General features: G+C 74.4%; 52 protein-coding genes and 1 pseudogene (2 of these 53 cut by a window edge). 33 read left to right on the top strand and 20 right to left on the bottom strand.

Features of this window, described 5'->3' with window-relative positions; all coding sequences use genetic code 11:
• On the top strand, nt 1–2,044 hold the 3' portion of the coding sequence (locus tag AB0P03_RS22825) for a LamG-like jellyroll fold domain-containing protein (RefSeq protein WP_363630508.1). Its footprint begins 5,522 nt before the window's first position; the window shows 2,044 of its 7,566 coding nt (coding positions 5,523–7,566); its start codon lies beyond the left edge, outside the window; the stop codon is at nt 2,042–2,044.
• 254 nt (nt 2,045–2,298) lie between these two features.
• On the opposite strand, the gene AB0P03_RS22830 is transcribed toward AB0P03_RS22825, so the two are convergent.
• Both AB0P03_RS22830 and AB0P03_RS22835 read right to left on the bottom strand, forming a co-directional pair.
• Complete coding sequence (locus tag AB0P03_RS22830) at nt 2,299–2,970, bottom strand: DUF3592 domain-containing protein (RefSeq protein ID WP_363586465.1); 672 nt, start codon at nt 2,968–2,970, stop codon at nt 2,299–2,301.
• Between the two features lie 69 nt (nt 2,971–3,039).
• The gene (locus AB0P03_RS22835) at nt 3,040–4,047 is read right to left on the bottom strand and encodes a LysR family transcriptional regulator (RefSeq protein ID WP_363630510.1); all 1,008 of its coding nucleotides are present in this window, start codon (nt 4,045–4,047) and stop codon (nt 3,040–3,042) included.
• Nucleotides 4,048–4,518: 471 nt separating this feature from the next.
• On the opposite strand from AB0P03_RS22835, the gene AB0P03_RS22840 reads away from it, so the two are divergent.
• On the top strand, nt 4,519–5,097 hold the full coding sequence (locus AB0P03_RS22840) for a DUF5994 family protein (protein WP_363630512.1): 579 nt from the start codon (nt 4,519–4,521) through the stop codon (nt 5,095–5,097).
• Between the two features lie 30 nt (nt 5,098–5,127).
• On the opposite strand, the gene AB0P03_RS22845 is transcribed toward AB0P03_RS22840, so the two are convergent.
• Nucleotides 5,128–6,975, bottom strand: a complete 1,848-nt coding sequence (locus tag AB0P03_RS22845) for an APC family permease (RefSeq protein ID WP_363630552.1) — start codon at nt 6,973–6,975, stop codon at nt 5,128–5,130.
• Nucleotides 6,976–7,584: 609 nt separating this feature from the next.
• On the opposite strand from AB0P03_RS22845, the gene AB0P03_RS22850 reads away from it, so the two are divergent.
• The gene (locus AB0P03_RS22850) at nt 7,585–8,076 is read left to right on the top strand and encodes a DUF5994 family protein (RefSeq protein ID WP_363586462.1); all 492 of its coding nucleotides are present in this window, start codon (nt 7,585–7,587) and stop codon (nt 8,074–8,076) included.
• 57 nt (nt 8,077–8,133) lie between these two features.
• Nucleotides 8,134–8,385 (top strand): hypothetical protein, encoded by a 252-nt coding sequence (locus AB0P03_RS22855; RefSeq protein WP_363586461.1) that lies wholly within the window; start codon nt 8,134–8,136, stop codon nt 8,383–8,385.
• Between the two features lie 42 nt (nt 8,386–8,427).
• Here AB0P03_RS22855 and AB0P03_RS22860 read toward each other — a convergent pair whose 3' ends face one another.
• The gene (locus AB0P03_RS22860) at nt 8,428–8,862 is read right to left on the bottom strand and encodes a ribonuclease domain-containing protein (RefSeq protein WP_363586460.1); all 435 of its coding nucleotides are present in this window, start codon (nt 8,860–8,862) and stop codon (nt 8,428–8,430) included.
• Nucleotides 8,863–8,982: 120 nt separating this feature from the next.
• Between AB0P03_RS22860 and AB0P03_RS22865 the strand changes: the two genes are divergently transcribed.
• The gene (locus AB0P03_RS22865; protein WP_363630513.1) at nt 8,983–9,432 is read left to right on the top strand and encodes a DUF2809 domain-containing protein; all 450 of its coding nucleotides are present in this window, start codon (nt 8,983–8,985) and stop codon (nt 9,430–9,432) included.
• A 7-nt stretch (nt 9,433–9,439) separates the two neighbouring features.
• Here AB0P03_RS22865 and AB0P03_RS22870 read toward each other — a convergent pair whose 3' ends face one another.
• Nucleotides 9,440–10,222, bottom strand: a complete 783-nt coding sequence (locus AB0P03_RS22870; RefSeq protein WP_363630515.1) for an SGNH/GDSL hydrolase family protein — start codon at nt 10,220–10,222, stop codon at nt 9,440–9,442.
• A gap of 219 nt (nt 10,223–10,441) precedes the next feature.
• Here AB0P03_RS22870 and AB0P03_RS22875 point away from each other — a divergent pair, with 219 nt between their 5' ends.
• The 3 genes from AB0P03_RS22875 (at nt 10,442) to AB0P03_RS22885 (ending at nt 13,393) form a co-directional block, all read left to right on the top strand.
• Entirely contained in the window at nt 10,442–11,335 is an 894-nt protein-coding gene (locus tag AB0P03_RS22875; RefSeq protein WP_363630517.1) for an MBL fold metallo-hydrolase, read from the top strand.
• Between the two features lie 227 nt (nt 11,336–11,562).
• The gene (gene ddaH, locus AB0P03_RS22880) at nt 11,563–12,390 is read left to right on the top strand and encodes a dimethylargininase (protein ID WP_363586456.1); all 828 of its coding nucleotides are present in this window, start codon (nt 11,563–11,565) and stop codon (nt 12,388–12,390) included.
• A 145-nt stretch (nt 12,391–12,535) separates the two neighbouring features.
• On the top strand, nt 12,536–13,393 hold the full coding sequence (locus AB0P03_RS22885; protein ID WP_363630518.1) for a hypothetical protein: 858 nt from the start codon (nt 12,536–12,538) through the stop codon (nt 13,391–13,393).
• A 24-nt stretch (nt 13,394–13,417) separates the two neighbouring features.
• On the opposite strand, the gene AB0P03_RS22890 is transcribed toward AB0P03_RS22885, so the two are convergent.
• The 5 genes from AB0P03_RS22890 to AB0P03_RS22910 form a co-directional block, all read right to left on the bottom strand.
• On the bottom strand, nt 13,418–14,065 hold the full coding sequence (locus AB0P03_RS22890) for an LUD domain-containing protein (protein ID WP_363630520.1): 648 nt from the start codon (nt 14,063–14,065) through the stop codon (nt 13,418–13,420).
• Nucleotides 14,062–15,507, bottom strand: coding sequence for a lactate utilization protein B (locus AB0P03_RS22895; RefSeq protein WP_363630522.1), 1,446 nt, complete (start codon nt 15,505–15,507; stop codon nt 14,062–14,064). The genes AB0P03_RS22890 and AB0P03_RS22895 overlap by 4 nt, the downstream gene beginning before the upstream one ends.
• A complete protein-coding gene (locus AB0P03_RS22900; protein ID WP_363630523.1) occupies nt 15,504–16,265 on the bottom strand; it encodes a (Fe-S)-binding protein in 762 nt (253 codons plus the stop codon). Before AB0P03_RS22900 ends, AB0P03_RS22895 begins: the two co-directional genes overlap by 4 nt.
• Nucleotides 16,266–16,370: 105 nt before the next feature.
• Nucleotides 16,371–17,549, bottom strand: a complete 1,179-nt coding sequence (locus AB0P03_RS22905) for a globin domain-containing protein (RefSeq protein WP_363586451.1) — start codon at nt 17,547–17,549, stop codon at nt 16,371–16,373.
• A 74-nt stretch (nt 17,550–17,623) separates the two neighbouring features.
• On the bottom strand, nt 17,624–18,067 hold the full coding sequence (locus tag AB0P03_RS22910) for an Rrf2 family transcriptional regulator (protein ID WP_363586450.1): 444 nt from the start codon (nt 18,065–18,067) through the stop codon (nt 17,624–17,626).
• 325 nt (nt 18,068–18,392) lie between these two features.
• On the opposite strand from AB0P03_RS22910, the gene AB0P03_RS22915 reads away from it, so the two are divergent.
• The 3 genes from AB0P03_RS22915 (at nt 18,393) to AB0P03_RS22925 (ending at nt 22,074) form a co-directional block, all read left to right on the top strand.
• Complete coding sequence (locus tag AB0P03_RS22915; protein ID WP_363586449.1) at nt 18,393–20,042, top strand: YncE family protein; 1,650 nt, start codon at nt 18,393–18,395, stop codon at nt 20,040–20,042.
• Between the two features lie 159 nt (nt 20,043–20,201).
• On the top strand, nt 20,202–20,936 hold the full coding sequence (locus AB0P03_RS22920; protein WP_363630525.1) for a PAS domain-containing protein: 735 nt from the start codon (nt 20,202–20,204) through the stop codon (nt 20,934–20,936).
• Between the two features lie 7 nt (nt 20,937–20,943).
• A complete protein-coding gene (locus AB0P03_RS22925) occupies nt 20,944–22,074 on the top strand; it encodes a pyridoxal phosphate-dependent aminotransferase (protein WP_363630526.1) in 1,131 nt (376 codons plus the stop codon).
• 77 nt (nt 22,075–22,151) lie between these two features.
• On the opposite strand, the gene AB0P03_RS22930 is transcribed toward AB0P03_RS22925, so the two are convergent.
• Both AB0P03_RS22930 and AB0P03_RS22935 read right to left on the bottom strand, forming a co-directional pair.
• On the bottom strand, nt 22,152–22,934 hold the full coding sequence (locus tag AB0P03_RS22930) for a glucosamine-6-phosphate deaminase (RefSeq protein ID WP_363586446.1): 783 nt from the start codon (nt 22,932–22,934) through the stop codon (nt 22,152–22,154).
• A gap of 275 nt (nt 22,935–23,209) precedes the next feature.
• Complete coding sequence (locus AB0P03_RS22935; RefSeq protein ID WP_363630528.1) at nt 23,210–23,617, bottom strand: hypothetical protein; 408 nt, start codon at nt 23,615–23,617, stop codon at nt 23,210–23,212.
• Between the two features lie 282 nt (nt 23,618–23,899).
• Here AB0P03_RS22935 and AB0P03_RS22940 point away from each other — a divergent pair, with 282 nt between their 5' ends.
• The 10 genes from AB0P03_RS22940 to AB0P03_RS22985 all read left to right on the top strand — a co-directional run bounded on the left by AB0P03_RS22940 (nt 23,900) and on the right by AB0P03_RS22985 (nt 32,847).
• A complete protein-coding gene (locus AB0P03_RS22940) occupies nt 23,900–24,661 on the top strand; it encodes a serine/threonine protein kinase (protein ID WP_363586444.1) in 762 nt (253 codons plus the stop codon).
• Nucleotides 24,658–26,244 (top strand): serine/threonine-protein kinase, encoded by a 1,587-nt coding sequence (locus tag AB0P03_RS22945; protein WP_363630529.1) that lies wholly within the window; start codon nt 24,658–24,660, stop codon nt 26,242–26,244. Before AB0P03_RS22940 ends, AB0P03_RS22945 begins: the two co-directional genes overlap by 4 nt.
• 91 nt (nt 26,245–26,335) lie before the next feature.
• Nucleotides 26,336–27,436 (top strand): ionic transporter y4hA, encoded by a 1,101-nt coding sequence (locus AB0P03_RS22950; protein ID WP_363586442.1) that lies wholly within the window; start codon nt 26,336–26,338, stop codon nt 27,434–27,436.
• 391 nt (nt 27,437–27,827) lie between these two features.
• Entirely contained in the window at nt 27,828–29,150 is a 1,323-nt protein-coding gene (locus AB0P03_RS22955; RefSeq protein ID WP_363586441.1) for a geranylgeranyl reductase family protein, read from the top strand.
• A 221-nt stretch (nt 29,151–29,371) separates the two neighbouring features.
• Complete coding sequence (locus AB0P03_RS22960; protein ID WP_363586440.1) at nt 29,372–30,055, top strand: TNT domain-containing protein; 684 nt, start codon at nt 29,372–29,374, stop codon at nt 30,053–30,055.
• 187 nt (nt 30,056–30,242) lie between these two features.
• A complete protein-coding gene (locus AB0P03_RS22965) occupies nt 30,243–30,842 on the top strand; it encodes a GNAT family protein (RefSeq protein ID WP_363587435.1) in 600 nt (199 codons plus the stop codon).
• Between the two features lie 140 nt (nt 30,843–30,982).
• Nucleotides 30,983–31,450: a hypothetical protein gene (locus AB0P03_RS22970; protein ID WP_363587437.1), complete on the top strand. Its 468-nt coding sequence runs from the start codon at nt 30,983–30,985 to the stop codon at nt 31,448–31,450.
• Between the two features lie 66 nt (nt 31,451–31,516).
• Nucleotides 31,517–31,954, top strand: a complete 438-nt coding sequence (locus tag AB0P03_RS22975) for a hypothetical protein (RefSeq protein ID WP_363630531.1) — start codon at nt 31,517–31,519, stop codon at nt 31,952–31,954.
• Nucleotides 31,954–32,259, top strand: a complete 306-nt coding sequence (locus tag AB0P03_RS22980; protein ID WP_363587441.1) for a PRC-barrel domain containing protein — start codon at nt 31,954–31,956, stop codon at nt 32,257–32,259. The genes AB0P03_RS22975 and AB0P03_RS22980 overlap by 1 nt, the downstream gene beginning before the upstream one ends.
• A 3-nt stretch (nt 32,260–32,262) precedes the next feature.
• On the top strand, nt 32,263–32,847 hold the full coding sequence (locus tag AB0P03_RS22985; protein ID WP_363587443.1) for a type 1 glutamine amidotransferase domain-containing protein: 585 nt from the start codon (nt 32,263–32,265) through the stop codon (nt 32,845–32,847).
• A 57-nt stretch (nt 32,848–32,904) separates the two neighbouring features.
• Here the strand turns inward: AB0P03_RS22985 and AB0P03_RS22990 are convergent, their stop codons facing one another.
• The 4 genes and pseudogenes from AB0P03_RS22990 to AB0P03_RS23005 form a co-directional block, all read right to left on the bottom strand.
• Entirely contained in the window at nt 32,905–33,759 is an 855-nt protein-coding gene (locus AB0P03_RS22990; RefSeq protein WP_363587508.1) for a DNA ligase, read from the bottom strand.
• 60 nt (nt 33,760–33,819) lie between these two features.
• A pseudogene (gene ligD / locus AB0P03_RS22995) lies at nt 33,820–34,698 on the bottom strand (non-homologous end-joining DNA ligase); the annotation flags it as partial.
• Nucleotides 34,699–34,804: 106 nt separating this feature from the next.
• Entirely contained in the window at nt 34,805–35,236 is a 432-nt protein-coding gene (locus AB0P03_RS23000) for a VOC family protein (protein ID WP_363617305.1), read from the bottom strand.
• Between the two features lie 28 nt (nt 35,237–35,264).
• Nucleotides 35,265–36,230 (bottom strand): helix-turn-helix domain-containing protein, encoded by a 966-nt coding sequence (locus AB0P03_RS23005; RefSeq protein ID WP_363630532.1) that lies wholly within the window; start codon nt 36,228–36,230, stop codon nt 35,265–35,267.
• Between the two features lie 188 nt (nt 36,231–36,418).
• Here AB0P03_RS23005 and AB0P03_RS23010 point away from each other — a divergent pair, with 188 nt between their 5' ends.
• Nucleotides 36,419–37,009 carry a pyridoxamine 5'-phosphate oxidase family protein gene (locus AB0P03_RS23010; RefSeq protein WP_363630533.1) on the top strand — a complete coding sequence of 197 codons (591 nt, stop codon included), beginning with the start codon at nt 36,419–36,421 and terminating at the stop codon, nt 37,007–37,009.
• An 18-nt stretch (nt 37,010–37,027) separates the two neighbouring features.
• Here AB0P03_RS23010 and AB0P03_RS23015 read toward each other — a convergent pair whose 3' ends face one another.
• The gene (locus AB0P03_RS23015; RefSeq protein WP_363587449.1) at nt 37,028–37,384 is read right to left on the bottom strand and encodes a hypothetical protein; all 357 of its coding nucleotides are present in this window, start codon (nt 37,382–37,384) and stop codon (nt 37,028–37,030) included.
• A 223-nt stretch (nt 37,385–37,607) separates the two neighbouring features.
• Here AB0P03_RS23015 and AB0P03_RS23020 point away from each other — a divergent pair, with 223 nt between their 5' ends.
• On the top strand, nt 37,608–38,546 hold the full coding sequence (locus tag AB0P03_RS23020) for a hypothetical protein (RefSeq protein ID WP_363630535.1): 939 nt from the start codon (nt 37,608–37,610) through the stop codon (nt 38,544–38,546).
• A gap of 140 nt (nt 38,547–38,686) precedes the next feature.
• Here the strand turns inward: AB0P03_RS23020 and AB0P03_RS23025 are convergent, their stop codons facing one another.
• Complete coding sequence (locus AB0P03_RS23025) at nt 38,687–39,082, bottom strand: transglycosylase family protein (RefSeq protein ID WP_363617297.1); 396 nt, start codon at nt 39,080–39,082, stop codon at nt 38,687–38,689.
• Between the two features lie 474 nt (nt 39,083–39,556).
• Here AB0P03_RS23025 and AB0P03_RS23030 point away from each other — a divergent pair, with 474 nt between their 5' ends.
• From AB0P03_RS23030 to AB0P03_RS23055, 6 genes are all read left to right on the top strand, one after another.
• Nucleotides 39,557–40,078 carry a universal stress protein gene (locus AB0P03_RS23030; RefSeq protein WP_363587455.1) on the top strand — a complete coding sequence of 174 codons (522 nt, stop codon included), beginning with the start codon at nt 39,557–39,559 and terminating at the stop codon, nt 40,076–40,078.
• Between the two features lie 54 nt (nt 40,079–40,132).
• Nucleotides 40,133–41,587: a PLP-dependent aminotransferase family protein gene (locus AB0P03_RS23035; protein WP_363630537.1), complete on the top strand. Its 1,455-nt coding sequence runs from the start codon at nt 40,133–40,135 to the stop codon at nt 41,585–41,587.
• 220 nt (nt 41,588–41,807) lie between these two features.
• A complete protein-coding gene (locus tag AB0P03_RS23040; protein WP_363587458.1) occupies nt 41,808–42,320 on the top strand; it encodes a hypothetical protein in 513 nt (170 codons plus the stop codon).
• Nucleotides 42,321–42,908: 588 nt separating this feature from the next.
• Nucleotides 42,909–44,318 (top strand): family 2B encapsulin nanocompartment shell protein, encoded by a 1,410-nt coding sequence (locus AB0P03_RS23045; protein ID WP_363587460.1) that lies wholly within the window; start codon nt 42,909–42,911, stop codon nt 44,316–44,318.
• A 205-nt stretch (nt 44,319–44,523) separates the two neighbouring features.
• Nucleotides 44,524–45,549, top strand: coding sequence for a hypothetical protein (locus tag AB0P03_RS23050; RefSeq protein WP_363630539.1), 1,026 nt, complete (start codon nt 44,524–44,526; stop codon nt 45,547–45,549).
• A 120-nt stretch (nt 45,550–45,669) separates the two neighbouring features.
• Nucleotides 45,670–46,440, top strand: a complete 771-nt coding sequence (locus tag AB0P03_RS23055; protein WP_063350621.1) for a DUF4239 domain-containing protein — start codon at nt 45,670–45,672, stop codon at nt 46,438–46,440.
• Nucleotides 46,441–46,515: 75 nt separating this feature from the next.
• Here AB0P03_RS23055 and AB0P03_RS23060 read toward each other — a convergent pair whose 3' ends face one another.
• On the bottom strand, nt 46,516–48,783 hold the full coding sequence (locus AB0P03_RS23060; protein WP_363630553.1) for a glycosyl hydrolase family 18 protein: 2,268 nt from the start codon (nt 48,781–48,783) through the stop codon (nt 46,516–46,518).
• 357 nt (nt 48,784–49,140) lie between these two features.
• On the opposite strand from AB0P03_RS23060, the gene AB0P03_RS23065 reads away from it, so the two are divergent.
• The 3 genes from AB0P03_RS23065 (at nt 49,141) to AB0P03_RS23075 (ending at nt 51,623) form a co-directional block, all read left to right on the top strand.
• Complete coding sequence (locus tag AB0P03_RS23065; protein ID WP_363630540.1) at nt 49,141–49,788, top strand: class I SAM-dependent methyltransferase; 648 nt, start codon at nt 49,141–49,143, stop codon at nt 49,786–49,788.
• A 71-nt stretch (nt 49,789–49,859) separates the two neighbouring features.
• Nucleotides 49,860–50,525: a hypothetical protein gene (locus AB0P03_RS23070; RefSeq protein WP_363630542.1), complete on the top strand. Its 666-nt coding sequence runs from the start codon at nt 49,860–49,862 to the stop codon at nt 50,523–50,525.
• A gap of 51 nt (nt 50,526–50,576) precedes the next feature.
• A complete protein-coding gene (locus AB0P03_RS23075; RefSeq protein ID WP_363630544.1) occupies nt 50,577–51,623 on the top strand; it encodes a hypothetical protein in 1,047 nt (348 codons plus the stop codon).
• Here AB0P03_RS23075 and AB0P03_RS23080 read toward each other — a convergent pair.
• The gene (locus AB0P03_RS23080; RefSeq protein WP_363630546.1) at nt 51,620–53,812 is read right to left on the bottom strand and encodes a hypothetical protein; all 2,193 of its coding nucleotides are present in this window, start codon (nt 53,810–53,812) and stop codon (nt 51,620–51,622) included. The genes AB0P03_RS23075 and AB0P03_RS23080 overlap by 4 nt on opposite strands.
• A gap of 371 nt (nt 53,813–54,183) precedes the next feature.
• Between AB0P03_RS23080 and AB0P03_RS23085 the strand changes: the two genes are divergently transcribed.
• A protein-coding gene (locus AB0P03_RS23085) for a TerD family protein (protein ID WP_350879397.1) crosses the window boundary here: on the top strand, nt 54,184–54,494 show its 5' portion. 277 nt of this gene lie beyond the right edge of the window; 311 of the gene's 588 nt are visible here — the first part of the coding sequence; its start codon is at nt 54,184–54,186; its stop codon lies off the right edge, out of view.

The raw sequence follows: 54,494 nt of genomic DNA on the forward strand, positions 1-54,494 counted from the left end.
GGACGTCGCCCAGGTCCGCGACGACGGCCTGCGCGGCAACCACCTGCGCCTGGGCGCCGAGGCCACCCGCCCGCGCACCGTCCTGTCCAGCGCGCCGGTCTCCACCGACACCGCGCAGGTCCGCTCGGCGCTGGCCGGCATGCGCACCCCGTTCCACGAGACCGTCTCCGCCGCCCCGGCCGTGGCCGAGTACGCCGACATGCAGTACGGCGTCCGCGGCGAGGCGTTCGGCGTCCTCAAGCGCGCCTACAGCTACCTGCGGGACGGGCGCTGGCACCTGGTCACCGGCTACAAGGTCGGCGAGCTGGTGAGCGAATGGGTCAGCCAGATCCAGTTCGACCCGCAGCTCGTCGGCTACGTGGAGGGCGCCCCGCCGGTCCCCTCGGAGAACCTCACCGCCGGGCTCACCGACCCCGGCAGCGACACCTTCGAGGGCGCCTCCTCCGTCCAACTCACCGAGGCCGAGCAGGTGGTGCGCTCGCTGTCCTCCGCCAAGGAGCGCAGCGTCGACGCCGCCTTCGGGTTCGCCCTGTCCAACGAGGTGGACGTCGACGTCTGGATGATCACCGCCCCGCTCGGCTTCGGCATCGCCAAGGCCATCGCCAAGGGCGGCGTCTCCGCCGGCGTGCGCGGCAACCTGGAGTTCTCCAACAGCTGGGCGGAGGAGACCTCCGTCTCCCAGGGCGAGAACACCGCCCGCACCACCAAGGTCTCCCTCACCGGCCACTGGGAGGACCCGGGCCGCCTGCTCAACCCCGCCACCGGCCGCCGCTACGTCCCGGCCAACACCGGCTTCGCCGTCGTGCAGTCCCAGACCGCCGACGTCTTCGCCCTGCGCCTGGCCCACAGCGGGGCCCTGGTCGCCTACCGCATCCAGCCCAACCCCGACATCCCCAAGGACTGGAACGTCATCCCGTTCCCGATCAACCCCCGCTACACCAAGCAGGGCACCCTCGACGGCACCGTCGGCTTCGACGAGCGCGGAAAGGTCGCCGACCCCGACTACCGGGGCACCCGCGAGCGCGGCGAGTACAGCTACTTCAAGCCCCGCGAGGCGTACGCGCTCAAGCGCCGCATCCAGCGCGACCAGCAGCGCCTGCACAGCTACTACGACACCGTCTCCACCGAGACCCACGCCCCCGACCCCACCGCCCAACGGGCCGGCCGGGTACTCGGCGGCGCGATCGGCACCGACGCCTCGCCGGCCCGCGAGCGGGGGACCACCGACAGCGCCACCGGCCAGGGCTTCTCCCGCCGGGACCTGGTCAACACCTACGTCTGGACCGCCGCCGGAGGGTTCTTCGCCGAGACCACCGAGACCACCGACGTGGTCAGCGAGACGACCTCGGGCTCGTACTCGCTGTCCGGATCGGTCGGCACCTCGGTCGGCACCTCCTTCCAGATCGCCGGCATCGGCATCGGCGCCCAGCTGGACGCCTCCGTCGGCGGCGGGATGACCGCCACCCGCGCCCGGGGTAAGGAGGCCACCCGCTCCTTCGGACTGAACGTGGAGGTCAACCCCGCCACCAACCTCCAGCGCTACGACCAGGACCGCAAGCCCGTCTTCGACCAGGACGGCCAACCCGTCAAGGTGCCCGGCAAGGTGGACGCCTACCGCTTCCTCAGCTTCTACCTCGGCGAGGACAGCGAGCACTTCGAGACCTTCTTCCACAAGGTCGTCGACCCCACCTGGCTCGCGAACGGCAACGACCCCAACGCGGCGGCGCTGCGCCAGGCCCGCCAGTCGGACCGCAAGCCCCCGTGCTGGCGGGTGCTGCACCGGGTCACCTTCGTCAGCCGGGTGCTGCCCGCCGTCCCGCCGGCCGGGGCGCCGCCGCTGGAGAAGGCCATGCGCCAGCTCGACGTGGAGAGCAACTACGAGCTCATCCGCCGCCTCGACCCGTACGTGAAGGGCGCCGCCACCGGCCTGCCCGAACTCGCCGAGGCCACCCGCTCCGCGCTCGCCGCCCAACTGCCGGAGTTGCTCCCGCACGCGGCGGACGTGACCGGCTTCCTCGCGCAGTACTACGGCGTGGACGCCTGAGCACCCAGGTCCGCTCTGTCGGATCACGTCGCGCGCCCGGCGTGATCCGAAAGAGCGGGCCCACCACCGAGGGCTGACCTCACGGCTCAAGGCCTCGCCGACGGCGAGGCCTTGAGCCGTGTTCAGGTCCCGTGCCCGCTCGCGCGCGGCCGTTGGAGCAGCAGGTCGGCCTGGAGCCTGCTGGTCACGCCGAGTTCGGTGTTGATCCGGAGACGATTGGTTGACAACCGCACCCGCAGGAGCCCGGCGCGGCGTCAGTAGTTCGCGGACTCCTCCAGGACCCACCAGGCCCACAGGCTGAACGGGGTGCCGATCCCGCCCACGACGACCGCGATCCACAGCGGCCAGTAGCCGCCGTCGGTGACGGGATCCCGCTGCGGGTGGACGGGATCGATCCGCACGTCGACCCGGTGCCCGTCGGGCCACTGCACGTCCGTGCCCTCGGCGGCGCGGTACTCGTGCCCGTCCGCCGTCCAGAGGAAGGTGCACTCGGTACTGGTGTCACCGCTGTTGTGGCAGCCGGTGACGGTGGCGGACACCCGCAGCGTGGCGTGCAGGTCGCGGTCGTGCTCGTGGAACCAGCCGCTGAGGGAGAAGGCGAAGCAGCCGGCGAAGGTGCAGAGCATCAGGGCGAGCATGGCGCCGTGGAACAGGGCGGCGACGGAGCCGGAGCGCGGGCTCTCGCCCAGGGCCGGCCGCACCGGTGAGGCCAGCGCCGCGAGTGCCGCCGCACCGGCCGCGCCGATCCAGCCGGTGTACCAGGGCGTGGATCCCCACGGCGTGCAGGCCGTCGTCACCGCGCCGACCAGCGTGGTGGCCCAGGCCGCCCGTTGGAGCAGACGCGTGGCGGCGCGCGCCCGGCGGCGCAGCCCGCCGGAGGGGGCAGGAGGAGGGGCGGGGGGTCGCTCGTCCGCGATGGTGGTCACCCGGCCACGCTGGCAGAGGGCCGGGCCGGGCACCAGCAAGCGGCGCTCACCCCCGGCGTTCAGCAGCGCTTACGGTGTCGCGACGGGCGGGTCGGCGGGTGTGTTCGGCTCGCTGGGGTCGACCAGGTGGCCGTTCACGCGCGGCTCACTCTCGGTCAGGCCCTGGGCCGCCAGCCGCTCGCTCGCCGCCAGCAGCGCGCTCTGCAGCGCCTCGGCCGCCGCCCGCACCGCCGGCGGCGCCCCCCACGGTCCGGTGCGGCGCAGCAGGCGCACCAGGTAGGTGCCCGGTACCGGCAGCGTGGTGACGGTGCCGGCGCCCGGGCCGATCAGGGCGGCGGCGTTCGCGGGCAGGATCGCCGCGCCCAGACGGGCGGCGAGCATGGTGTAGACGGCGAAGCGGTAGCGGGCGGTGTGCTCGACCAGGGGCACGATGTCGTGCCGGGCTGCCAGGCGTCGGAAGGCCAGCTGCCGGGGTGAGCCGGCCGGGGCGGCGATCCAGGGGCGGCCGGACAACTGGGCGGGGTCGGTGAGCGGGGGCCAGTCGGAGGGGACGACCAGGCGGTAGGCGTCCTCGAACATGACGCTCGCCTCGACGCCGGGCGGCAGCGGGGTGGGTTCCTGCCGGTCGTCCTCGATGACCAGGACGTCCAGTTCGCCCAGGCGCAGGGCGCGCAGGCCCTCCTGCCGTCCGGTCTCCACCAGGCGGGGGGCCAGGTCGGGGTGGGTGCGGGCGAGCAGGTGGACGGCGGTGGTGGCGAAGAACGTGATGGCGGGCGGCGGCACACCGATGGCGACCGGGCCGGCGGCGGCGGCGCCGAGTGCGCGCAGGTCGCGGGCGGCGTCCTGGAGCGCCTGGCCGATCCGGTCGCCGTAGCCCGCCAACAGGCGGCCGGCGGCGGTCAGTTCGGCCCGTCCACCGGTGCGGTCCACCAGGGGGACGCCGACCTCGCGTTCCAGCCGGCCCAGTTGCTGGGACACCGCGGAGGGGGTGTGGCCCAGCGCGCGCGAGGCGCCCGCCACGCTGCCGGCGTCGGCGATCTGGCGCAGGATCAGCAGCCTCTTCGGGTCGAGTTCCACCACTGTGCCGCCCTTTCGCCGCGCCCGGGGTCGAGGACGCCCATCCTGGCAGAGGCCGGACGCGGCGGCGGCGGCCGGGCGGCGGGCCTGCCGGTCGGTTTGAGGGCGAAGCCGTTCGCCGGGCACCTCTCCTCGCCCTTCCCGAAGGGCAGGCAGGCGCGCCGCTGCCCGTCGGCCGGCCGCTCCCGGCGCGAGGGGCGGGACTCCAGCGGGTCGTCCCACACGCCGCGTGCGCAAACAGTCACCGGCGTGCAGCCGGAACCATCCGATCGAAGCCGGGTGCTGGCTCGCGGCCGACGAATCGTCGGGAAAGCGCTGCTGCGGCCGCCATGCGAGGTCCGGGCCTGGCGGAGAGTAGCCTGGACATCACCGAAGGCACCTCGCATGCCGGGCAAGACAACTGGCGTCGTCTCCGGCGAACGACGATGCCGGATCCGGCCCGAGGCCGGGTCCGGGGACAGGTCTTCGATCATGACCACGACCCTCGATCGCGCGATGGCGCCCACCGCCCCGGTACCCGCAGCACGGCTCTCCCGGGTGCCCGAGGGCACCCGGCCCGGTCGGCTGGACGGCGCCTGGTGGCCCCGCTCGCGTGACCTTCTCCTCGAACTCCCTTCCCTCGCCGCAGCGTTGGACGGTCCGTGGGGGCGGGTCACCCGGGCCACCGTGAACCCCGCGCAGTGGCCGACCGTCCCGCACCGGGCCCCGGTCGCCGGGCACACCGTCCACGTGGGCTGGTTCACCGTCGAGCAGGACGAGCACCTGATCGTGGTCTGCTCGTACGCCCCGCTGCGGCTGAACCTGCTGGTCGTACCGCCGGAGACGGACGCCGTCACCGCCGAGCGGCTGATGGCCCGGGCGGCCGACCCCGCCGACAGCCGGACCGCGAGCGAACTGCTCGCCTCGGAGCCGGCCCGCGGCGCGGCCGGACCGGAACCCGGTACCGACGTCCTGCCCTCGGCGGTCGTGCCCGCCACCGGCGCGGGCGAGGCCGGCCGGCGGGCGGACGTCGCCCGAAGCCGCGCCGCCTCCTGGCCCGCCGGCGCGTAGCGGTCCGGGTGCGGACACGCTGGACAGTCCTCAGACGTGGAACGGGACGGTGGTGACGACGATCTTCGGCAGTGGGCGGAGCGCCCTGCGCAGGCGGGGGGCGAGTCGGTTGTGCAGGAGGCGGTGGCGCCGGTGCCGTACGACGATCTCCGGGAGGACGACGGTCAGGGTGAGGTCCGGGCGCTGGTCGTGCAGGGCCTCGATGTAGTTGACCAGGGGCGCGACGATCGTGCGGTAGGGGGAGAGGAGGATCTTCAGGGGCAGGTGGTCGCCCCACAGGTTCCAGTACGCGCGGAAGCGCTGGGCCTCCTCCTCGCTGGCGCTGATGTGCAGGGCGAGGACGGGCTGGCGGAGCGAGGCGGCGTAGGCGAGGGCGCGCATGCCGGCCAGGTCCAGTGCGGCGATCGGCACGATCAGCAGCGGGTGGATCTCCTCGGGAGTCTCCTCGCTCTCCGCCTCGCGCTCACACTCCGCTTCCGCCTCTGCGGAGGGCGCGGGCGCGCCGTCCCGTGGGCGCGGGCGGGTGAGGGCGCGGCCGGGGACCTCGACGGCGTGCGGGTGCAGGGCGAGCGCCGCGGCGACCTGCTCGTAGTGGTGCCGGATCCTGGTGGCCACCAGGATGAACAGGCCCACCACGAGCGCGGCGAACCAGGCGCCCGAGGTGAACTTGGTGATCGCGGCGGTGACGAGCACGGTCGCCGAGAGCAGCGCGCCGACGGCGTTGAAGATCAGGCTCTTGCGCCAGTGGCGGTCGCGCAGGCGCCACCAGTGCACGACCATGCCGGTCTGCGACAGCGTGAAGGCGAGGAAGACGCCGACCGCGTACAGCGGGATCAGCGGCGCCGTCATGCCGTCGAACGCCGCGTAGATCGCGGCCGCGGCGACCGAGAGCACGACGATGCCGTTGCTGAAGGCCAGCCGGTCGCCCAGCCGTAGGAAGATCCGCGGCGCCTGGTTGTCGCGTGCCAGGAGGTAGAGGACGCGGGGGAAGTCGTTGTAGGCGGTGTTGGCCGCCAGGAGCAGGATCGCGGCCGTGGCGGCCTGGGTGAAGACGTAGCCGAAGCCCGGGCCGAAGGCGCGGTGGGCGAGCTGCGACAGCACCGTCTCCTGGGCGTCGGGGACGACGCCGTCGAGGTGGACCAGCGCGACCGTGCCGGCGAAGAGCACGATCAGCAGGCCGACCATCCAGGTCAGGGTGGTACGGGCGTTGCGCCACTCGGTGGGCTGGAAGGCCGGGACGGCGTTGGAGATCGCCTCGATGCCGGTCATCGCCGTCGAGCCGGAGGCGAAGGCGCGCAGGACCAGGAGCACGCCGACCCCCTCGGTCGCGGTCGACTGCGGAGCCGCGGTGGGCTGGAAGCCGTGGCCGGCCGCGTCGTACAGGCCGAAGGCGATGAGGGCGAGGACGGCGAGGACGAAGGCGTAGGTCGGTGCGGCGAACAGGGCGCCCGCCTGCCGTACGCCGCGCAGGTTCCCGGCGAGCAGCACGCCGATCACGGCGAGGCCGATCGGCACGGCGTCGCCCCGCAGCGAGGGGATCGCCGAGGTGACGGCCTCCATGCCGGAGGCGATCGAGACCGCGACCGTGAGGATGTAGTCGGTCATCAGACCGGCGGCCGCCGCCAGCCCGGGGAGGCGGCCGAGGTTCGCGGTGGCGACGATGTACGAGCCGCCGCCGTGCGGGTAGGCGCGGATCGTCTGACGGTAGGACACCCCGACCGCCAGCATCAGGAACGCGATCGTCGCGGCGATGGGCACCGAGTAGCGCAGACCGGCGGTGCCGGCCAGGACCAGGACGGCCAGCATCGCCTCGGGCCCGTAGGCGACGGACGAGAGCGCGTCGGCGGAGAGCACCGGCAGCGCCACCAGCTTGCGCATCCGCTCGTGCGCGATCGCGGTACTGCGCAGCGGGGCCCCGAGCAGCACGTGCCTGACCCCGGCGCCCGCCCGGCCGAGTCGGGAGGTCCGGGTGTCCTCGCCGCCCGCCTCGACGGGCGACGGCTGCCCGCCGACCGTGGCCACCCGCACGAAGCGGCCGAAGCGCACCGGCCGGATCTCGGAGGAGGCCGGAAAGCGGCCGAGCTCCGGGTCCACCGGCAGTGCCCGGCGCCACGCCTGCGGATCCCCGGCCGCCCGGCCCCATTCCCGGCCCACCCGGCGCAGGACCCCGACCTGCTCCCGGTCGAGGGCCGGCAGCGGGGCGTCGGGACTGGGCGCACCGCCCGCCCCCGCGCCACCGTCGTCATTCTTCGCATTCGACACAACACACAGTGTTACGCATCGCGGCTCCCGGTGACGCGGGGCCGGCCCCGGGCCGTCGAGCAGGGCCGCCCCTCCCCGCGCAGGCGTCCGCCGGCGCCCGTTCGCGCCCGTTCGGCCCCGGTGCGGTCGGAGTACCGTGGGAGGGCGGGGCGGCCCAGTTGCTGGAACCGAAAGGCCGGCCCCGTTCAGCGGGCCCGATCCGCGCCCGCGGAGAGGTGGCGAGCCATGTCGGACGATGCCGGTGCCCCGCACCCCGGGCTTCTGCCGGACCGCTTCCGGCAGGCGGTGAAACCGGGGACGGTCCTGCTGCGCCTGGAGACCACGCGGTCCCGCGAGGGCGCACTCGATGGCGCCTGGTGGCCGCGGTCACGGAACATCGGCGCCGAACTGCCCGGCCTGGTCGGCGCGTTGACCGAACACCTCGGCCCCGTGGTGAGCGTGGGCCTGGACGCGGACGCCTGGGACGAGGTGCCGGCCCGGATCGTCGTCGAGGGCCGGTCGGTGCGCATCGACCGGTATCCGGTCGGCGACGACACGGTGATCGTCACGCGGGGCGACCGTGATCACTTCAGTCTGCTCGTGGTTCCGCCGCAGGCGGGCCGGGAAGCGGCCCTGGCCTCGATGGCCCGTGCGGTCCGGGCCGGCGGCACCGACTCGGCGCGGCAGATCCTCCTGGCCACCGGCATCGGCTCCGAGCCCACGACCGAACTGCACTGACCGGACCGCACGGACCGGACAGCACCGAGGAACGGCCCCGGGCCGGAGGAGGTCAGGATGCGGCACTACCGATGGGTCCTGGAGACCCAGGACGACGACGGCGACTGGGCCCGGCAGAGCGGCGCGCCCATGCCGAACCCCCTGGAGTACGACGGGCCGCCCCAGCAGGCCGCCAACCACGTCCGGGAGGTGTTCGTGCGCACGCTCTCCCGACCGGCCCCGGGGCCCCGGGCGGTCAGGGTCCGGGTCTGGGGCGGGTCCGACGCCGTCGGCGAGCCCGAGGCCGAGACCGAGTGGTCACGCGAGTGACGTGCCCGGTCCCGGCCCACGGGCGGTGTCCGTGGGGTCGGATCAGGAGCATCCCGAGCTGATCTCGTGGAAGTTGGCGTAGTGGTCGTCGCTGTACCAGACGTGGTCGGTGGCGGGGTCGCGGACCAGGCGTTCGGCGTCGCGGTGCTGGCCGGGCTGGCGCGGGTTGACGTCGTACTCGCGGTAGTGGCCGTCCTGGGGGAGGTCGCCGCTGCGGTTTCCGTAGACGTTGCTGCCGCGGATCACGAAGGGGGAGCCGGCCACCGGGTAGTCCCGGGGGGCGTTCGCGGTCGGCCACTGCAGGTCGTGCCAGATGTGGCACGCCTCCTCGACCTGGGGCGGGAACTGGTCGACGGGCAGCGGGGGTTCGAGGATGCCGCGGACGATCCGCGGCGCGGGGTGGGCCGCGGCGGCGGCGCCGGCCGGAGCGGCGGAGGGAACGGTGACGGCCGTCAGGAACAGTGCGGCGGCGGCCATCCGGAGCAGGCTTCGGTGTGCGGTCACGCAGCGGCCAACGACGCCCGGGCGTCACGGATGCGGGAGGTCACCCGGACGGCCCAGCCCTGGACCCGGCGGCCGGGCCGTAGGGTGGGGCGGGTGGATGATCTCTGGGGGCGCCTGCGGGTGCGGGTGGTGCCGCTGCTGGCGGCCGGGGCGACGGTGGCGGCCGGGCTGGGCGTGCGGGCCGTGCTCGGCGGGGACGTCGCGAAGTACGCCGGGGACGCGCTCTACACGGTGCTGGTGTACGCGCTGGTGGTGCTGGTCGCGCCCCGTGTTCGGCCGGGGCGGGCGGCGGTGGTCGCGGCGGGACTGAGCTGGGCGGTGGAGCTGTTCCAGATCACCGGGGTGCCCGACGAGTTGGGGCGGCGCAGCGGGCTGGCCCGGCTGGTGCTGGGGTCGACGTTCAATCCGCCGGACCTGTTCTGGTACCTGGTCGGTGCCGCGTTCGCCGCGCTGGCGCACCGGGTGCTGCGGACCGCGAAGGCCGCGCGGACCGCGAGGACCGCAAGGGCTGCGAGGACGACCGCAGCACCCGGTGCCGCCTGACGTTGCGTCAGAGCGGAAGCAGGTCAGGCCGCTTGGCCTCGACGTGGTCCCCCGAGGACTCCCCGCGCAGCCGTCGGCCGACCCAGGGCAGCAGGTACTCGCGGGCCCACTGGAGGTTCTCGCGCCGCTGGTCGGCGGCGGACGGCTCCGGGGTGGCCGGCCAGGGCGCCTCCGGGTCCTGCTCGGTGCGCAGCCCCAGGGAGCGGGCGGCCAGCAGGGCGACCCGCTGGTGGCCTTCGGGGGAGAGGTGCAGCCGGTCCTCGCTCCAGGCCCGGCGGTCCTGGACGGCGCGCAGCGACCACAGGTCGGCCACCTTGCAGCCGTTGCGGTCGGCGACCGCCCGCATGTGCCCGTTGTACGTGGCGATCTTGCCGCGCAGGTGCTTGAACAGCGGTACGTCCCGGGTGTCGAAGCCGGTGCAGATCAGCACCGTCCCGGCGGAGGCGGTGAGTTGGACGATGGCCGCCTCGAAGCGCTCGGCGACCTCGTCCGGGTCGCTGCCGGGCCGCAGGATGTCGTTGCCGCCCGCGCAGAAGGTGGCCAGGTCGGGCTGGAGCCGGCGGACCTGCGGCACCTGCTCGGCCATGATCTGGTCCAGCAGCCGGCCGCGCACCGCCAGGTTGGCGTAGCGGAACCCGCCCGGCGGCCGTCCGTCGGCGAGCAACCCGGCCAGGCGGTCGGCCCAGCCGGCGAAGGCGCCGTCGGCACCGGGGTCGTTCAGGCCCTCGGTGAAGCTGTCGCCGAGGGCGGCATACGAACTGAGGTCAAGGGTCTCCTGGAGGTTCGGCATGAAGGAGATAGTTCACCCATTCAAGTGACCTACGCCACCGTAGGTGACCCCGCCGGCACGTGAGATGGGCCACGTGCCCCACCCGGAATACAACCGGAGTGCAGAGCGGCGGCCCCCGGAAACCGCAAGATCCCGCCCCCTTCCGCTTTTGGGCCCGCCCGGACGATGCTCGAAGGGCGCGGCCGGCCCGGCCGCCGTCCTTCCAGGGGGAAGACATCCATGGCTCTGAATCCGACCTCCGGTCTGCCCGGGCAGTGGTCCGTCGACGACCGCTGCACCAACTGCGACGTGGCCCGGCAGCTCGCGCCAGGACTGATCCGTGAGCGCGCCGGCCGCTCCGAGCTGGTCCGCCAGCCGCGCGACGAGGCCGAGCACCGCCAGCTGCTCGCCGCCGCCCACGCCTGCCCGACCCGCTCCATCCGGCCGGGCACCGGCCCGCTCGACCCGGCCACCGACCCCTTCCCGCTGGCCCTCGACGACAGCCTGCTGCTGCTCGGCCACAACTCCCGCCACAACGCCGGGGCCAACTCCTACCTCTGCCGCCGTCCCGCTGGCTGGCTGATGGTCGACACGCCCCGCTACGCCGAGCCGCTCGCGGCCCGGTACGAGGTCCTCGGCCCGGTCACCGACATCCTGCTGACGCACCGCGACCACGCGGCGCACGGCCGGGCGTACGCCGACCGGCTCGGCGCCCGGCTCTGGATCCACGAGGGTGACCTGGACGCCGCGCCCGACGCCGACCGGGTGCTGCGCGGCGTCGAACCGGTGGAGGTCGCCCCCGGCGTCACCGCCCACCCCTTCCCGGGCCACACCCGCGGCAGCGTGCTGTACCTGGTCGACGAGCGGTACTGCTTCACCGGCGACACCCTGTACTGGTCCCGCACCACCGGTGACCTGGAGGTGTACGACACCGTCACCTGGTACTCGATCGAGGAGCTCTCCACCTCGCTGGACCGCAGCCTGGACGCGCTGCGCTTCGAGTGGCTGCTGCCCGGCCACGGCCAGCGGCACCGGATGCCCGCCGAGGAGGCGGCGGCCCGGCTGCGGGCGCTCGCCGACCGCTGCCGGGGCCTGCGGCCCGCACCGGTGGACTTCGGCGCGGTCCGCTGGTGACACCTCGGCGCGGCCCGTCCTCGTGACGTTCGGCGCGGCGCGTCCCCGTGACGCTCGGTGCGGTCCGGCCCGTGGCGATCGGCCGCGCGTGCGCCGGAGCCCGCGCCGGGTGCGCGGGGGCCTGCGCCCGCCGGGGGCGCCCGCGCGGGTGTGCGAACAGCCCCGCCGGGGCAGCGGCCTGGGGAACGGAATCCCCGAACTCCCCTGCACCCGAGGACGGTTGAGGAATGCCCACGCAGACCCCGGAGCGCACTGCCAGGCCGCGGCGCTACCTGATGTGCCGGCCGACGTACTTCACCGTCGACTACGCGATCAACCCGTGGATGGACCCGGCGCAGCCCACCGACACCGCGCTCGCCATCCGCCAGTGGGAGCGGCTGTACTGGCTGTACCGCCGCCTCGGCCACACCGTCGAGCTGATCGACCCGGTGCCCGGCCTGCCCGACATGGTCTACGCCGCCAACGGCGCGACCGTGCTGGACGGCCGGGCGCTGGTCGCGACCTTCCGCTACCCGGAGCGGGCCGCCGAGTCCGAGGCCTACCAGGCCTGGTTCCGCTCGCACGGCTACCGCGAGGTGCACCGCGCCGGGCACGTCAATGAGGGCGAGGGCGATCACCTGGTGGCCGGCGGCCGGGTGCTCGCCGGGACGGGCTTTCGCACCTCCCGGGCCGCGCACGCCGAGGCGGGCGAGTTCTTCGGCGTCCCGGTGGTCGGCCTGACCCTGGTCGACCCGCGCTTCTACCACCTGGACACGGCGCTGGCCGTGCTCGCCGACGACCACGTCATGTACTACCCGGAGGCCTTCGACGCCGACAGCCGGGCCGTGCTGCGCACCCTGTACCCGGACGCGATCCTCGCCGACCGGGCCGACGCCGAGGTGTTCGGCCTCAACGCGGTCTCGGACGGGCGCCGGGTGCTGCTGCCCGAGGCCGCGAAACACCTGGCCGGGCGGCTCGTCGAGCACGGCTACCAGCCGGTCCCGGTGGACGTCTCGGAGCTGCTGAAGGGCGGCGGCGGAGCCAAGTGCTGCACGCTGGAGCTGCGGCCCGCCTGAATCGGACCCTGCCGTCCGCACTGCCCTTCGCACTGCCCTTCGCACTGCCCTTCGCGCTGCCCTCGCGGACCTTCCCGGCCGCCCCGCCGTCCGGTAGAGGTTGGCCAGGGCATCCGGGGCGGTGCCGTGCCGACAGGAGGGCCACATGCGCGATCAGGCTTCCGCATCCGAGGACGAGGCGGCGCGGCGGCGCAGGGCCGCGTCCGAGCGCCGGAGCACGGACCTCCCGGCCGAGGGCGCCCGGGAGGCCGCGGCCGTCGGCCCGCTGTCCCCTTCGACGGCGCTGCCCCTGCAACGCACCCTCGGCAACGCCGCGGTGGCCCGGCTGGTCGAGCAGCAGCGACACGGCCACGACGCCTCCGGCGGCGCGGGGGTGTCGGTCCAGCGGGCCCCCACGCCCGGAGCCGGGCCGGCGACGCAGATCGCGCTCACCCATCTGACGGCCGACGACCTGGAAGGCGAGTGCGGCTACTTCGAGCGCAGGCGGCAGTTGAGCGTCGCCGCGCCCCAGCAGGGCGTCATCATCCAGGAGATCAACCGCGTCTTCGCCGTGGAGGAATGGGACGGCACGGACTGGAACGCGATGTCGGGCAGCCGGATCGACTCGTACATCACCGCGAAGGGGTCGAGCGCCCACGCCACGGTCGCCCGCTACTGGGAGCTGTGGACGGTCGACGCGGCGGGCAACGTCTCGGACGGTGCCGAGGACACCTTCTCGCTGTGCTCGGTCATCCCCGGCCGCAAACGCAAGGACACCACGCGGGGGACGTACACGATCACGGGCCGGGCGGTGTTCTACCCCACGGCCGTCGCGCCCGCGGACCTTGGCTTCACACCTGGCGGCGCCCCGCCGGCGGGCGGCCTGTTCAGCACGCTGGCCGACCCGTCGGCGGCCATCGCGGGGCAGGGACTGGCCGCTTCCGGGCGGCCGGTCGACTGCCGGGTGCAGGTGGCCTGGGACAGCTCCCAGGGCGACCGGTACAGCGAGGTGACGATGAGCTGAGTCGCCGCGGCCCGGTCGGCGCGGTCAGCCCTCGACCAGCAGCACCTCCAGGGTGCGCGGGCCGTGCACGCCCTCGACCCGGTCGAGCTCGATGTCGCTGGTCGCGGACGGCCCGGAGATCCAGGTCTGCGGGCGGGCCGGGTCGAGCCGGGGCAGTGCGAGCGGCACGGAGGCGACGACCTGCCCGGGTGCCCGGACGACGCACAGGTGGTGGTCCGGGACGAGGGTGAGCAGCCGCCGCCCCTGGCCCGGCCCGGCGTCCAGCACGATCGTCCCGGTCTCGGCGATCGCGAGCGCGCAGCCGGTGACGACGCTGTCCACGGCGTCGAGCCGGGCGGCGGTGAGCGTGCCGTCGTCGGGGACGGCCGTGACGGCGGTGGCGCTGAGCCAGGCGGGCGGCAGGCCGGGCGGCACGGCGACCGTGCGGCTGCCCCGTTCGGCCAGCAACCGGGCCAGGACGGCGGGCAGTTCGGCCTCGGTGCAGCGGTGCACCCGGGCCCGGTAGTCGGCCAGGTTGTGGTGCAGCAGGTCGAGCAGGGCCGCCGGACCGTCCGGACTGTGCGTGCGCAGGTAGTCCCGGGCGACCGGCTCCTCCGCTGCCCGGTCCCGGCCGGGGGCGGGGTCGGCGAGCGCGGCGCGGATCCGGGCGAGGATCAACTCCCGTGAGGTCATGAGCGGTTCCTCCGCCACCAGTCGCGGAACGGTTCGGCGGGCAGCTCCGGGAGGTCCCGGGTGTCGGTCCAGGCCCGGCCCGGGCCGGGCAGTCGGCGAGGGTGCAGCGCGCGGGTGCGCCCGGCGAGCCGCTCGGCGGCCCCGAGCGCCGCCGGGTGGTCGAGCACGTACCCGGAGGCCGCGATCGCGGCCCGCTCCAGCGGGTGCCCGCCCTGCTCGGCGACCCGCTCGCGCAGGTGCACCAGCACCTCGGGGATGTCGATCGCCACCGGGCAGACCTGGTAGCAGGCCCCGCAGAGTGAGGAGGCGTACGGCAGTGAGGAGTCCAAGGGGCTGGTGGTGCCGCGCAGTTGGGGTGTCAGGATGGCGCCGATCGGGCCCGGGTAGACCGAGCCGTAGGCGTGGCCGCCGGCCCGCTCGTACACCGGGCAGACGTTGAGGCAGGCCGAGCAGCGGATGCAGCGCAGCGCTTGGCGGCCGACCTGGTCGGCGAGCGCGGCGGTGCGCCCGTTGTCGAGCAGCACGAGGTGGAAGGCGGACGGGCCGTCGCCTTCCGTGGTGCCGGTCCAGAGCGAGGTGTACGGGTTCATCCGCTCGGCGGTGGAGGAGCGGGGGAGCAGCTGCAGGAAGACCTCCAGGTCCTGCCAGGTCGGTACGACCTTCTCGATCCCGACCACGGAGATCAGCGTGCGCGGCAGGGTGAGGCACATCCGGCCGTTGCCCTCGGACTCGACGACCACCAGGGTGCCGGTCTCGGCGACCATGAAGTTGGCGCCGGAGACGGCGACCCGGGCGCGCAGGAACTTCTCCCGCAGGTGCAGCCGGGCCGCTTCGGCGAGTTCGGCGGGGGAGTCGGTCAGTCCCTCGGGTGCGGGGCGGCCCCAGGCGGCCATCCGTTCGGCGAAGATCTCCCGGATCTCGGCGCGGTTGCGGTGGATCGCGGGCACCAGGATGTGCGAGGGCCGGTCCTCGCCCAACTGCACGATGAGCTCGGCGAGATCGGTCTCGTACGCGGTGATCCCCTCGGCGGCGAGCGCCTCGTTGAGCCGGATCTCCTGGGTGGCCATCGACTTGACCTTGACGACCTCCGTCTCTCCCGTGGCGCGGACCAGGTCGGCGACGATCCGGTTGGCCTCGTCGGCGTCGGCCGCCCAGTGCACGATGCCGCCGACCGCGGTGACGGCCTCCTCCAACTGGACGAGGTAGCGGTCGAGATGGCGCAGCGTGTGGTCCTTGATCGCCTTGCCGGCCGCACGCAGTTCGGCCCAGTCGTCGAGTTCGGCGACGGCGCGGGCCCGTTTGTCCCGGATGGTGTGGGTGGCGTGCCGCAGGTTGGCGCGCAGCCGTTCGTCCCGGACGGCCGCCGCTGCGGCCTGTGGGAAGGTCGCCTGCGGAGAGGCCGCCTGCCGGAAGGCGGGCATGCCGAGGAAGGTGCCGGTCATGCGGGCCTCCACGGGTGTTCCTCGGTGCTGGCGAGGATCTCCGCCAGGTGTAGCGGGCGCAGGGCCGCGCCCCTGCGGCGCAGCGTGCTGCCGAGGTGCAGCAGACAGGAGTTGTCGGCGCCGCACAGGACTTGGGTGCCGGTGCCGAGCGCGTGGGCGATCTTGTCCTCGGCCATGGCCGCCGAGACGGCCGCGTTCTTGACCGCGAAGGTGCCGCCGAAGCCGCAGCACTCCTCGGCGCCGGGCAGTTCGACCAGTTCCAGTCCCCGGACGGCGCGCAGCAGCCGCAGCGGCCGTTCGCCGAGGCCGAGCACCCGCAGGCCGTGGCAGGAGGGGTGGTAGGTGACGGTGTGCGGGAAGTGCGCGCCGACGTCCTCGACGCCGAGCACGTCGGTGAGGAACTCGGTCAGCTCGTACACCCGGGGCGTCAACGCGGCGGCCATGGAGTCGAGTTCGCCGCCCCGGCCGTCGGCGGCGGCCCGGGCTCCGATCCGCGGGTAGTTGTCCCGGACCATGGCCACGCACGATCCGGAGGGCGTCACCACGTGCTCGTACCCGGTGAAGGCCCGTGCGGTGCGCCGCAGCAGCGGCTCGCACGCCCGCCGGTAGCCGGTGTTGTACTGCGGCTGCCCGCAGCAGGTCTGCCCGGCGGGGAAGTCCACGGTCACGCCGAGGCGTTCGAGCAGCCGGACGGTGGCGACCGCCGTGGCGGGGAACAGAGCGTCGTTGACGCAGGTGGCGAACAGTGCGACCCGCATCGGCCCTCCCTTCGTCCGGCGACACCGGCCGGCCCGCTCGCGATCGTACCGAGCGGGCCGGCCGGGGCGGGGGATCTCGGGGACCTCGTGGGGTCCCAGGGGATCTCAGGCGAGCCAGAGGTCGGGGCCGAACACCTCGTAGTGGATGTCCGCCGCCGGGACGCCCGCCGCGAGGAGCTGCTCGCGGACGGCGCGCAGGAAGGGCAGCGGGCCGCACAGGTAGGCGGTGGTGCCGGCCGGGACGTCGACGGTGGCGAGGTCGACCAGGCCGGTGCGCTCGGCGGGCCAGTCGCCGAGCGGCCGCTCGTAGAAGACGTGGGCGGTGGCGTTCGGCAGCTTGGCGGTGAGCTGGGCGAGGTCGGCGCGGAAGGCGTGGGTGAGCTGGTCGCGGTCGCCGTGCACCGAGACGACCTGCCGGGCGGAGCCGGTGGCGGCGAGGTGGTCGAGCATGGCGGTCATCGGGGTGTTGCCGATGCCGGCGGAGGCGAGCAGCACCGGCCCGTCGCCGTCGGCGAGGGCGATGTCGCCGAGCGGGGGCGCGAGGTGGACGAGGCCGCCGGTGTGCAGGTGGTCGTGCAGGTGGGCGGAGACCTCGCCGCCGGGCTCACGCTTGACGGTGAAGCGCAGCGCGCCGTCGGCGGTGCCGGAGAGGCTGTACTGGCGGATCTGCCGGGCGCCGTCGGGCAGTTCGGTGCGCACCGAGACGTACTGGCCGGGCCGGGCGGCGGGGACGGGGCCGCCGTCGGCGGGGCGCACCAGGAAGCTGGTGACGGTGTCGGTCTCCTGGTAGCGGGCGACGACGGTGTAGGGGCGCCAGAGGTCGGCCTGGTCGCCGCCGGCGGCGGCCTCGGCGCGCAGCCGGTCCTCGACGGCGACGAGGGCGTTGGCCATCAGCCAGTACACCTCGTCCCAGGCGGCGGCGACCTCGGGCGTGACGGCTTCGCCGAGCACCTCGACGATGGCGGCGAAGAGGTGCTCGTGGACGATCCGGTACTGGCTGCTGTCGATTCCGACGGAGACGTGCTTGTGGGCGATCCGGGCGAGCATCGCGTCCGGCCGCTGGTCGGGGTGGGCGACCAGCGCGCCGGCGAAGGCGGCTATCGACCCGGCGAGCGCCTGCCGCTGGGTGCCGTTGGCCTGGTTGCCGCGGTTGAACAGGTCGCGCAGCAGCTCCGGGTGGGCGGCGAACATACGGTCGTAGAAGAGCGGGGTGATGTCTCCGATGGCGCCGCCCACGACGGGCAGGGTGGCCTCGATGACCTCGGCGGACTTGGCGGACAGCATCAGTCCGGCTCCTAACTGGTATGTGAGATTCGCATTAAAGGCCGTGCGTGAGCCCGGCCCCGGGGGGTGGGGGATCAGTCGGTGGGTCTGGCGGTGAGGCCGAGCAGCACCGGGCCGGTGGGTGCGGCCACCAGGTCGTCGATGCTGAGCGGGTCGAGTGCGGCGAAGAACGCCTCCTGGGCGGTCCGCAGCGCACCGCGCAGACGGCACGCGGCCCGCAGCGGGCACGGCGGGTCGTCCTCGCAGCCGACCACGTCGCCGACCCCCTCCAGCTCGCGCAGGAGCAGCCCGAGTGAGCCGGTCCGCCCGGCGAAGGTGAGCAGCAGCCCGCCGCCGCGCCCGCGCCGGGCCTCCACCACGCCGAGGTGCTGCAGGCGGCTGACCACCTTCGCCGCGTGGGTGTACGGCACGCCGACCGCCTCGGCCACCTCGCGGGTGGTCGGGTTGGCGTCCTCGCTCAGGACGGCCAGCCGCATGGCGATCCGCAGGGCGATGTCGGTGCTCTTGGTCAGCCTCACGTTCGAAACGCTATCGAATGCGACTCCACAACTCCAATTTCCTGCACGCCCCCGCCCCGACCGGCCCCCGACCGGCCCCCGACCGACCCATGACCCATCCACGGTCGGCCCGCGCCCCGCCCCCGGCCAGTCCCTGGTCGCGACGGGGCGCGGCCGGCGGGGTGGCTTCTGTCCGAATCTCGGTCGAATCTGAACAGTTGGCGACATTACCGATCAGCCCCTGACGGATGGTCATACCGGCTTCTACGCTTCGTGCGGCTCCGGATCCGCAGGGGGCTGGAGCGACCGGCGTTGCATCCCTTGACCGACCATGCTGGAGAGACTCGTGAGAACACGTCGCGCACCCGGGCGCACCTGGACGGCCGTGACCGCGATAGCCGCGGCCACGGCCGCACTGCTGTCGCAGCCCGCCACCGCCGAGGCCGCCACACCGCCGCCGACCGTCAAGGCGCACGTGCCGGTGGCGCCCTACCCGGCGGGCGTGGCGCTCACGCCGGACGGCGGCCACGCCTACGTGACGAGCCAGAGCAGCGGCACCGTGAGCGTGCTGGACACCGCGAGCAACACGGTGGCCGCCACCTTCACCGCCGGCACCGGCTCCTACGCGGTCGCCCTGTCCCCCGACGGGCACCGGGCGTACCTGACCCACCACCTCGACGGCACCGTCAGCGTCGTGGACACCACGAGCAACACCGTGACGGCCACCGTCCCGGTCGGCGCCCAGCCGTGGGGCCTCGCGCTCTCCGCGGACGGCTCGCGCGCCTACGTCGGCAACGCCGGGGCCGACACCGTGAGCGTGCTGGACACCACCACCAACACGGTCACCGCCACCGTCCCGGTCGGCGCCGAGCCGCACGGGCTGGCCGTCTCGGCGGACGGCAAGCGGCTCTACGTCGCCGCCTCCGGCGCGAAGGCGGTGAACGTGATCGACACCGCGAGCAGCACGGTGAGCGCCACCGTTCCCGTCGGCCGCAGCGTCTTCGGTCTCGCGCTCAGCCCGGACGGCACCCGGCTGTGGGCCGCCGACGCCGACGACGCCACCGCCAGCGTCCTCGACACCACCGGCAACACGCTCGTCGGCACCGTCGCCGTCGGCGCCGGCCCGTACGCCGTCTCGCTCGCCCCGGACGGCAGCGCCGCGTACGTCTCCAACTACGCCGACAACACGGTCAGCGTCGTGGACACCGCCAGCCGGACGGTCACCGCGACCGTCCCGGTCGGCGCGAGCCCGTACAGCCTGGCGATCACCGGCGACGGCCGGCGCGGCTACCTCACCGACTTCACCGGCGGCGCCGTCGACGTGCTCGACTTCCCGCTGCCCGTCCCGGCCGTCACCGGGATCAGTCCGTCCGGCGGCTCGGGGGTCGGCGGCACGACGGTGACCGTCACCGGCACCGACCTGAACGGCGCCACCGCCGTGACCTTCGGCGCGGCGGGCGCCGCCACCGCCTTCAACTGCACCAGGACCAGCTGCACCGCCACCGCCCCCGCCACCGCGGTGACCGGGCCGGTGGACGTCCGGGTCACCACGCCCGGCGGCACCAGCGCCGCCGTCGCCGCCGACCGCTTCAGCTACACGGCCCCCAGTGCCCACCTCGGCGTCGCCCTGACCGCCACGCCGGTGTCCAACCTGCTGAGCGGCCGGGTCGACTACACCGTCACGCTGACCGGCCAGGGCCCCGACACGCTGACCTCGGGCACCGTCTCCGCCGACCTCCCGGCCGGCCTCGCGGCGACCTCCAGCGACTGCACCATCGCGGGCACCAAGCTCACCTGCAAGCTCACCGGGCCGCTCGCCAAGGGGGCGAGCACCACCCGGCACTTCTCGATCTCGGTCGGCCTGCTCAGCCTGATCCGCAGCTTCGACGTCACGGTGGCCCGCACCGCCGGCGTGCCCGCCGACCCGACCCCGGCCACCAGCCGGGACACCCGCAGCTGCACCGCCGTCCTCGGACTGCTGATCACCTGCCACTGACCCTCCCCGAGCACCGAAGGCCCCGCCTGCGTCGGCGGGGCCTTCGTCGTCGCCGCAGGTGCCGGATGCCCGGACGAAACGGCTGAACGAAACGCCTGAACGAAACGTCGCGGGTGAATCGTCTGGACTAAACGTCTGGCCTGGACGTACAGTCCGAGCATGACCACCGAAACCCCCGACCCGCGCGTCCGGACCTGGACACCGGTCTGCCGCGCCGTGGCCCTGCTGCTCGGGCCGTACGCCGAGGTGGTGCTGCACGACGCCACCGCCGACCGGGTGCTGGCCATCTGGAACCCGATGACCCCCCGCACCCCCGGTGACCCGTCGCTGCTCGGCGAACTGGACACCCTCGACCCGTCCGCCCCGGACGTCTACGGGCCCTACGAGAAGCTGCTGCCCGACGGGCGCCGGCTCTCCTCCGTCAGCGCCGTGCTGCGCGACGACGCCGGACGGCCCTCGGCGGTGCTCTGCGTCAACCTCGACCGGGGCCCGCTGGAGCACGCTGCCGCCCTGCTGGCGGGTTTCGCCGCGCCCACCGCGCCCCGCCCCGAACCGCTCTTCGAGCGCGACTGGACGGAGCGGATGAACGACGTGATCGGCGGCTACGTCCGCGCGCACGGTCGCCCGCTCGAACGCTTCGGCCGTGAGGACCGGCTCGCCGTCCTGCGCGAACTCGACCAGGCCGGGGTGTTCGCGGTCCGCCGCGCCGTCCCGGCCGTCGCCACCGCACTGCGGGTCTCCCGTTCGACCGCCTACACCCTGCTCGCCGAGCTCAAGCAGGCCCCCGAGCCCCGGCAAGCCCCTGAGTCCTGGCAGGCCCCTGAGAACCAGCAGGCCCCCGAGCCCCAGCACCGGCACCCCGGCGCCGGCGCCGGCGCCGACGAGAGCGAGTGACAGAGAGATGACCAGGCTCCCCGACTTCCGACTCGAAACCTACTTCTCGCGCTGGGAGTTCAGCGCCCGCCACCACCTCGCCGCCTCCGACGCCCAGACCATGACGATGGCCGAACTCCTCGCCCTGGCCGGCCCCGAGGACCGCCGGGCCTGGGACGGCCTCGCCCTCGGCTACACCGAGACCTACGGCGATCCGGAGCTGCGCCGCGCCATCGCCGGGATGTACCAGGAGGTCGACGCCGACGACGTGCTCTGCTTCGGCGGCGCGCAGGAGGGGCTCAACCTCGCCATGCAGGTGCTCCTCGACCGGAGCGACCACGCCGTGGTGGTGACCCCCAACTACCAGTCCGCCGAGACCATCCCGCTCTCCCTCTGCGAGGTCACCGGCGTCGCCCTGGACGAGAAGGACGACTGGGCGCTCGACCTCGACGCGGTCACGGCCGCACTGCGCCCGAACACCCGGGTGCTGTCGGTGAACTTCCCGCACAACCCGACCGGCAAGGTCATCGCCGCGGCCGACTTCACGCGTCTGGTGGAGCTGTGCGACGAGCGCGGCATCCGGCTCTTCTCCGACGAGGTCTACCGCGGTCTGGAGCGCGACCCGGCCCGGGCGCTGCCGCAGGCCGCCGACCTCTCCGCGCGCGCCCTCTCGCTCAACGTCACCTCGAAGTCGCTCGGCCTGCCCGGCCTGCGGATCGGCTGGATCGCCTGCCGCGACCAGGAGTTGCGCTCCCGGCTGGAGCGGGCCAAGCACTACACCACGATCTGCAACTCGGCGCCGAGCGAGGTGCTGGCCCGCATCGCGATCAACGCCCGCGAGCAGATCCTGGCGCGCAACCGCGCGATCATCGCGGAGAACCTGCCGCGGTTCGACGCGTTCTTCGCCGAGTTCGGCGACCTCTTCGAGTGGCGCGCCCCGGACGGCGGCTGCGTCGCCTACCCGCGCTACCTCGGGGCGGACGGGGTCGAGGACTTCTGCACCGCGCTGGTCGAGCAGGCGGGCGTCCTGCTGCTGCCCGCGAGCATGTTCCACTCCGACCTGACGCCCGCTCCCGCCGACCGCTTCCGGATCGGCCTGGGGCGCCGCGATCCGGGCCCCGCCCTGGCGGCCTTCGGCGACTGGCTCCGCACGCGCTGACCGCCGGGCGCTGCCGGGAAGGAACGTGGGTCGGGCCCGTGCGGGAGGCGACTGCCTCCCGCACGGGCCCGCCGACCTCAGAGCTTCTGCCAGGCCGGCTTGGCGGCGTAGGTGTCGCGGAAGTAGTCGGCGAGCTTGAGGCCGGAGGCGGCGGCCTCGTCGACCACCACGGTGGCGTGCGGGTGGAGCTGCAGCGCCGAGGCGGGGACGGCGGCGGACAGCGGGCCCTCGACGGAGAGGGCGACGGCCTCGGCCTTGGCCTCGCCGGTGGCGAGCAGGACGAGGTGGCGCGCCTCCAGGATGGTCCCGATGCCCTGGGTGATGACGTGGTGCGGGACCTCGTCGAGGCTGTCGAAGAACCGGGCGTTGTCCTCCCGGGTCTGCCGGGTGAGCGTCTTGATCCGGGTCCGGGAGGCCAGCGAGGAGCAGGGCTCGTTGAAGCCGATGTGGCCGTCGGTGCCGATGCCGAGCAGCTGGAGGTCCACGCCGCCGGCCGCGGCCAGCGCGCGGTCGTAGGCGGTGGCCGCCGCGGCGATGTCCGTCGCGTTGCCGTCCGGGCCGAGGAAGGAGTCCTCGGTCAGGCCCAGCGGCTCGACGACCTCGCGCAGCACCACCGAACGGTAGGACTCGGGGTGGCCGGCGGGCAGGCCGACGTACTCGTCGAGCTGGCAGATGCGCGCCCGGGAGGCGTCGAGCCGGCCGTCGCGGACCCGCTCGGCGAGGGCCTGGTAGATCGGCAGCGGCGTCGAGCCGGTCGCCACGCCGAGCAGGGCCTCGGGCTTGCCGGTCAGCAGATCGGTGATCGCCGCGGCGATGAGTTCGCCGGCCGCTGAGGCGTCAGGGACGATCACGATTTCCATACTGGTCCACCGTTCTGAGCCGGGTGCTTGGTCTAGACCCTTGAGGTCTAGACCAGTTTGCCGTGAACGGGTGCCCCAGGTCCACTCGGGCCCTGGTCGGAGCCGCTCTGCCGGCCCCGGATCGCCGGGAGCCGACCTGCGAGGGCGCCGCATGCCGACGGGCCGGCCGCCGGGTGCGCTGGCGGCCGGCCCTGGAGCCGGGGCGCGGGCGCCCCGGCGGATGGGGTGGGTCGGGTCGATCGAGGGCCCCGGTGCTGGTGGAGCGGCGGGGTCCGTCAGAACGGGTTGGTGCAGGTGGTGACCTGCTGGGTCGCCTCCAGTGCCGGGCCGGCGGTGGCGCAGATGATCCGCAGGTCGGTGGTGACGACGCGCGGGGTGACCGCCTTCGCGGAGCCCAGGCGCACGGTGGTCGCGGAGGCGATCGTCTCCCACGGGCTGCCCCAGGCCTTCTGGGTCCGCACCTCGACCTGAACCATCGTCAACTGGCGCGGGTCGGCGGAGACCTGGGCGACACCGAAGAAGCCCTCACCGTCGTGCTGGTGCGAGATGCAGGGCTTGTTGAGCACGGAGGCGCAGGCCACCGCTTCGTTCTCGGTCGTCGCCGGGGCCGCGATGGCCGGTCCGGCCGCCAGGCCTGCTATCCCTGCCACCATCATCGTCACAGCTGCGATCCGAGCGCGCATGATATGAACCTCCTTGGAAATTAAGGGGATCTCACTCCTTGAGATGAGTCTTGCACAGAACGTGGACATGCCGTGTGTGTGTTGCGTCACACTCAAGGTGACCATTCAACTACGTGCTGCAACCACCCGTCGAGCGGTCGACGGACCGGCAGGTGGGCGGCCCGGGGGCAACTCGGCGACGCCCGGGTCGGGTTGGCGGTGTCCCTTCACTCGTCCGAGTGGCGAACTGCCGTCGGGGCGAATCGGGCCGTTAGCATCGACCCGAACCACGGAGGTGTCGGCGTGGACACGGTCATCGTGCAACTGCCCGACCGGGAGCCCGTGATGGCACCCGGCGAACCGCCCGGCCTGCTGCGGATGGGCCCCGGCGAGGCCGCGGCGTTCGGGCGCGGCGAGCCCGGCCGTCCGGCCCCCATCCCCCTGCCCGACCAGGGCGTCTCCCGGCGCGCGGGGGAGGTCACCGCCGCCGAGGACTACTGGCGGCTGTCCAACTTCAGCACCTCCGCCACCTACGTGGTGGAAAACCTGGAGGGCGCGGGCGAGCACGTCAAGGTGGCGCCCGGCCGGCTCGGCGCGCCCGTGCCGTTCGAGTTCTCCCGGGTGCTGCTGCCCGCCCTCGGCGAACCCGCCTGGTTCAAGGTCTTCGCCCCGCAGCACGCCTACCTGGAGGGCCGGCCCGGCGGCGTCGGCGGCGAACTCACCGTCAGCCCGTTCGCCCTCGACCCGACCGCCAAGTACTTCCTGGTGCTGCTCGCGCTCTGCGAGCCCCGGCTGCGCTCGCCCTCCGCCGCCGTCGTCCCCGGTGTGACGGAGGTGCTGGCCCGGCTGCGCGCCCTGCCCTCCTGCCACGGGCTGACCCGCTCGGCGGTCAACTACCACATCGACTACCTGGTGTGGACGAAGCTGCGGCTGCGCGAGCCCTACGAGGACGGCCCCGGCGGCGGCAAGCGCGAGGAACTCGCGGCCCTGGCGCTGAAGTTCGACCTCGTCCGGGAGGAGCACCTGGCCCTGCTCCCGCCCCGGCGCCCGGCCGCCCGACCGTGAGGCCCGCCGGCCAGGCGCCCGACGGGCAGCCGCCCGACGAGCCGGCGTCCGAGCAGTGGGTGCCGGAGAAGGACCAGCCCCCGCCGGACCAGCAGTTCGAGGTACCGGCCGGCTACCGGCTCGCGGGCTACCGCACCGGCGCCTACCTCGGGGCCGGCGCCTGGGGCGGCGTGTACGCGGCCGAAGGCCCCGACGGTGCCCCGGCCGCCGTCAAACTGCTCAGCCCCGCCCGGCTCAGCCCCGGCCAGCGGCGGACCATGACGGAGGTCGCCCGCAGCGAGATGCGCTTCAGCCGCCGCGCGGACCACCCCCACCTGATCCGCACCCTCGCCGTGACGGTCGTCGACGACCCGGCCCACCCCGGCCTGGACGGCGCCGTCGCCCTGGTGATGGAACGCGCCGCCCGCAGCCTCCAGGACGTCCTCGCCGCCGCCCGCCCCGGCACCCCGGTGCCCGGCGCCGGACGCGTCCTCACCGAGGTCTGCGCCGGGCTCACCCACATGCACCGGGGCGGCTGGGTGCACGGGGATCTCAAACCGGCCAACATCCTGCTGATGCCCGACGGCACCGCCAAGATCGCGGACTTCGGCCTCACCGCCGAACTGGAGGGCACCCACGCCTACACGCCGCCGCTCGGCTCGCCCGACCACGTCCCGCCCGAGTGGTGGTCCGAGCGCACCGGCGCGCGCGGCGTCGCGGTGCGCCCCAGCGCCGACATCTGGGCCTTCGGGGTGATCGCCCACCAGGTGCTCACCGGCGGCCTGCACCCGTTCCTCGGTGCCACCGCCCGGGCCCGCTCGCTGGCCGCCCAGGCGTACGCGCGCGGCGCGGCGCCGCTGCGGCTGGACGAGGCGCTGCCCGGGCCCTGGCGGGCCGTGGTCACCGCCTGCCTGGCCCCCGGGCGGGAGGAGCGGGCCCGCGCCGACCTCGCCGCGCTGGTCGCCCGGGCTGGCGCGCGTCCGGCCTGCCGCCGCGGCGGCGCCCTGCGGGCCGCCACCGGCCTGCTGGCCTGCGCCGTCACCGTCCTCGCCCTGACCGGGGCCCCCGAGCCGGAGGCCGCGGAGCATGGCGCGGCAGTACCTGCCGTGGGGTCGGCCGCCCACCCGGCCGCGCCCCCGCTGCCCGGCGCGATCCCGGCCGGCTCCGACGTCCCGGTGGCCTACCGCGGCATGATCGAGGTCGCCGCCCGGCGCTGCCCCGAGCCCGAGATCACCCCGGCGCTGCTGGCCGCGATGCTCAAGGCCGAGAGCGGCTTCGACCCGAACGCGGCCCGTCCCGAGACCGGCGAGTACGGCATCGCCATGTGGACGCCCGCCGTCTTCGACGCCTGGGCGAAGGCCGCGGCCCACGACGGCCCCAAGTCCTACCTGGATCCGGGCGACGCGATCGCCGCGATGGGCAACTACGTCTGCTGGCTGGACCAGCAGCTCAAGCACCGGGGCCTCACCCGCGACCTGCCGGCCCTGGTGACCGCCGCCTACCGGACCAGCGACAAGACCGTGGCGGCCGCCGGAGGCGTCCCGGAACGGGTCCGCCCGCACGTCGACAAGGTGCTCCGGTACCTCGCCGACTACGGCGGGTGAGCGGGCAAAACGGGATGAGTTGTACCACATCCCTACGTATCCCGGCGCGGGCAACCGGGTGGGCGGCCCCCGGTCTGGGATGCTCGGCGGCATGATCACGAAGCTCCGCGCGGCCGCCGCGCAATGGACCGTCGTCGTTCCGGTGGTGTCGTTCGTCGTCCTCGCCCTGACCTGGCACCGGGACCTGCCCGGTTGGGTGGTGGGCGTCGTCGCCTGCTTCCTGGCCGGCGCCGTGCTCGCCGCCGTGCACCACGCCGAGGTGATCGCGCACCGGGTCGGGGAACCCTTCGGATCGCTCGTGCTCGCGGTGGCGGTCACCGTGATCGAGGTCGCGCTGATCGTGACGCTGATGGCCGACGGCGGCTCCAAGTCCGCCACCCTGGCCCGGGACACCGTGTTCGCCGCCGTGATGATCACCTGCAACGGCATCCTCGGCCTGTCCATCCTGGTCGCCGCGATCAAGTACCGGACCGCCGTCTTCAACGCCGAGGGCACCGGCGCCGCGCTCGCCTGCATCGGCACCCTGGCGACCCTCAGCCTGGTGCTGCCGACCTTCACCACCAGCTCCCCGGGCCCGCAGTTCTCCACCACCCAGCTGGTCTTCGCGGCCACCGCCTCGATCGTGCTGTACGGGCTGTTCGTGACCACCCTGACCTTCCGGCACCGGGACTACTTCCTGCCGGTCACCCCCGAGGGCCGGGTGCTCGACGAGGAGGACCACGCCGCGCCGCCGACCGCCAGGGCCGCCTGGATCAGCCTGCTGCTGCTCGGCGTGGCCCTGGTCTCCGTGGTCGGCCTCGCCAAGGGCGTCTCGCCGACCATCGAGTCCGCCGTGGACGACGCCGGACTGCCGCACTCCGTCGTCGGCGTCGTGATCGCCCTGCTCGTCCTGCTGCCGGAGACCATCGCGGCGCTGCGCGCGGCCCTGCGCAACCGGTTGCAGACCAGCCTCAACCTGGCCCTCGGCTCGGCGCTCGCCAGCATCGGCCTGACCATCCCGGCCGTCGCGATCGCCTCCTCCTGGCTCTCCGGCCCGCTCGTCCTCGGCCTCGGCCCGGCGCACATGGTGCTGCTGACCCTGACCGTCGTGCTCGGCACCCTGACGGTCATCCCGCGCCGGGCCACCCCGCTCCAGGGCGCCGTGCACCTCGCCGTGCTGGCCGCCTACGTGGTGCTGGCGCTCAACCCCTGACGCCGCCGGTGGCAGTTCCACGGAGCCCCTGCCGTCCGACACCGCCGTCGGAGGCAGGGGCTCCGTGGTCTCCCGGGGGAGCGTGTCGGACGCGGCCCGCCGACGGGCCGGGCCCCGTCTCCGGCGCGGTGGTCAACGGCGGGCCCCGACCCGGCGGGTGACCGCGCAGCCGCCCCCGTGGCCGGTATTGACCGGTCATCGGGGCGGGCCCGCGTGTCGGGGCGGCGGGCGGGTGCCGTGGTTCTCTATCGTCCGTCTCGGACCGCCGAGTCCGGCCGCGTCCGAATGGCCCCGTCCGAACAACCTGTCCGAATGACCCTGTCCGAGTCCGTCCGGGCAGCCCTGCGGCCCCGTCGGGCCCGCAGTCGATCCGACCCCGTGGGAGTGCGTGATGCCCGGCCCAGAGCAGCAGGTGCCCGCAGACGGCGGCCGGGCCCCCCGGCCCGCCCGGACCGAGGAGAACGCCGACGTCATCGTGGTCGGCGCAGGCCCGGCCGGCTCCACCGCCGCCTACCACCTCGCCCGCACCGGCCTGGACGTCCTGCTGCTGGAGAAGTCCGCGTTCCCGCGCGAGAAGGTCTGCGGCGACGGCCTCACCCCGCGCGCCGTCAAGCAGTTGACCGACCTCGGCATCGACGTCTCCGAGCAGGCCGGCTGGCTGCACAACCAGGGGCTGCGGCTGATCTCGGGCCGGCGCGCGCTGGAGTTCGACTGGCCCGAGCTGTCCGCCTACCCCGGCCACGGACTCGTCCGCCGGCGCGCCGACTTCGACGAACTGCTCGCCCGCCGGGCCGCCTCGGCCGGCGCCCGGCTGATCGAACGGGCCAACGTGGCGGGCCCGTTGGTGGACGAGCGGAGCGGCCGGATCACCGGCGTCACCGCGAAGCTCGGCGACGAACGCCGGCCCGTCAGCTACCAGGCGCCGGTCGTGGTCGCCGCCGACGGCAACTCCACCCGCCTCTCCGTCGCGATGAAGCGCTACCGCCGCACCGACCGCGCCATGGGCGTCGCCTACCGCACCTACTTCACCACCCCCCGCCACCAGGACCGCTACCTGGAGGCCTGGCTCGACCTGCGCGACCCGGGCGACCCCGCCCGCCGCCTGCTGCCCGGCTACGCCTGGGTGTTCGGCATGGGCGACGGCACCGCCAACGTCGGCCTCGGGGTCCTCGACACCGCCCACGTCGACCTCGACTGGCGCGACCTGCTCCGCCGCTGGTGCGACAACCTGCCGCCCGCGTACGGCTACACCCCCGACGCCGTCACCGAGCCCGTCCGCGGCTCCGCCCTCCCGATGGGCCTCAACCGCCAACCCCACTACGCCGACGGCCTGTTGCTCATCGGTGACGCCGGCGGCACGGTCAGCCCCGGCACCGGCGAAGGCATCGCCTACGCGATGGAATCCGGCCGCTACGCCGCCGAGACCATCGTCCAGGCCCTCGCCCGGCGCACCGACCGCGGCCGCGAACTGGCCCTGCGCGCCTACCCGCAGGCGCTGCGCTCCGCCTACGCCGGCTACTTCGCGCTCGGCCGCCTCGCCGCCGACCTGCTCGGCCGGCCCAGGCTGCTCGGCGCGGCCGGCGCCGCCGGGCTCGGCCACCCGGCGCTGCTGAAGGTGGCGTTCCGGCTCATGGTCAACCTCACCGAGCCCAACTCCAAGGACGCCCTCGACCGGCTGCTCCACCTGGTCGGGCGGGTCGCGCCGGGGCGCTGACGGGGCCGGCCGTCCGGAGTGTCCGGCCGGTGCCGAACCGTTCATTCTTTCGGGTGAACCGGTCCGGCGTCCGGGGGTTGGCCGGAACCGGGGAATTCGGTGCGCCTTCGGCCAGGTCGTGTTGACGGATGATCAGCTGATCCGCTTGCCTGGTGCCGAAACGGACACGGAGGGTGAGCAGGACGCCCCCTCCGTGCGACCCCCCTCACGACGGAGACACCGTGCGCCTTCGCCTTCGCCTGCTCGTCGCGCCACTCGCCGCGGCCGCCGCCCTGATCGCCCCGAGCATCCCGGCCGCCGCGGCCGACACCGCCACCGCGGGCACCTCCGCCCGGGCCGCCACGCCCTCCGACGAGTGCTCCGCCGACTTCTACCAGGGTGACAAGCGGCTCGGCCCCGCCGACCTGCCCACCACCGGCCGGGTCGGCAGGGAACTCGTCGGGTACCAGCGCACCGGCTCCCTGAGCGAGCAGCAGTTCCTCACCACCTACTATGACCCGGCCGGCAACAACGGCGCCGGCGGCTGGATCTACCCGCCGTCCGACGGCTACGTCACCCTGCCCGACGGCACCCCGGTCGAGTTCGATCTCACGCTCTACCCGAACCAGAACATCGACCGCTACGGCAGCGAGTACGGCGCCTTCCTCGCCCCCGAGGGACTGCCCTACTCCACCCGCTCCATCCCGCCGCAGAGCCTCGACGGCACCCCGCCGGCGGGCTGCAACTACCACGACTACAAGGTGGTCAAGCCCTTCAAGGTGCACGCCGGCCCGATCGCCCCGTGGTTCGGCCAGCCCGGCTGGGGCCTGCAGTACCAGCTCGACGCGAGCCTGCTGCCCGGCGGCCCGGCCAAGCTGAACGTGCTCTGGCTGGTCGACAACGGGTACCTGTCCCGGATCGTCTGACCCGGCCGTCCGGGCGGCGCACGGCGGGCCCGCCGTGCGCCGCCCCGCTCACCGGACGTCCCGGGCGTCACCGCCGGGCCGCTCGACCACCGGCCGGGCCGCACGCCCCCGCCGGCCGGGCGGGGGCGGATTGCCGGCCGGGAAAATTCGCTGGCGGGCACCGGAGCGGGCGGGATAGGAAGGCCGGATGAGCACTACCGAGACCTCCGCCGAGCGGCGCGTCCTGCGGCCCGCCACCCTCGACCTGGGCGACGTCGCGCTGCGCCCCTGGGGCAGGGCCCTCGACGTGCCCGGCGGCACCGTCCCCGCCCTGGTGGCGGCCGCGGCCGACCCGGAGATCGCCCGCTGGAACCCGCTGCGCATCGCCGACCCGGCCGGCGCCGAGGCCTACCTCGACCGCTGCGACACCGGCTGGGCCGAGGGGCGCGCGGCCGCCTTCGCGATCACCGACGCCCTCGACGGGACCCTCCACGGCAACGCCTTCCTGGGCTGGACCGACCAGTCGGACGGCATCGCCACGGTCGGCTACTGGCTGCTCCCCACCGTCCGCGGCCGGGGCATCGCCACCCGCGCCGTCACCGCCGTCACCCGCTGGGCCGTCGCCACCGCCGACGCCCGCCGCATCGAGCTCTGGCACGCGGTCGGCAACGAGGCCTCCTGCCGCGTCGCCGACCGCGGCGGCTTCCGCCACGAGGGCACCACCCGGGCCTCCTACCGCTACGGCGACGGCGACTACGTCGACGAACACCTCCACGCCCGCCTCGCCACCGACCCGGACGCCGGGTAGCCGGGTTCGCCGACCGGCTGCCGCGCGGGTCCTCCCGGTGCCGGGAAACCGGTGGGCCGCAGGCTGCGCGCACGGCGGGGGAGCGGCCTAACCTGGAAGGGCGCGTACGGTGCGTGGCCCGGGAAGGGAAACGGTCGGCCATGACGGTGATCTCGGCGGCTCTCTTCGGTACCGATTGGCGCCCTGCGCCGCCCGGTTCCGCCGAACTGCTGCGCGAGTGCGCCGCCCGGGGCTGGACGGTCGTGCTGACCGGGCCCGGGCCGGGCGGGGCACCGGCCCTGACCGTGACCGCCCCCGGGCGTGACCCGGTGCGGGCCGCGCTGGAACTGGTCGGCGGCACACCGCCGCACGCCGTGGCGGTGGCCGGCAGCGTGCGCGAGGTGCTGGCCGCGCGGCGGGCCGGGGTGCCGTGCGTCGCCCTGGCGGCCGGTGCGGACGCCGGCCCCGAGCTGAGGGCGGCGGGTGCGGTCGAGGTCCACCGCGACGCCGACGCCCTGCTGCGCGTCCTGGACGACAGCCTGCTGGCCCGGCCCCGGGCCTTCGGCCCCGTGGGCGCCGCCGCCGGCGCCGCACCACACGCCGCAACCGGCGGCCCCCTGAGCGGTTAGCGCCTGCCCGTACCGGGCAACCGCCCGGGTGCGAGCACGTCACCGGAAGTGTCGGAGGTGACCGAGATGGACGGACCCGCGTTGAGCGGATGGGAGCGACGGCTCCTTGAGGAGATCGAGTCCGATCTGCGCCAGGACACGCGCCTCGACCGGAAGTTGAGCACGATGGGCGCCAAGTCGCCGAGCCGGGCCCGGCGCGTGCTGCGCGGCGTCGGGCGCCGCCTGTCCGCCGGGGTGGTGCTGACCGCCCTGGTGATGTCCGCGATCTGCCTCAGCATCGGCGTGCGGACCCCGACCACCGCGGTGCTGACCGCCCTCGGGCTGGTGTGGGCGGCCTCGGTGGCGGCGGCGATCGCCACCTCGGCGCTGCTGCGCCGCCGGGCCGCGGGCCGGGGTGAGGGCCGGGACCGGGCTGCGGGCCGGGACCGGGGCGAACACCGTGCCGCACCCCCCGACCGGGACGAGCGCCGCGAACGCCGCCCCTGGGACCAACCGGAGGCGTGATGACCACCGACCTGTGGGAGTACCGTCCGGGACCCCACCACGCTGCCGACCTGAACCTGACCGGGTACGAGGTGCAGGCCACCGACGGCCCGCTCGGCCGGGTCGAACAGGACACCGGGGACCACCTGCTGATCGACGCCGGGCCCTGGGTGGCGGGCACCCGGCTGTCCGTTCCGGTCGGTCTGGTGTCGCGGATCGACCACCTGGAGCTGACCGTCCACCTGGACTGCCCGCGCGCCCGGCTCAGCCCCGCCCCGGCCGCCGCCGTCCACCTGGGTTCCGCCTGCGACCCACACCGGCGCTGAGCCATGGGCTGGCCGTCCACCACGCTCACCGGCCGGACGATCGCCTTCCTGGTCGCGCCGTACGGGGCGGAGCAGGTCGAGCTGACCTCGCCGTGGCAGGCGGTGGCCGAGTCCGGCGGCACCCCGCGGTTGCTGTCCACCGGGCCCGGCCGCGTCCAGGCCGTCCGGCACCGAGCCCCGGGCGACACCTTCGCCGTCGACCTCCTCGTCGCCGGGGCGCGGCCGTCCGCCTTCGACGGCCTGGTCCTGCCCGGCGGCGTCGCGAGCCCCGACGCGCTACGGCTGGACGAGGCCGCGGTGGTCTTCGTCCGCGCCTACTGCGCCTCCGGCCGCCCGGTCGCCGCGATCTGCCACGCCGCCTGGACCCTGATCGAGGCCGACGCCGTCCGCGGCCGCACCCTCACCTCCTGGCCGAGCCTGCGCACCGACCTGCGCAACGCCGGAGCCCACTGGGTGGACGAGGAGGTGCACGTCTGCCGCGCCGGCCCCGGCCCCCTCGTCACCAGCCGCCGACCCGCCGACCTGCCGGTCTTCAACGACACCCTGGTCACCGAGTTCGTCCACGCGGCGAAGCGGCGGAAGGGGTGAACCCGCTTCCCGCCCCGGGGAGTTCCCGGCGTGCCCGGCGCGAGCCGCGCAGGGGGGTCAGTCGCCGCGCAGCCGGACGAAGGCGGCGACGGGTGGGCGGCCGGTGAGGGTCAGTTCGGCGCGCAGCGGTCCGGTGAGGGGGTGGACCGGGCCGTGCTCGGGGTCGGTGACGGGCGGGCCGGCGAGGGGACCGACGGCCTCGGCGACCTCGCGGGCCTGGACCGGGGTGAGCCGGGGAGTGCTGAGGAGCACCCGGCCGTCGTCGAGTTCGAGGACGAGGGCGTGCGGACGGGAGGCCGGACCGGTGAAGGCGCGGACGGTGGCGTCGAGGGTGTCGCTGCGGCGGTACTTGACCCAGGCACGGCCGGTGCCGCGCGGGCGGTAGGGGGAGCCGGCGGCCTTGCAGACCAGGCCCTCGACGCCGGTGTCGGCGAGGCGGGCCATCCAGTCCAGCGCCTCCGTGCGGTCGGTGGTGGCCAGTACCGGCTGGATCGGCGGAGGGACGTCGGCCAGCGCGGCGAGCAGCAGCCGGCGCCGGTCGGTGAGCGGCAGCCGGCGCAGGTCGCGGCCCGGCAGGGCGAGCAGGTCGAAGGCGATCAGGCCGAGGACGACGTCCGGGGCGGCGGCCCGGGCCCGGCGGGTGCGCAGCAGTTCCCCGAAGGCGAACCGGCCGGCCCGCCAGGCGACGAGTTCGGCGTCCAGCACCAGCCCTTCGGGCAGCCGGGCGACGGCGGCGGCGATCGGCGGGAACTCGGGGGCGAGGTCGCGGCCGGTACGGGACTGCAGGACGGGCGGGCGGGCGCCGCGGGCGAAGGCGACGCAGCGGAAGCCGTCCAGCTTCAGCTCGTACTGCACGCCCGCGCCGCCCAGGCCGTCGGCGGGCGGGACGGCGGTGACGGCGGCGGGGCGCATCACCTCGACGGGCGGGTGGAGCACCTGGCGGGGCTGCTCCTGCCGGGTCGCCGGGCCGGTGGGGAGCGGCCGGGCCCGCTCCGGGTCCAGCAGCGGCGCGAACAGGTCGCCGTGGGCGGCGAGGCGCTCCGGCACCTCGGCGAGGGTGAACACCAGGTCGTCCGCCGTGCCGGCGCGCTCCAGCTCGGCCCAGGTCAGCGGGGTGGAGACGGTCGGCAGCGGCCGGGCCCGGAGGGTGTACGGCGCGGCGGTGGTCTTCCTGGCGTTGTTCTGCGACCAGTCGACCAGCACCCGGCCGGCCCGCCGGGCCTTCGCCATGGTGTGCACCACCAGCTCCGGGCGGTCGCCCTCCAAGGCGGCGGCGAGCGCCTTCGCGTACGCCGAGACCCGGGTGCTGGGAGTGGGCTCGATCGGGACCAGCAGGTGCAGGCCCTTGGAGCCGGAGGTCTTCACCCACGCCGCCAGGCCGTCCGCCGCGAGCCGCTCGCGCAGCAGGACGGCGACGGTGCGGCAGGTGAGGACGGACGCGCCCGCACCGGGGTCGAGGTCCAGGACGAGGCGGTCGGCGAGCCCGGGCGCAGCCGCGTGCCACTGCGGGACGTGCAGTTCCAGACAGCCCAGGTTGGCGGCCCAGAGCAGCGCGGCACCGTCGTCGAGGACCACCTGGCGCAGGTCGCCGCCGCTGCTCGGCACCTCGACGGTGCGCACCCAGCGCGGGGTGCCGGCCGGCGGGTTCTTGGCGATGAACACCTCGGCCTCCACGCCGTCCGGGCAGCGCAGGAAGGAGACCGGGCGGTCGCGCAGGTGGGGGAGCAGGGCGCCGTGCACGGCGGCGTAGTAGCGCAGCACCTCGCCCTTGAGGGTGCCGGTGCGCGGGTAGTACACCTTGTCGAGGTGGGAGAGCGCGAGGGTGCGCCCGTCCACCGTGAGCTGAGGCATGGGTGCTCCCCGGAGCCTGGGTGGGCCTGTGCGTGGCCCCCGCAGCCAGTCTGCCCGGGCGGCGGCGGGGGCGCAGCCGGTCCACCGGGGGTCGGAGGCGGGCCGCTCACCCCCGCGCGGGGGCGGCGGGCCGCGGCGCACCCCGGTAGGTGCCGAAGTACCACTGGTTGCCCTCCGGGTCGGCGGCGGCGAAGTCGCGCGAACCGTAGTCCGTCTCGGTGAGCGCGGTGGTGATCCGGGCCCCGGCGGCGACGGCGCGGTCGTGCACGCCGTCCGGGTCCGCGGTGACCACGTACGCGGTGAAACCGCCCGGCCGGCCCGGGCAGGGCGCAACGCCCTCGGGCGTCTCCCGGTCCGAGCCGAGCATCACGCCGCCGCCCTCCGGCCAGGCCAGTTCGGCGTGGGCGACGAACCCGCCCTCACCGTAGGCGACGACCTCCTGGAAGCCGAAGGCGTCGACCAGGAAGCGGATCAGGGCCCGGGCGTCGGTGGCGCGCAGGCTGGGCCAGACCTGCGGGGCGGGGGCGGTGCCGTCCATGGCTGTCTCCTCGGGGGGCTCGGGTTGCTTACGCCTCCCACTCTGCGGCCGCCGCACCCGCCCCGCCTTGGACGTTTCGGAACTTCGCCTCCTCCGGCCCCTCCGCCGCCAGCCACGCGCTCGGCGCGGCCCCGGCCAGGGCACGGAACTCCCGGGCCAGGTGCGCCTGGTCGAAGTACCCGCAGCGGACGGCCAGGTCGCCGAGCCGGGGCGGCGGCGAGGCGGCCAGCAGATGGCGGGCCCGGTCGAAGCGGATCACCCGGGCGGCGGCCTTCGGCGTCAGACCGGTCTCCCGGCGGAACCGCTCCTGGAGGTGCCGGGTGCTCCAGCCGGTCTCCCGGCCCAGCGCCGCCACCGGCAGGGTGCCGTTGCTGCGCCGCAGCGCCCGCCAGGCCCAGCCGACCTCCGGCGGCACCTGCCCGGACGGGCGGGCGGCCCGCAGCAGCGTCCGGTCCAGCACGGCGAAGCGCTCGGACCAGGTGCGCGCGGACTGCAACTGCTCCTGGAGGCGCGGGCCGAGCTGCCCCAGCACCTCCTCCGCCGGGAGGTCGATCCCGGCCAGCTCGCCGGCGGGCAGCCCGAACAGCGCCCGGGCGGCCAGCGGGTGCACGGCGATCTGCACGCCGGACTGCCGGCCGTCGTGGGTGATCAGCGCCGGGCCGGTGTGCAGGCCGCCGAGCAGCGTCGGGTAACTGCCGGGCGGCTGCGCCGGGTCGGGGTGCCCGGTGATCACCAGCGGCTCGTCCAGGGTGAGGATGAACGTCAGGTACGGGGACGGCAGGCCGCGGTGCAGGGCGGGCGGGATGCCGCGCTGGCGGTACCCGGAGTACCAGGCCACGTACGGGCGCAGCGCGGGCGCGGGCCGGGCGCGGACGGCTTCGTCGACCAGGTCGGCGTCGGTGTCGGCGGCCGTGTCTGCGGCCTCGTCGGCTGTGGCTGCGGCCGCGGGCCCGGTTGCGCCGGCTGCGGACGTCTCGGGGGTTTCCGTCGTCACGTTCCCAGTATCGGCGGCCGGTGGCGAGCGTGCCGCGCGGCGGGGGCGGGCGTCTTGGACAAATGCGCACCGGGGCCGCCGAGTTCGGCCGCTCTGCGGGCGTCCCGGTGGGCGCCCCCGGCGAGGCGGCCGTCTCGCCCAGCGGATCATCCTTTCTTGCCAGGCGAGATGGGCGCACACTGGCGGGCATGGGAAAGCAGTACGAGAGCATCGACGGCAGGCTGCGGGAGTTCATCGAACGGCAGCCCCTCTACTTCGTCGCGACCGCGCCCCTCTCCACCGACGGGCACGTCAACGTCTCGCCCAAGGGCCGCTCCGGCACGCTCGTGGTGATCGACGAACTCACCCTCGCCTACCTGGACTTCGGCGGATCCACCGCCGAGACGATCGCCCACCTGCGGGAGAACGGCCGGATCACGCTGATGTGGTGCGCCTTCGACGGCCCGCCGACCGTGGTGCGGGTGCACGGCCGGGGCGAGCCGGTGTTCCGTGACGACCCGCGCTTCGCCGGGCTGTTGGGCCGCTTCGACCCGGCCGTCGACGGCTCCGGGTTGCGTGCGATCGTGCTGGTGCGGGCCGAACGGGTCAGCGACTCCTGCGGGTTCGCCGTCCCGCTGATGGACTACCGCGCCGACCGCGAACTGCACGCGCAGTTCTTCGGCCGCAAGGACGAGGAGGAGTTCAGCACCTACTGCGAGGGCAAGCAGTACGTCGGCACCAGCATCGACGGCCTCCCTGCTCTCCCGCTGCCGCTCCCGCCCCGACCGGACAGGACCTAGCAGGCCGTCAGGCCCGCGTTACGGGCAGGGTTCCTCGACGCGCATCGCGGTCAGGCCGATCGCCTGCCCGGTCAGCACCTCTCCGGCCGCCGGGCTCTGCCCGCACACCCGCCACTCCCACTGCACCACCACGACCCGCCCCCGCGGACCGGCGTCCCGCACGCTGACCGGGTACCACAGGGGCAGCAGCGCCCGTGCCGCCAGGACGGTCTGGCCGCGCAGCTCGGGCATCGGCGGGTGGGGCGGGCTGGGTGCGGGGATCGCGTAGCCGGGCCGGTCGTCCGGCGGCAGCGTGCGGCCGGGATCGGTGTGCGGATCGCAGGCGGCCAGCCCGAGCGAGGACACGAGCACGAGCAGGGCCCAGGTGCGGCGCATGGTCCCCCCGGTGGAATTCGCCTACGGTCCCGGCGAACCGACCGTACCTGCCGTGCGGTGCGCCGGGTCGGTTCGTGACCGGCTCGCGGCCGGACCGTCGCCACCTCGGTACGCTCCGGGGCCCCGGGCAAGCTCGTGCCGGAGCGGAACGGCGCCGCCGGACTCGCTACGGAAGGCATTCATCCGGTTGCCCTGAGTGTCGGACGGGGGGAGCGTGATGGTCATGATGCGAACCCTGCGTGCCGCCGCCCTGGCCGCGCTCTCCCTAGTACTCGTGGCCTGGCCGGCTCAGGCCGTCACCGCCCCGCGCGCGGAGCGGTCGGGGACCGCGCGGCTGTCCGTCGAGCTCTGCCCGCCCCGGGGCCCGGTGGTCCCGGGCGAGAACGGGACCCTGGAGGTGCGCGTCACCAACCAGGGCCCGGCGGCGACCACCGATCCGACCCTGGTGGTCGTCCACCTGCCCCCGCCGGGCGTGGTGAAGTCGGCCGACCCGCCGGTGGAGCTGACGTACTTCGGGACGGGCAGCTCCTATTCCGTCCCGGCCGGCCTGGCGCCGGGGGCCACGTCCGTGGAGCGGCTGTCGCTGTACGTCGCGCCGATCACCTCGCCGTTCACCACCATCAGCGGTGACGTGCAGGCCTTCTACCCGGGCGACCCGGACCAGTCCGGCCACACCACGCCGTACAGCTTCACCACCGCCGACACCCGGGCCCACTTCATGGTCGGCGCCTCCTCCGCCTGGCAGGCCGGGCACCCGGTGCCGCAGCCGGGCGACCTCACCGGCGCACCCGGGGCCACCATCGACCTGCCGCTGTGGGTGTACAACGCGGGTCCGTCGTACTCGACCCACCCGATCGACGTGCGGATCACCGTGCCGGAGCACACCACGCTGACCGGCCCGACGCCGTACGACTGCACGGCCGCCGGGCCGCGGACCCTGACCTGCCACTACGGGGTCGGGCCGCGCTACCAGGACGCGATCTTCATCGACCCGGCCGTGGTGATCGATCCGGCGACGACCGCCGGCCAGGTGCTGTCCGGCGGGACGCTGGACGTGTCCGGTCAGGAGGACTGCCCCTCGCCCGACTGGCACACCGACTTCTCGGTGACGGTGGCGGCCGGCCCGCCCGGCGGCGGCCCGGAACGGGCCCCGGTCCGGTAGCCCGACCGCCGCCCGTGGGCGCGGCCCGCAGGCCGGCGCGTGCGGTCGGCCGCAGCGGGCGGGAACGCGACGACGCCGCCGCACCCGGGGAGGGTGCGGCGGCGTCGGGGGCCCGGGACAGGCGGGCCGGGGGGTGGGGACTACTTGCCCAGGCCGGCCTTGACGGAGCAGATCGGCCAGGCGCCGGGGCCCTGGGCGGCGAGGACCTTCTCGCCGATGGCGATCTGCTGCTCCTTGGTGGCCTGGTGGGCCTGCGGGGCGTACGCGGTGCCGCCGAAGGCGGCCCAGGTGCTGGAGGTGAACTGCAGGCCGCCGAAGAAGCCGTTGCCGGAGTTGACGGCCCAGTTGCCGGTGGCCTCGCAGGAGGCGACCTTGTCCCAGACGGTGGCCGGCGCGGCGGAGGCGCTGGTGGCCGTGACGAGGCCGGCGACCGGCAGGGCGGTGATCGCCCCGGCCATCAGAGCCATCCGGACGCGGTTGCGGCGCTTCGGGGTGGCGGTGGTGGTGGCAGCGGCAGTCTCGTTACGGAAGGTCATGCGGTTCCTTTCGGAGGAGGCTGCGAGCGCGCGGAACCAGGCCCTCGGAAGGCCGTTGGTTTCGGGGGACACGTCACTCGCGTGGTCCGGCACCGTTCCGGTTCCGGGGCGGTGAAGCCGACCGGAGCGGAGTGCTTGGTGCAACGGATTCGAAGGTACGGGGGCGGTTGAGGCGGTTTCAAGGATTTGGAGGTTTAGGCACGTCAGGGGGCCGTTACCGGGCGTAAGGATCAAGGAAATGACATGATTTGGCCCGATTTGCCACCATTTGCAAGATCAAACCACCCGCCGAAGTGGCCTGCGTCACGCCGAAAGTCGTGTGAGCCCGCCCACATCGTCGACAGCGCGTGACGTCCCACCAGCCCCCGGTGTCGAAATCGCCGCACCGCCCGGCGCCCCGGGTGGCCCGCGCCACAACCCTCACCGGGAGGGCCCCCTCCGGTCACGCACGGTGGCGGGCATAGCCTCGGGGCCATGAGCAACGAGAGCGATGCAGAGGACGTGGAGGCCGTCGGCGGCGCCGGGGAGCCCAGGGCGGCAGCGGCCCCCGCGGGCTTCGAACTGGGGACGGACGGGCCCAAGGTGATCCTGGCGGGGCTGGACGGCTCCGACTCCTCCTGGCGCGCCACCGCCTACGCCGCCGGGCTGGCCCGCCGCCAGGGCGCCACCCTCGCGGTCGCGTACGTCCAGCCGATCCTGGGCGCGGCCACCGCGCTGGCCGGGGCCGTGGTGGAGGAGACCACTCAGGAGATCGCCGACGAGCTGCTGACCGCCCTGCGCGAGGCCGAGCACCACGTGAAGGAGGTGTGGCGGGTGGAATGGCGCTTCCTCACCATGCGCGGCGACCCCTATACGGGGCTGGCCAAGCTCGCGGACGAACTGCGCGCCGACGCCGTCGTGGTCGGCGCCTCCGAGCAGGCCGGGCACCGGGTGATCGGCTCGGTCGCCGTCCGCCTGGTGAAGGCGGGCCGCTGGCCGGTCACCGTGGTGCCGTAGCGCGGCCGGGCCGCCCGGCAGGGGGCCGGGTGGCGGCGGGTAGGGTGCGTGACCATGACGGAAACGCCGGGCGCGCACCCCACCGGGCCCGCCCACCCGACCGGCAGCGACCTGCACCTCGACCTCCCCGCCGTCGGGGGCCGCCGTGCCGCGCTGATGGCGGCCCTGCGCGAGGCGATCCGCAGCGGCCGGCTCGCCCCCGGCACCCGACTGCCGCCGTACCGCGCGCTCGCCGCCGACCTCGGGCTGGCCCGCAACACCGCCGCCGAGGCGTACGCCGAACTCGTGGCGGAGGGCTGGCTGACCGCCCGTCAGGGCTCCGGCACCGCCGTCGCCGAGCGCGCCGAGCCCGTCCCGCCGAGCCCGTCCCCCCGACCCTCCGTGCGGCCGGGGCCCGTCCACGACCTGCGCCAGGGCCGGCCGGACGCCGCGTCCTTCCCGCGCGCCGCCTGGCTGGCCGCCGCCCGCCGGGCCCTGACCGCGGCGCCCAACGAGGCCTTCGGGCCCGGCGATCCGCAGGGGCGGCGCGAACTGCGCACCGTCCTCGCCGACTACCTGGCCCGCGTCCGCGGGGTGCGCACCGACCCGGACCGGATCGTGGTCTGCTCGGGCTTCGCCCACGCGCTGCGGCTGCTGTTCGCCGGCGGGGCGCCCGCCCTGCCGCCCGAGTCGACCGGGCCGCTGGCCGTCGAGGCGTACGGGCTGGGGTTCCACCGCGGGCTGCTGGCCGCCGCCGGGGTCGTCACCGTGCCCCTTCCGGTCGACGAACACGGCGCCAGGCTCGGCGGATTGGCGCACCGTCAGGACGTCCGGACGGCCCTGCTCACCCCCGCCCACCAGTTCCCGACCGGCGGACCGCTGCACGCCGGCCGCCGCGCCGCCGTGGTCGACTGGGCGCGCGGGCGCGGCGGCCTGCTGTTGGAGGACGACTACGACGGCGAGTTCCGCTACGACCGCCAGCCGGTCGGCGCCGTCCAGGGGCTCGACCCCGAGCGGGTGGTCTACCTCGGCTCGGTCAGCAAGAGCCTGTCACCGGCGCTGCGGCTCGGCTGGATGGTGCTGCCGGACCATCTGGTCGACCGGGTGCTCGCCGCCAAGGGCGAACGCGAGGGCTGGGCCAGCGCGTTGGACCAGCTGACCCTCGCCGAGCTGATCGACTCCGGCGGCTACGACCGGCACGTGCGGCGGATGCGCCGCCGCTACCGGGAGCGCCGCGACCAGCTGGTGGCCGCGCTGGCGGGGAGCGCCCCGCACATCGGGGTCTCCGGCGTCGCGGCCGGCCTGCACGCCGTCCTGCGGCTGGAGCCCGGCACCGAGCACGCGGTGCTCCAGGCCGCCGCCCGCCGGGGCCTGGGCCTGGACGGGCTCGCCGACTACCGGCACCCGGGGATCGGCCCGGAGGCCATGCCGGCCATGGACGGCCTGGTCGTGGGCTACGCCACGCCGCCCGACCACGCCTACCCGGCGGCGCTCGCCGCGCTCTGCGACATCCTGCCGCCGCCCGCCTGAACCGGCCGGGCCCGGGGCGGCCGGACCGGCACCGGCCTGCCGGGCGACCGGCTCCGGGTGGCCGTCCGGGGCGGCGGGCGAAGCATAGGGCCCCGGGCGGGGCGGTGGGGGCGGAACGCAGCCGGGGTGGTCCGCGGTGTCCGCCCCCGACTCGTGCGTCGGTACGGACCGGGGCGGAGCGGGGCAACGGAACCGGTACCGCGCCCTACGCTCCTTGGTCATGCGCAGAACACATTTGAGCCGTGTCGCCCTCGCCGCGTGCCCGGCCCTCGCCGTCGGTCTGCTCCTCTCCGCCACACCCGCCCAGGCCGACACCCCGCTGCCGTTCACGGCCGTATCCGACCGGCAAACGACCGTCCGGGGCGGCGAGTTCACCCTGACCCTGACGCTCAGCAACCCGTACGACACGCCGATCCAGTTCGTGTACCAGAGCGTTCAGCCGACCTACCAGACCAGTCTGGAGAACGGCCTCAAGTTCACCGCCACGGCCTGCGGCACCCAGACCAACGGCTGCAGCGACAACGTCCACGGCGGGATCGCCCGGTACAACGTGCCGCTCGCCCCCGGTGCCACGAGCAGCTTCACGGTCACCTACACCGTGGCGCCGGACTCGACCTGCGGGGCGGCGACCAGGATCGACTTCTACTCCTACCTGTACTACGAGTACAAGGGGGGCGAGGCCAAGAACTCCGGCATCGTCGGCATCCCCGGCAGTCAGATCGCCTGCGCCTGACGCATCGCCCGACCGGCGCTCCCTCGCCGCTTCCCCGTCGCACCCCCACTGCGCATCCCCGATCCCCCGTCAGGTGCCGGCCGCCCCCGTCCCGGCACCTGACGGGCCGTTCGCGTGCCCGGATCCCGGTGGCGGGCCGATGCCCGTGGTCGGGGCGCCGCTGACCGGCCCCGTTGCGTCGGCCCCGTTGTGCCGGCCCCCCGTTGACGACCCGCTCCCGCCGATGTCGTACGGGAGGTACGCCGCCTGTCCGCTGCCCGCTGTCCGCGCGCGGGGGTCGGTCGCGCGGGATCCGCGGCGGGGAACGGATGTTCTCGCGACCCGGGGCCCGAGCGGAATGGGACTGCTTCAGATTCACCCTATCGGGGGGTAGTCGGCCTCCGTGCGGGCCCGGTCGGGCGCTGGTGATCTAGGGTTCCCGATGGGCCGCCGGGAGACGGTGGCCGTGATCGCGATGAATCGCCAACACCCCCATCGATACGCGTGTCTGATGAGCCGTCATGGCATCAGTCGGGGTGGATCGGGGCGACCCCGTCGCCGTCCTTCCCTGACCGCGTGATCCGACCAGATGAATGGAGACCCCTGCCGATGCCCGTGGACACGAGCCCGGAGACAGCGCAGGTCCCGCAGCAGTCCAGCCTCACGACGGCCGCTGCCCGCAACCTCGCCACCACGACCAAGTCCGCACCGCAGATGCAGGAGATCACCTCCCGCTGGCTGCTCAAGGTGCTTCCCTGGGTACAGGCCGCCGGCGGCGCCTACCGTGTCAACCGACGGCTCACCTACACCGTCGGCAACGGTGTGGTCGAGTTCATCAAGACCGGCTCCCAGGTCCGGGTGATCCCCGCCGAGCTGGGTGAGCTCGCCCTGCTGCGCGGCTTCGAGGACGAGGAGGTGCTGACCGCCCTCGCCGACCGCTGCGAGCAGCGCGACTTCGGCCCCGGCGAGGTGCTCACCACCCAGGGCGGGGCCGCCGACCGGATCTTCCTGATCGCGCACGGCAAGGTCAACAAGATCGGCACCGGCAAGTACGGCGACGACACCGTGGTCGGCGTGGCCGGCGACGGCGACCGCTTCGGCGATGACGCCCTGCTGGACCCGGACGCCGTCTGGGAGTTCACCGCCACGACCGCCACCGCCGGCGTCGCGCTCACGCTGACCCGCCGTGACTTCGCCGCCATCCGGGACAACTCGCCGAGCCTCCAGGAGCACCTGCTCGGGTTCCTGGCCCTGCCGCAGCAGGCCCAGAACGAGCGCGGCGAGGCCGAGATCGCCATGTCGGCCGGCCACCACGGTGAGTTCGAGCTGCCCGGTGCCTTCGTGGACTACGAGCTCAAGCCCCGCGAGTACGAGCTGAGCGTCGCGCAGACCATCCTCAAGGTCCACACCCGCGTCGCCGACCTGTACAACGAGCCGATGAACCAGATCGAGCACCAGCTCCGGCTGACCATCGAGGCGCTGCGCGAGCGCCAGGAGCACGAGCTGGTCAACAACCCGGAGTTCGGCCTGCTCAACAACGCCGACTTCGACCAGCGGATCCAGACCCACTCCGGCCCGCCCACCCCGGACGACCTGGACGAGCTGCTCAACCGCCGCCGCGACCCCGACTACCTGCTCGCCCACCCGCGGACGATCGCCGCGATCGGCCGCGAGTTCAACGCCCGCGGCCTGTACCCCCACCACGTCGACCTCGGCGGGCAGCAGGTGCCGGCCTGGCGCGGGGTGCCGATCCTGCCGTGCAACAAGATCCCGATCACCAAGGAGAACACCAGCTCCATCCTGGTGATCCGTACCGGTGAGGACAACCAGGGCGTCATCGGCCTGCACCAGAACGGCATCCCGGACGAGTACCAGCCGTCGCTGTCGGTCCGCTTCATGGGCATCGACGAGAAGGCGATCATCTCCTACCTGGTCAGCGCCTACTACTCGGCCGCGATCCTGGTGCCGGACGCGGTCGGCGTCCTGGAGAACGTCGAGATCGCGCACCGCCGCCACTGAGGACGGCCGACAACGGGGCCGGGCCGTAACCGGCCGGCTCGAAGATCGTTTGACCTGATGACGGACGGCCCGCCCCTGGAAGGCGGGCCGTCCGCCTGATCGTGCCTCATCACGTCTGATCGCGCCTGCCCGCGTCCTCCTGCGGGCCGGGCGGATCGCCCTGTTCTGATCCCGTCCCCGGCGACCCGAGAGGTGAGTGGAGCCCATGCCGCAGCGCCGGCAGTCCCGACGGATATCGCTGGACGGCGGTGGGGGTGCGGCCTCCGGTCGGCGGACCAGGCTGATCGGCGCCGCGGTCGGAGTGGTCGCGATGTGCGCCCTGGTCGGCGGCGCCTCGGCGTCCGGCACCGAACACCACGGCGGGGAGCAGCAGCACGGCACGACCGTCGACTCCTGCGTCTGCACCGCGACGGACGTGTCGGTGCAGGTCGGGCCGGGCGGGGACGTGAACGTCGGGGTCGACGTGGACGTCCAGGTCGGCGTCACCGTCGCCCCGACGGCCGACGCGCGACACCAGGGGCCCGGGCTCCCGCACCGGCACCACCCTTGCCGCACGCCGAAGGCCGTGCCCGGACCGGCCTCACCACGGCCCTCGGACACCACGGGGGTCCGTGGGCAGCCCGGCCGCCCGGACGACGAGCACGGCGGGTACGGGGGCCACGACGGGGACTGGTGGCACGGGGACTGGTGGCACCACCACCATCACCACCCGCACCCCTGCCCGAGCCCCACACCGACGTCGACCCCGACGTCGAGCCCCACCCGCACGCCCAGCCCGACGGCGACCCCGACGCCGAGTGCCACGCCGACGCCTTCGCCGACGTCGAAGCCCAGTCCGACTCCGGCACCCGTCCCCACGCAGTCGCCGACCCCCGCGCCGACAACGCCGGCTCCCAGCAGGACACCTGGGCCCACCCCGCCGCCGGCGGCACCCGCGCCGAACCCGCCCGCACCCCCGGCGCCGGACCCGGTGGCACCCGCGCCCCCACCGGACCCGGTGGCCCCCAGCCCGGACGCGCCGAGCCCGGTGCGCCCGAGCCCGCTGTGGCCGACCCCGGCGGCGCAGCCCGTGTACCACGTGCGGGCGGCGCAGCCGCCGGTCCCGCCGCAGCACCACCACAACGCCCCGGCGACGACCACCATGCTGCTGGTCACCGTGCCCGCCATCCTGGCGGCGGCGGCCCTGCGCCCGGGCCGTGGACGCGGCCGCGGCCGTTCCGGGCGGTCCTGACCGCCCCACCGAGGCGGCCCGCCCCGGCCCCCGGTCCGGCCCTGGAGCCCGACCTGCCTGGCCCGGGGCCGGCCTCGATCCTTTGTTCCGTCACAAGCCGAGCCAGAGAAGGGAGTTCCCATGTCCGAATGGTTGGCGTTGGCCATCGCGATGGCGGCGGCCTGTGCCGTCGTGGTGGCGGTGGTGGTGCTGCGGCACCGCCGGGTGGGCACCGAGAAGAACGTCGACGAGACCCCGGACGTCATCGACTACATCACGATGATGATCGGCGTGGTCTACGCGATCGTCCTCGGCCTCGCCCTCGCGGGTGTCTGGGAGGCGCGCGGCGCCGCCCAGGACGACCTGTTCCGGGAGGCGCAGTCGTTGCAGGAGGTGAGCGACCGGGCGGTGGTCTACCCGGCCGAGTTCCGCGACCAGGTCCGGGCCGACGTGGACGCCTACGTCTCGTACGTGGTGAAGGTCGAGTGGGACTACATGCGCAAGAACGGGGAGATCTCCGACAAGGGCACCGAACTGCTGGACAAGCTGCGGGTGGACGTCGCCACCCGGCCGCCGGCCTCCGAGCTGGAGTCGCAGTCCTACCAGCCGATCATGGACCGGATCAGCCAGGCCGACGACGCCCGCAACTCGCGCGGGCAGAACGCCGGGCCGACCATGCCCGGGGTCGTCTGGTTCGGCCTGATCACCGGTGCCGTGGTGACCGTCGGCATGCTGTTCGCGCTGCAGATCCGGCGCACGCCGAGGGAGTTGATCCTGGCGGGCTGCTTCAGCGCGCTGATCGCGTTCCTGCTGTTCATGATCTGGGACTTCGACGATCCGTTCGGCCGGAGCGTCTCGGTGACCACCCAGCCGTTCGTCGACCTGTTCCCCTCCCTCGGGCTCAAGGGCTGAGCAGGGCCCGCCGAACCTCGCCGAAGCGGGTGGGCCCGCGCGGAGATCCGCGCGGGCCCACCGGCGTGCCGGACGTCAGCGCAGGCTGCCGTCCATGGAGTTGAGCAGCGTGCCGGAGGCGTCGTCGTTCTCCAGGGAGAAGGCGAACAGGCCGCCGAGGCCCTTGCTCTTGGTGTAGGCCCCGCGCGCCTGGATGGCCTGCGGGGTGTCGCCGGTCCAGAAGTTGGTGCCGTCGTAGACCCAGCTGCTCTCGGTGACCGGGTCCCAGTGGGTGGTGGCGGCGGTCGGGTTGAGCTCCTTCCAGGCGGCCAGTCCGGCCTCCTGGCTCAGCGGCTTGGCGGCCGTCGGGCCGGTCGCGCTCTGGTACAGGCCGTAGTTGGAGCCGGCCGGGACACCCGTCCAGCCGCGCCAGTAGAACGGGATGCCGAGCACCAGCTTGTTGGCCGGGAAGCCGCCGGGGATGCCGTACTCGGGCAGGCCGGTGGTGTACGCGGCGAGCATGGTGTCGACGTTGTACTTGCGGGTGCCGGGGGTGATCGGCGTGGTCGGGTCGGCCGGGCTGTCGTGCAGCGGGTCCTGGTGGTTGGTCGGGCCCTTGGCGTCCCAGGCGCCGTGCATGTCGTAGGACATGACGTCGGCGTAGTCGAGGTAGTTGCCGATCTTGTCGGTCTCCAGCTGGGCGATCTTGTCCTGGCCGCTGGGCAGGGCGGCGGACAGCAGGTAGCGCTTGCCCTGGGCGGAGCCGAGCGCGTCCAGCTGGGTGCGGAACTCCTTGAGCAGGAGGGTGAAGTTCTGCTTGTCGGCGGGGGAGTAGTGGTTGCCGGTGTGGCCGCCGGCCGAGCCCGGGTACTCCCAGTCGAGGTCGACGCCGTCGAAGATGCCGGCCGCCGTGGCCGCGCCGCCGGAGGCGTCGCCCGCGACGCCGGTCGGCAGGTTCCCCTTGAGGAACATGTCGACACAGGAGGAGACGAAGGTCTTCCGGGAGGCGTCGGTGGCGGCCGCGTCGGAGAAGTACTTGGAGTACGTCCAGCCGCCGATCGAGATGGTGAACCGCAGGTTCGGGTACTTGGCCTTGAGCTGGCGCAGCTGGTTGAAGTTGCCCTTGAGCGGCTGCTCCCAGGTGTCGCTGCTGCCGTCCACGCTGGTGCCGGAGTTGTAGTCGGACTGGTAGTCGGCGTAGGCGTCGCCCGCGCCGTCACCGGCGTTGGGGTTGTTCTCGTTGGTCGAGTCGGAGGCCTTCACCGCCTGGAAGCAGGTGAGCTTGGTGGGGTCGATGTTGGCGAACGCGTAGTGGATGACGTCCAGCTTGCCCGCGGCGCCGCTGGTGTCGACGTTCTTCGGGTAGTACGCGTTCTCGTAGACGCCCCACTGGTCGAAGTAGGCCGAGCGGACGGGCTGTTGCGCGGGGGCGGCGGCCGTCGTGGTGCTCACCGCGGCGGACTGGGCGGAGGCGTGGGAGCCGGAGTAGCCCTGGACGCTGAAGGTGTACGCCTTGCCGGGCAGCAGCGAGCTGACGGCGACGGAGGTGCCCATCGAGGTGGCGACCAGCTGGCCGTTGGACCACACCTTGTAGGCGATCGGGCCGTCGCCGGTGGTCAGGGTGGAGGGCTGCCAGGTGAGCACCACGGCGCCCGCGGTGACCTTGGTGACGGCGACGCCGGTGGGCGTGGTGACCTTGCCGTCCCCGGCCGGGCCGCTGGCGGTGGCCGTCGCGGTCGGGCTGCCGGATCCGGTGGGGCTGCCGCTGGCCGTCGGACTGCCGCTCGCGGTGGGGCTGCCGGACGCGGTCGGACTGCTGGACGCGGTCGGGCTGGTGGAGGCCGTCGGGCTGCCGCTCGCGGTCGGGCTGCCGGTGGAGGTGGGCCCGGCCGGGCCGGTCAGGCTGAGGTCGTCGGCGTAGTAGGCGCCGGTGCCGTACCAGCCGTGGGTGAAGACCGTCACCGAGGTGGTGGTGGCGCTGGTGGTGAAGGTGGTGCTCAGCTGGTTCCAGCCGGTGCCGCCGGGTGTCCAGACCGAGGAGTTGACGCCCGTCCCGGTGGCGCCGAGGTAGACGTAGCTGCCCTGGACGAAGCCGGACAGGGTGTACGTGGTGTTCGGCTGGACGGTGACGGTCTGCTGGCACTGCGCGGTGTCGGAGGCCGAGGCCGCGCCGCTGAGCGCGTAACTCCCGCCGTGCACCGGGGTGGTGACGACGGAGCCGTTGGCGCAGGTCCAGCCGGTCAGGGTGCCGGCCTCGAAGTCGCCGTTGGCCAGCAGGTTCACCGGGGCGGCCGAGGCGGGGCTGAGGGTCAGGGCGAGGGCGGCGCCGCTGGTGCTGAGCGTGGCGGCGAGGGCCAGGGCCATGGCCCGTCTGCGCGGGGCGGTCCGGTGCCCGGCGGCCTGGGCGGGCCGTGCGGGCATGACGCGGTCGTGCATGCGGTTGTCCTCCGGATGTGTGGGGGTTTCCGGCGGTGCGTGGCCCGGGGTGGGCCGGGGGAGCCGCCCGGGCGCTGTGGGGGCGCGCGGGCAGGTGGAGCGTGCCGACGTACGGACGGCGGGCGCGGCGGGTCGGCTGACCCGCTCGCGTCACGACATCACAGATTGGACTGGACCAATATTCGCCGTCAAGGGTGTCCGCCCGCTGGACCGTTCCGGGCCGCCGACGCCCGGGCCCGGTAGGTTGACCGCTGCGGAGCAGGCCCGCCGAACGGAGGACTCGCGATGGACAGCCAGGACTGGGACGACCGCTACGCCGCGACCGAGCTGGTGTGGGGCGCCGAGCCCAACCGCTGGGTGGTCCGCGAACTGACCGGCCTCACCCCGGCCCACGTCCCCGGCCACGCCCTCGACCTGGCTGCCGGCGAAGGCCGCAACGCCATCTGGCTGGCCGGCCGGGGCTGGGAGGTCACCGGGCTGGACTACTCCGCCGTCGCCCTGGAACGTGCCGAGCGGCTCACCGCCGACCTGCCCGACGAGGTCGCCGACCGGCTCACCTGGCGGCACGGCGACGCCCGCACCTTCGAGGCCCCCGCCGCCGGCTACGACCTGATCCTGATCGCCTACCTCCAGGTCCCCGCCCGGGACCGGCGGGCCGCGCTGCGCCGCGCCGCCGCCGCGCTCGCTCCCGGCGGCACCCTGCTGGTGGTCGGGCACGACCTGAGCAACCTCACCGAGGGCGTCGGCGGCCCGCAGGACCCGGCCGTGCTGTTCACCCCGGAGGACGTCCTCGCCGACCTCGCGGACCGCGGCCTGCGCACCGTCCGGGCCGAACGGGTGCACCGGACGGTCGGCCCGGAGCCCGGGCACAAGGGCGAGGGCGACGGCGTCGCGGTCGACGCGCTGGTGCGCCTGGAGCGGGGTGCCGAGTGACGGGGGACCGAGTGATGGAGCACCGAGTGGCGGGGGACCAGGTGACGGGGGGCCGAGTGATGGAGCACCGAGTGGCGGCGCGGCCGGCCCGGCGCACCCTGCTCACCGGCCTGGCGATCGCCGCTCCGGTGCTGCTGGCGGGTTGCTCGGCCTCCTCCGGCAAGGCCGGCAAGAAGGCGGGCAAGGAGGCCGGCGCGGCCAGGGCGAGCGACGCGGGCGGCGAGGCCCTGGTGATGATCATCCGGCACGGCGAGAAGCCGGACGGCGGCCACCCGGGACTGGACGAGAACGGCGGCCACGACGGCAAGTCCCTCACCGAGCGCGGCTGGTCCCGCGCCCGGGCGCTGCCCACCTTGTTCGCCCCGCCCGCGCCCGGCCTGCGCACCCCCGCCCGGATCCTCGCCGCCGCCGACCAGGGCCCACTGGCGGGGGCGCACCGGATGCGGCAGACCGTCACCCCGCTCGCCGCCAAGCTCGGGCTGACCGTTGACACCGGGTACGCCGAGTCCCAGGAGACCGCCCTGGCCGGCGCCGCCCTGGCCGGGCCCCAGCCGGTACTGATCTGCTGGGAGCACTCGCGGATCCCGCGGATCGTCGAGGCGCTCGGCGCCGCCGGCAGCGGCGCACCCGCCACCTGGCCGGACCGCTTCGACCTGGTCTGGGTGTTCGCCCGCCCGGCCGGCGGAGCCTGGACCTTCCAGGAGGTCCGCCAGCACCTGCTGGACGGCGACGCCTGATCCGCCTGCGGGCGTACGCGATGTGACGAAGCGTCAACTAGCTTGTGGGTCATGAGGACTCGCACGTTCTTCGCCGCCGCGGCCGTCACAATGCTGCTGCTGTCCGGCTGCGCCGAATCCGGCTCCGAGGACGGGCCGCAGCCCCGGCCGACCCGGGCCGGCGGCGCGCCGCCGACCGGGGGCGAGCGCCGGGCCGACGGCGCCGAGCTGCTCTACCGGGCCGAGGGTGGCCGCAGCGCCCAGAACCCCGCCTTCGCCCCGGACGGCCGCTCGGTGCTGCTGACCGAGTTCAGCGAGGGCTACAACAAGGGCGCCGCCGCCCTCGGGGTGCTGCCGCTGGACGGCGCCCGCGCGCCGCAGAAGGTCCTGGAGGATCCCGACAAGGCCGCCGTCAACCTCCCGGGCACCAGCTGGAACGCCGCCACCGGCGCCTTCACCTTCGCCACCGACCGGGAGTCCGGCCACGACGAGGTCTGGCTGATGACGCCCGGCGGCAGCCCCGAGCGGGTCACCCGGCACGAGGACGGCAGCGGCTACAGCGAGCCGAGCTTCTCCCCGGACGGCGCGTGGATCGTCTTCCAGCAGAGCTGGGAGCCGGAACACGCCGCCGTGCACGGCGACGACGCCGAACAGGACTCGCTCTGGAAGGTCCGCCGCGACGGCGGCGCCCCCCTCCGGCTGGTCGACGGCAAGGGCACCGGCACCGACAACCGGCAGCCGAACTGGTCGCCCCGGGGCGACCGGATCGTCTTCCAGCGGCGCGCCGCCGGCGGCGAGAACTGGGCGCTGTGGACGGTCGGCGCGGACGGCACCGGCCTGCGCCAGGTCACCGACGTGCAGGGCGAGCACACTGATCCCACCTGGTCCCCGGACGGCCGGTACCTGGTGTTCTCCTCCAACCTCGGCAACCTGCCGAACGCCCAGGTCTTCGTGGTCGCGGCCGACGGCGGACGCCCCGTCCGGGTGACCGGCGACGACGGCTCGTACGACGGCGCGCCGAGCTGGTCCCCGGACGGGAAGTGGATCGCCTTCGAGTCCGCCCCGGGCGGCGAGGCCAACCCCGCCGCCCTCTGGCGCATCCCCGCGCCCGCGCTCTAGCTCACCGTCACCGTCACCACCGAGTACTGCACGACGGTCAGCGGCACGCTGACCGTCGCTCCCGTGACGGTGTACGGGACGGGCTTGGGCGTCGGGTCGGTGCCGTCCGGGGTGGCGACGGTGACGGCCGTGACGGCGGCGCCGACCGGGAGGGCGTAAGAGAGCGTGCAGTTGGCGGGCGTGGTGCGGAAGGCCGCCGGGGTGTTGCCGAAGTTGGTGAAGTTCACCAGGTGGACGACGGCGTCGTTGCCGAGCCGCCGCGCGTCCAGGAAGATCCGGGGGTCCCCGGCCAGGGTGACGGCGGGCGGTGCGGACTGGCGGACAGGGGCGAGCAGTTGGTCGGCCGAGGCCTGGTCGGTCTTGGTGAGGTAGCTGAGTCCGGCCCGGTTGCGGACGTACCAGCAGGTGCCGCTGCCGTAGGCGTTCTGCTTGCCGGCCGGCAGCGGGCTGCCCCGGCGCAGCCCGAGCACGTCGGAGAGCGCGAACTCGGCGCGCTGGCCGCCCAGTTCGTCGAGCGCGGTGGGAGCCGGGCCGGTGATCACGATCGTCCCGCCGGCCGCGACGAACCCCCGCAGCACGGCCGCCTCGGCGTCCGAGACAGCCTGGAGGTCGGGCAGCAGCAGCACCTTGAACCGGGCCAGGTCGGCGGCGGCCAGGCCGGGGCTGGGCACCGTGTCGAACGGGATGTGCGCGTACACCAGCGCCTTCACCGCGCCCCGGAACTCGCCCAGCCAGGGGACGGAGGCGCAGCTCTGCTCCGGGTCGTCGCCGCCCCACCAGTCGCTGATCCCGGCCGGCGCGGTCGCGTTGACGTACATCCCGATGCCCGCGCCCGGGCTGACGTAGTCCCGGGACGGGCTGGAGTGGTAGACGCCGACCTGGGCGGCCGAGGCGGCGTTGTAGAGCCGCTCCTGGTTGGTCTGGACGAAGCGGTACATCCGGGCACGCATCGCCGCGTCCACGGTGTCGTTCTTGTACGGCGTCTTCACCTCGTAGGGGTTGCAGCCGACCGCGATCAGCTGGGACATCACCAGCGAGGCGTCGTCGGCCTGCCAGCCGTAGGAGAACGCCCAGGCGGGCTTGGTGCCGCTGGCGCCGCGCGCGTACTTGTACATCGAGATGAGACAGACCCAGTCGGAGGCGGTGGCGTGCCGCATGCCGTCGTAGTTGCCGAGGATGTCCACCTCCCAGACCTGGCTGACGGCGCCCTCGGCCTGGCGCAGGTAGCCGCCGTCCAGGCCGATCGAGGTGGCGTAGCGGTAGTCCATCGAGACGGTCTCGACGAAGGTGACCAGGTCGGGGTTGACCGCGCGCCCGGCGGCGGCGATGTCGAGCTGGAACTGGAGCAGGTTGCGGTGGCGCCATTCGAGGTAGCGGCGGAACACCGGGTCGGCGAAGTCGGCGGCCTTGGGCAGGGCGAGGCCGCTGTCGGCCTTGAAGGCGGCCGCGCCCCAGGTGGAGGCGTCGCACCAGGAGAGCACGCCGTCGAAGTAGATCGGGACGTCCGGCCAGATGCCGTCCACACCGGTGGCGGCCACGCCCTTGATCCGCTTGAGGTAGTAGTCCCGCCAGGGCGAGTTGGGGCTGAGCCAGACGCTCTCGTCGCCCGGGTCGACCCAGACCACCACGCTGCCGTAGAACACGTTGGGCTTTCCGGCGAGGTCGCGCTGGACCCAGGCGCCGCCCTGGTCGTTCTTGTAGAACGAGCGGCCCTTCTCGCCGCCGGGGGAGATCAGCTCCAGGGAGGGGTAGTACATGACGACCTTGAGGCCGGCGGCGTGCGCCAGGCCGGTGAAGGTCTTCACCTCGGCCATGTGGGCCGCGAACTCGGCGTCGGTGAGCCAGTTGGAGAGCAGGGTGTCGAGTTCGATGACGCTGACGTTCTGCGCCCTGAGGGCGTCGACGGCGCTCTGCATGTCGGCGGGCTCGTTGAAGGTGCCGTCGCCGACGCGGGCGAACCGGGCCCAGTCCGGCCAGGGTTGCGCCGTGGCGGCGCCGCCGCCGGGGAGGGTGGCGGGCGCGGGCGCGGGCTCCGGGGCGGCGGCCCAGGCCTGGCCGCCGGGCAGCAGCCGGACGGTGGCGAGCGCGCCGCCGGTGCCCAGGCCGGCCCGCAGCAGGCGGCGGCGGCCGAGGCGCGAAGTGGTGGCGGCGGTGGCGGGTGCGGGCGGTGTTCCTTCGTGCTCGGACATGGTGGTCCCCCCAGCGTGGGTTGGCGGATCACGGGAACGTGCGCGGAACGCTCGGTGCGTCGGCGGCCGTTCTCCCGGTCGGCGGCGCCTCCGAGCCGACCCTAGTCCGCGGGCCGCCCGCCTGTTCGGGCCCTGTTCGCGGCTACGCCAGACGTCGGATCGCCGGTTGCCAGGTTGACCGAGCCGGATTGCGCGCCGCCCCGCGCAAGCTCCTCCCCGGGGCGCTTGACAGTGTGCAGACCGCCCCCGGTGGTGACGGCGGGGGGAGTGCGGGGTAGGGGTGCTGGGAGCGCGCCGGTCGGATGATCATAGATGTTCGACAGTGCTGTAGATTCACGGCACGGAGCGGCGGCAGGGACGAGGAGGGCACGATGAGCGTTTCGCTGGCCAAGGGGCAGAAGATCAGCCTGGAGAAGCCGGGCGGCGGTCAGCTGAGTGTGGTCCGGATGGGCCTGGGCTGGAAGGCCGCGCAGCCCAAGGGCTTCTTCGCCAAGCTGCTGGCCGCCGGTCGGGAGATCGACCTGGACGCCTCGGCGGTGCTGTTCTCCCAGGGGCGGCCGGTGGACGTGGTCTTCTTCCAGCACCTCAACAGCAATGACGGTTCCGTCCGGCACAGCGGCGACAACCTGGTCGGCGGCGCGGGCGACGCGACCGACGACGAGTCGATCACCGTCGACCTGAC

The sequence above is a fragment of the Kitasatospora sp. NPDC088779 genome, assembly GCF_040685395.1.
Classification (GTDB): Bacteria; Actinomycetota; Actinomycetes; order Streptomycetales; family Streptomycetaceae; genus Kitasatospora.

Excerpts from the sequence above, each read along its gene's own strand:
- AB0P03_RS22890 (WP_363630520.1), bottom strand. The coding sequence starts at position 14,065 with ATGACCTCACGGGAGTTGATCCTCGCCCGGATCCGCGCCGCGCTCGCC.
- AB0P03_RS22990 (WP_363587508.1), bottom strand. The coding sequence starts at position 33,759 with ATGCGCCCCGCCGCCGTCACCGCCGTCCCGCCCGCCGACGGCCTGGGC.
- AB0P03_RS22950 (WP_363586442.1), top strand. The coding sequence starts at position 26,336 with ATGATCACGAAGCTCCGCGCGGCCGCCGCGCAATGGACCGTCGTCGTT.
- AB0P03_RS22970 (WP_363587437.1), top strand. The coding sequence starts at position 30,983 with ATGACGGTGATCTCGGCGGCTCTCTTCGGTACCGATTGGCGCCCTGCG.
- AB0P03_RS22935 (WP_363630528.1), bottom strand. The coding sequence starts at position 23,617 with ATGCGCGCTCGGATCGCAGCTGTGACGATGATGGTGGCAGGGATAGCA.
- AB0P03_RS23040 (WP_363587458.1), top strand. The coding sequence starts at position 41,808 with ATGCGCAGAACACATTTGAGCCGTGTCGCCCTCGCCGCGTGCCCGGCC.
- AB0P03_RS23065 (WP_363630540.1), top strand. The coding sequence starts at position 49,141 with ATGGACAGCCAGGACTGGGACGACCGCTACGCCGCGACCGAGCTGGTG.
- AB0P03_RS22955 (WP_363586441.1), top strand. The coding sequence starts at position 27,828 with ATGCCCGGCCCAGAGCAGCAGGTGCCCGCAGACGGCGGCCGGGCCCCC.
- AB0P03_RS22900 (WP_363630523.1), bottom strand. The coding sequence starts at position 16,265 with ATGCGGGTCGCACTGTTCGCCACCTGCGTCAACGACGCTCTGTTCCCC.
- AB0P03_RS22840 (WP_363630512.1), top strand. The coding sequence starts at position 4,519 with ATGACCACGACCCTCGATCGCGCGATGGCGCCCACCGCCCCGGTACCC.
- AB0P03_RS22965 (WP_363587435.1), top strand. The coding sequence starts at position 30,243 with ATGAGCACTACCGAGACCTCCGCCGAGCGGCGCGTCCTGCGGCCCGCC.
- AB0P03_RS23000 (WP_363617305.1), bottom strand. The coding sequence starts at position 35,236 with ATGGACGGCACCGCCCCCGCCCCGCAGGTCTGGCCCAGCCTGCGCGCC.
- AB0P03_RS23010 (WP_363630533.1), top strand. The coding sequence starts at position 36,419 with ATGGGAAAGCAGTACGAGAGCATCGACGGCAGGCTGCGGGAGTTCATC.
- AB0P03_RS23020 (WP_363630535.1), top strand. The coding sequence starts at position 37,608 with ATGATGCGAACCCTGCGTGCCGCCGCCCTGGCCGCGCTCTCCCTAGTA.
- AB0P03_RS23060 (WP_363630553.1), bottom strand. The coding sequence starts at position 48,783 with ATGGCCCTGGCCCTCGCCGCCACGCTCAGCACCAGCGGCGCCGCCCTC.
- AB0P03_RS22920 (WP_363630525.1), top strand. The coding sequence starts at position 20,202 with ATGACCACCGAAACCCCCGACCCGCGCGTCCGGACCTGGACACCGGTC.
- AB0P03_RS23080 (WP_363630546.1), bottom strand. The coding sequence starts at position 53,812 with ATGTCCGAGCACGAAGGAACACCGCCCGCACCCGCCACCGCCGCCACC.
- AB0P03_RS22885 (WP_363630518.1), top strand. The coding sequence starts at position 12,536 with ATGCGCGATCAGGCTTCCGCATCCGAGGACGAGGCGGCGCGGCGGCGC.
- AB0P03_RS22845 (WP_363630552.1), bottom strand. The coding sequence starts at position 6,975 with ATGCGCAAGCTGGTGGCGCTGCCGGTGCTCTCCGCCGACGCGCTCTCG.
- AB0P03_RS22985 (WP_363587443.1), top strand. The coding sequence starts at position 32,263 with ATGGGCTGGCCGTCCACCACGCTCACCGGCCGGACGATCGCCTTCCTG.
- AB0P03_RS23025 (WP_363617297.1), bottom strand. The coding sequence starts at position 39,082 with ATGACCTTCCGTAACGAGACTGCCGCTGCCACCACCACCGCCACCCCG.
- AB0P03_RS22975 (WP_363630531.1), top strand. The coding sequence starts at position 31,517 with ATGGACGGACCCGCGTTGAGCGGATGGGAGCGACGGCTCCTTGAGGAG.
- AB0P03_RS22930 (WP_363586446.1), bottom strand. The coding sequence starts at position 22,934 with ATGGAAATCGTGATCGTCCCTGACGCCTCAGCGGCCGGCGAACTCATC.
- AB0P03_RS23015 (WP_363587449.1), bottom strand. The coding sequence starts at position 37,384 with ATGCGCCGCACCTGGGCCCTGCTCGTGCTCGTGTCCTCGCTCGGGCTG.
- AB0P03_RS22870 (WP_363630515.1), bottom strand. The coding sequence starts at position 10,222 with ATGCCGAACCTCCAGGAGACCCTTGACCTCAGTTCGTATGCCGCCCTC.
- AB0P03_RS22875 (WP_363630517.1), top strand. The coding sequence starts at position 10,442 with ATGGCTCTGAATCCGACCTCCGGTCTGCCCGGGCAGTGGTCCGTCGAC.
- AB0P03_RS23035 (WP_363630537.1), top strand. The coding sequence starts at position 40,133 with ATGACGGAAACGCCGGGCGCGCACCCCACCGGGCCCGCCCACCCGACC.
- AB0P03_RS22905 (WP_363586451.1), bottom strand. The coding sequence starts at position 17,549 with ATGCTGTCCGCCAAGTCCGCCGAGGTCATCGAGGCCACCCTGCCCGTC.
- AB0P03_RS22980 (WP_363587441.1), top strand. The coding sequence starts at position 31,954 with ATGACCACCGACCTGTGGGAGTACCGTCCGGGACCCCACCACGCTGCC.
- AB0P03_RS22850 (WP_363586462.1), top strand. The coding sequence starts at position 7,585 with ATGTCGGACGATGCCGGTGCCCCGCACCCCGGGCTTCTGCCGGACCGC.
- AB0P03_RS22895 (WP_363630522.1), bottom strand. The coding sequence starts at position 15,507 with ATGACCGGCACCTTCCTCGGCATGCCCGCCTTCCGGCAGGCGGCCTCT.
- AB0P03_RS23075 (WP_363630544.1), top strand. The coding sequence starts at position 50,577 with ATGAGGACTCGCACGTTCTTCGCCGCCGCGGCCGTCACAATGCTGCTG.
- AB0P03_RS22925 (WP_363630526.1), top strand. The coding sequence starts at position 20,944 with ATGACCAGGCTCCCCGACTTCCGACTCGAAACCTACTTCTCGCGCTGG.
- AB0P03_RS23050 (WP_363630539.1), top strand. The coding sequence starts at position 44,524 with ATGCCGCAGCGCCGGCAGTCCCGACGGATATCGCTGGACGGCGGTGGG.
- AB0P03_RS22855 (WP_363586461.1), top strand. The coding sequence starts at position 8,134 with ATGCGGCACTACCGATGGGTCCTGGAGACCCAGGACGACGACGGCGAC.
- AB0P03_RS23055 (WP_063350621.1), top strand. The coding sequence starts at position 45,670 with ATGTCCGAATGGTTGGCGTTGGCCATCGCGATGGCGGCGGCCTGTGCC.
- ddaH (WP_363586456.1), top strand. The coding sequence starts at position 11,563 with ATGCCCACGCAGACCCCGGAGCGCACTGCCAGGCCGCGGCGCTACCTG.
- AB0P03_RS23045 (WP_363587460.1), top strand. The coding sequence starts at position 42,909 with ATGCCCGTGGACACGAGCCCGGAGACAGCGCAGGTCCCGCAGCAGTCC.
- AB0P03_RS22860 (WP_363586460.1), bottom strand. The coding sequence starts at position 8,862 with ATGGCCGCCGCCGCACTGTTCCTGACGGCCGTCACCGTTCCCTCCGCC.
- AB0P03_RS23030 (WP_363587455.1), top strand. The coding sequence starts at position 39,557 with ATGAGCAACGAGAGCGATGCAGAGGACGTGGAGGCCGTCGGCGGCGCC.